General features: G+C 58.8%; 52 protein-coding genes and 1 tRNA gene. 29 read left to right on the top strand and 24 right to left on the bottom strand.

From position 1 onward, the window contains the following. Positions 1-42: 42 nt before the first annotated feature. From RTS12_RS03690 to RTS12_RS03680, 3 genes are all read right to left on the bottom strand, one after another. Complete coding sequence (locus RTS12_RS03690) at positions 43-1,089, bottom strand: Hint domain-containing protein (RefSeq protein ID WP_312525611.1); 1,047 nt, start codon at positions 1,087-1,089, stop codon at positions 43-45. 727 nt (positions 1,090-1,816) lie between these two features. After that, positions 1,817-2,587, bottom strand: a complete 771-nt coding sequence (locus tag RTS12_RS03685; protein ID WP_312525609.1) for a Bax inhibitor-1/YccA family protein — start codon at positions 2,585-2,587, stop codon at positions 1,817-1,819. Positions 2,588-2,710: 123 nt separating this feature from the next. After that, positions 2,711-3,679 (bottom strand): NADPH:quinone oxidoreductase family protein, encoded by a 969-nt coding sequence (locus RTS12_RS03680; protein ID WP_312525606.1) that lies wholly within the window; start codon positions 3,677-3,679, stop codon positions 2,711-2,713. A 185-nt stretch (positions 3,680-3,864) separates the two neighbouring features. Between RTS12_RS03680 and RTS12_RS03675 the strand changes: the two genes are divergently transcribed. The 6 genes from RTS12_RS03675 (at position 3,865) to RTS12_RS03650 (ending at position 9,616) form a co-directional block, all read left to right on the top strand. Then, positions 3,865-4,224, top strand: a complete 360-nt coding sequence (locus RTS12_RS03675; RefSeq protein WP_312525638.1) for a helix-turn-helix transcriptional regulator — start codon at positions 3,865-3,867, stop codon at positions 4,222-4,224. A gap of 57 nt (positions 4,225-4,281) precedes the next feature. Continuing rightward, positions 4,282-5,067: an inositol monophosphatase family protein gene (locus tag RTS12_RS03670; protein ID WP_312525604.1), complete on the top strand. Its 786-nt coding sequence runs from the start codon at positions 4,282-4,284 to the stop codon at positions 5,065-5,067. A gap of 102 nt (positions 5,068-5,169) precedes the next feature. After that, positions 5,170-6,555: a magnesium transporter gene (gene mgtE, locus RTS12_RS03665; protein ID WP_312525602.1), complete on the top strand. Its 1,386-nt coding sequence runs from the start codon at positions 5,170-5,172 to the stop codon at positions 6,553-6,555. Continuing rightward, positions 6,552-7,103 (top strand): 5-formyltetrahydrofolate cyclo-ligase, encoded by a 552-nt coding sequence (locus RTS12_RS03660; protein ID WP_312525600.1) that lies wholly within the window; start codon positions 6,552-6,554, stop codon positions 7,101-7,103. Before mgtE ends, RTS12_RS03660 begins: the two co-directional genes overlap by 4 nt. Positions 7,104-7,905: 802 nt before the next feature. Then, complete coding sequence (locus RTS12_RS03655; protein WP_312525599.1) at positions 7,906-8,862, top strand: glycosyltransferase family 2 protein; 957 nt, start codon at positions 7,906-7,908, stop codon at positions 8,860-8,862. After that, positions 8,846-9,616 (top strand): polysaccharide deacetylase family protein, encoded by a 771-nt coding sequence (locus RTS12_RS03650; RefSeq protein WP_312525596.1) that lies wholly within the window; start codon positions 8,846-8,848, stop codon positions 9,614-9,616. The genes RTS12_RS03655 and RTS12_RS03650 overlap by 17 nt, the downstream gene beginning before the upstream one ends. A gap of 60 nt (positions 9,617-9,676) precedes the next feature. Here RTS12_RS03650 and purL read toward each other — a convergent pair whose 3' ends face one another. Both purL and RTS12_RS03640 read right to left on the bottom strand, forming a co-directional pair. After that, positions 9,677-11,848 (bottom strand): phosphoribosylformylglycinamidine synthase subunit PurL, encoded by a 2,172-nt coding sequence (gene purL / locus RTS12_RS03645; protein WP_312525592.1) that lies wholly within the window; start codon positions 11,846-11,848, stop codon positions 9,677-9,679. Positions 11,849-12,156: 308 nt separating this feature from the next. Beyond that, positions 12,157-13,062 (bottom strand): LysR family transcriptional regulator, encoded by a 906-nt coding sequence (locus RTS12_RS03640; RefSeq protein WP_312525589.1) that lies wholly within the window; start codon positions 13,060-13,062, stop codon positions 12,157-12,159. Between the two features lie 448 nt (positions 13,063-13,510). On the opposite strand from RTS12_RS03640, the gene RTS12_RS03635 reads away from it, so the two are divergent. The 7 genes from RTS12_RS03635 to RTS12_RS03605 all read left to right on the top strand — a co-directional run bounded on the left by RTS12_RS03635 (position 13,511) and on the right by RTS12_RS03605 (position 19,417). Next, the gene (locus tag RTS12_RS03635) at positions 13,511-14,323 is read left to right on the top strand and encodes an aspartate/glutamate racemase family protein (RefSeq protein WP_312525586.1); all 813 of its coding nucleotides are present in this window, start codon (positions 13,511-13,513) and stop codon (positions 14,321-14,323) included. An 18-nt stretch (positions 14,324-14,341) separates the two neighbouring features. Further along, a complete protein-coding gene (ccmE, locus tag RTS12_RS03630) occupies positions 14,342-14,785 on the top strand; it encodes a cytochrome c maturation protein CcmE (protein WP_312525583.1) in 444 nt (147 codons plus the stop codon). Positions 14,786-14,909: 124 nt separating this feature from the next. After that, entirely contained in the window at positions 14,910-15,521 is a 612-nt protein-coding gene (locus RTS12_RS03625; RefSeq protein ID WP_312525581.1) for a holin-associated N-acetylmuramidase, read from the top strand. Continuing rightward, entirely contained in the window at positions 15,512-16,024 is a 513-nt protein-coding gene (locus RTS12_RS03620; protein WP_312525579.1) for a holin family protein, read from the top strand. The genes RTS12_RS03625 and RTS12_RS03620 overlap by 10 nt, the downstream gene beginning before the upstream one ends. 127 nt (positions 16,025-16,151) lie before the next feature. Next, a complete protein-coding gene (locus RTS12_RS03615; protein ID WP_312525577.1) occupies positions 16,152-18,122 on the top strand; it encodes a heme lyase CcmF/NrfE family subunit in 1,971 nt (656 codons plus the stop codon). Between the two features lie 2 nt (positions 18,123-18,124). Continuing rightward, complete coding sequence (locus RTS12_RS03610) at positions 18,125-18,580, top strand: cytochrome c-type biogenesis protein (protein WP_312525574.1); 456 nt, start codon at positions 18,125-18,127, stop codon at positions 18,578-18,580. A 66-nt stretch (positions 18,581-18,646) separates the two neighbouring features. Further along, positions 18,647-19,417, top strand: coding sequence for an enoyl-CoA hydratase-related protein (locus tag RTS12_RS03605; RefSeq protein WP_312525572.1), 771 nt, complete (start codon positions 18,647-18,649; stop codon positions 19,415-19,417). Here RTS12_RS03605 and RTS12_RS03600 read toward each other — a convergent pair. The 3 genes from RTS12_RS03600 to RTS12_RS03590 all read right to left on the bottom strand — a co-directional run bounded on the left by RTS12_RS03600 (position 19,414) and on the right by RTS12_RS03590 (position 22,049). After that, positions 19,414-20,118 (bottom strand): NUDIX hydrolase, encoded by a 705-nt coding sequence (locus RTS12_RS03600; protein ID WP_312525570.1) that lies wholly within the window; start codon positions 20,116-20,118, stop codon positions 19,414-19,416. The genes RTS12_RS03605 and RTS12_RS03600 overlap by 4 nt on opposite strands. Further along, a complete protein-coding gene (locus tag RTS12_RS03595) occupies positions 20,118-20,549 on the bottom strand; it encodes a DUF983 domain-containing protein (protein ID WP_312525568.1) in 432 nt (143 codons plus the stop codon). The genes RTS12_RS03600 and RTS12_RS03595 overlap by 1 nt, the downstream gene beginning before the upstream one ends. Before the next feature lie 102 nt (positions 20,550-20,651). Then, positions 20,652-22,049 carry a diguanylate cyclase gene (locus tag RTS12_RS03590; protein ID WP_312525567.1) on the bottom strand — a complete coding sequence of 466 codons (1,398 nt, stop codon included), beginning with the start codon at positions 22,047-22,049 and terminating at the stop codon, positions 20,652-20,654. 114 nt (positions 22,050-22,163) lie between these two features. On the opposite strand from RTS12_RS03590, the gene RTS12_RS03585 reads away from it, so the two are divergent. Beyond that, entirely contained in the window at positions 22,164-22,433 is a 270-nt protein-coding gene (locus RTS12_RS03585; protein ID WP_312525565.1) for a DUF3572 domain-containing protein, read from the top strand. Positions 22,434-22,458: 25 nt separating this feature from the next. Here RTS12_RS03585 and RTS12_RS03580 read toward each other — a convergent pair whose 3' ends face one another. Together RTS12_RS03580 and RTS12_RS03575 are read right to left on the bottom strand one after the other, a co-directional pair. Continuing rightward, positions 22,459-23,820 (bottom strand): aminotransferase, encoded by a 1,362-nt coding sequence (locus RTS12_RS03580; RefSeq protein WP_312525563.1) that lies wholly within the window; start codon positions 23,818-23,820, stop codon positions 22,459-22,461. Between the two features lie 58 nt (positions 23,821-23,878). Then, complete coding sequence (locus RTS12_RS03575) at positions 23,879-24,250, bottom strand: TfoX/Sxy family DNA transformation protein (RefSeq protein WP_312525561.1); 372 nt, start codon at positions 24,248-24,250, stop codon at positions 23,879-23,881. A gap of 178 nt (positions 24,251-24,428) precedes the next feature. Here RTS12_RS03575 and miaB point away from each other — a divergent pair, with 178 nt between their 5' ends. Continuing rightward, positions 24,429-25,742 (top strand): tRNA (N6-isopentenyl adenosine(37)-C2)-methylthiotransferase MiaB, encoded by a 1,314-nt coding sequence (gene miaB, locus RTS12_RS03570; protein ID WP_312525636.1) that lies wholly within the window; start codon positions 24,429-24,431, stop codon positions 25,740-25,742. Positions 25,743-25,997: 255 nt separating this feature from the next. Here miaB and RTS12_RS03565 read toward each other — a convergent pair whose 3' ends face one another. Together RTS12_RS03565 and proS are read right to left on the bottom strand one after the other, a co-directional pair. Next, on the bottom strand, positions 25,998-26,483 hold the full coding sequence (locus RTS12_RS03565; protein ID WP_312525559.1) for a DUF2937 family protein: 486 nt from the start codon (positions 26,481-26,483) through the stop codon (positions 25,998-26,000). Beyond that, positions 26,480-27,838, bottom strand: coding sequence for a proline--tRNA ligase (proS, locus tag RTS12_RS03560; protein WP_312525635.1), 1,359 nt, complete (start codon positions 27,836-27,838; stop codon positions 26,480-26,482). Before proS ends, RTS12_RS03565 begins: the two co-directional genes overlap by 4 nt. Positions 27,839-27,959: 121 nt before the next feature. Between proS and RTS12_RS03555 the strand changes: the two genes are divergently transcribed. The 8 genes from RTS12_RS03555 (at position 27,960) to RTS12_RS03520 (ending at position 36,764) form a co-directional block, all read left to right on the top strand. Then, on the top strand, positions 27,960-29,255 hold the full coding sequence (locus RTS12_RS03555) for an AI-2E family transporter (RefSeq protein WP_312525556.1): 1,296 nt from the start codon (positions 27,960-27,962) through the stop codon (positions 29,253-29,255). Between the two features lie 3 nt (positions 29,256-29,258). Beyond that, on the top strand, positions 29,259-29,948 hold the full coding sequence (locus tag RTS12_RS03550; RefSeq protein WP_312525553.1) for a DnaA ATPase domain-containing protein: 690 nt from the start codon (positions 29,259-29,261) through the stop codon (positions 29,946-29,948). Between the two features lie 44 nt (positions 29,949-29,992). Beyond that, a complete protein-coding gene (locus RTS12_RS03545; RefSeq protein WP_312525550.1) occupies positions 29,993-32,158 on the top strand; it encodes an RNA degradosome polyphosphate kinase in 2,166 nt (721 codons plus the stop codon). A gap of 48 nt (positions 32,159-32,206) precedes the next feature. Then, positions 32,207-33,754 (top strand): Ppx/GppA family phosphatase, encoded by a 1,548-nt coding sequence (locus RTS12_RS03540; RefSeq protein WP_312525548.1) that lies wholly within the window; start codon positions 32,207-32,209, stop codon positions 33,752-33,754. A 78-nt stretch (positions 33,755-33,832) separates the two neighbouring features. Beyond that, the gene (locus tag RTS12_RS03535) at positions 33,833-34,777 is read left to right on the top strand and encodes a Dyp-type peroxidase (protein ID WP_312525547.1); all 945 of its coding nucleotides are present in this window, start codon (positions 33,833-33,835) and stop codon (positions 34,775-34,777) included. 246 nt (positions 34,778-35,023) lie between these two features. Beyond that, a complete protein-coding gene (locus RTS12_RS03530) occupies positions 35,024-35,368 on the top strand; it encodes a hypothetical protein (RefSeq protein WP_312525545.1) in 345 nt (114 codons plus the stop codon). A gap of 315 nt (positions 35,369-35,683) precedes the next feature. Further along, positions 35,684-36,130, top strand: coding sequence for a c-type cytochrome (locus RTS12_RS03525; RefSeq protein ID WP_312525543.1), 447 nt, complete (start codon positions 35,684-35,686; stop codon positions 36,128-36,130). Between the two features lie 181 nt (positions 36,131-36,311). Beyond that, complete coding sequence (locus tag RTS12_RS03520; protein ID WP_312525541.1) at positions 36,312-36,764, top strand: GNAT family N-acetyltransferase; 453 nt, start codon at positions 36,312-36,314, stop codon at positions 36,762-36,764. 37 nt (positions 36,765-36,801) lie between these two features. On the opposite strand, the gene RTS12_RS03515 is transcribed toward RTS12_RS03520, so the two are convergent. From RTS12_RS03515 to RTS12_RS03490, 6 genes are all read right to left on the bottom strand, one after another. Further along, positions 36,802-37,197 carry a GFA family protein gene (locus RTS12_RS03515; RefSeq protein WP_312525539.1) on the bottom strand — a complete coding sequence of 132 codons (396 nt, stop codon included), beginning with the start codon at positions 37,195-37,197 and terminating at the stop codon, positions 36,802-36,804. A gap of 177 nt (positions 37,198-37,374) precedes the next feature. Next, on the bottom strand, positions 37,375-38,217 hold the full coding sequence (locus tag RTS12_RS03510; RefSeq protein ID WP_312525537.1) for a fumarylacetoacetate hydrolase family protein: 843 nt from the start codon (positions 38,215-38,217) through the stop codon (positions 37,375-37,377). A 72-nt stretch (positions 38,218-38,289) separates the two neighbouring features. Beyond that, positions 38,290-39,114, bottom strand: coding sequence for a transporter substrate-binding domain-containing protein (locus tag RTS12_RS03505; protein ID WP_312525535.1), 825 nt, complete (start codon positions 39,112-39,114; stop codon positions 38,290-38,292). Between the two features lie 35 nt (positions 39,115-39,149). Next, positions 39,150-39,869 carry an amino acid ABC transporter ATP-binding protein gene (locus RTS12_RS03500; protein ID WP_409455662.1) on the bottom strand — a complete coding sequence of 240 codons (720 nt, stop codon included), beginning with the start codon at positions 39,867-39,869 and terminating at the stop codon, positions 39,150-39,152. Positions 39,870-39,913: 44 nt separating this feature from the next. Further along, positions 39,914-40,564 carry an amino acid ABC transporter permease gene (locus RTS12_RS03495; protein ID WP_312525531.1) on the bottom strand — a complete coding sequence of 217 codons (651 nt, stop codon included), beginning with the start codon at positions 40,562-40,564 and terminating at the stop codon, positions 39,914-39,916. A 30-nt stretch (positions 40,565-40,594) separates the two neighbouring features. After that, on the bottom strand, positions 40,595-41,278 hold the full coding sequence (locus tag RTS12_RS03490; RefSeq protein ID WP_312525529.1) for an amino acid ABC transporter permease: 684 nt from the start codon (positions 41,276-41,278) through the stop codon (positions 40,595-40,597). A 111-nt stretch (positions 41,279-41,389) separates the two neighbouring features. On the opposite strand from RTS12_RS03490, the gene RTS12_RS03485 reads away from it, so the two are divergent. Continuing rightward, a complete protein-coding gene (locus RTS12_RS03485; RefSeq protein WP_312525527.1) occupies positions 41,390-42,931 on the top strand; it encodes an altronate dehydratase family protein in 1,542 nt (513 codons plus the stop codon). A gap of 10 nt (positions 42,932-42,941) precedes the next feature. Continuing rightward, a complete protein-coding gene (locus RTS12_RS03480; RefSeq protein ID WP_312525525.1) occupies positions 42,942-43,916 on the top strand; it encodes a GntR family transcriptional regulator in 975 nt (324 codons plus the stop codon). Between the two features lie 148 nt (positions 43,917-44,064). Here the strand turns inward: RTS12_RS03480 and RTS12_RS03475 are convergent. The 6 genes from RTS12_RS03475 to RTS12_RS03450 all read right to left on the bottom strand — a co-directional run bounded on the left by RTS12_RS03475 (position 44,065) and on the right by RTS12_RS03450 (position 49,398). After that, positions 44,065-44,154: transfer RNA gene (locus tag RTS12_RS03475), tRNA-Ser, on the bottom strand. Positions 44,155-44,226: 72 nt separating this feature from the next. After that, on the bottom strand, positions 44,227-45,525 hold the full coding sequence (gene preA / locus RTS12_RS03470) for an NAD-dependent dihydropyrimidine dehydrogenase subunit PreA (protein ID WP_312525523.1): 1,299 nt from the start codon (positions 45,523-45,525) through the stop codon (positions 44,227-44,229). Beyond that, positions 45,518-46,864, bottom strand: coding sequence for an NAD(P)-dependent oxidoreductase (locus RTS12_RS03465; RefSeq protein ID WP_312525521.1), 1,347 nt, complete (start codon positions 46,862-46,864; stop codon positions 45,518-45,520). Before RTS12_RS03465 ends, preA begins: the two co-directional genes overlap by 8 nt. A 97-nt stretch (positions 46,865-46,961) precedes the next feature. Then, on the bottom strand, positions 46,962-48,305 hold the full coding sequence (locus RTS12_RS03460; protein ID WP_312525519.1) for a HAMP domain-containing sensor histidine kinase: 1,344 nt from the start codon (positions 48,303-48,305) through the stop codon (positions 46,962-46,964). Further along, positions 48,302-48,964: a response regulator transcription factor gene (locus RTS12_RS03455; RefSeq protein ID WP_312525518.1), complete on the bottom strand. Its 663-nt coding sequence runs from the start codon at positions 48,962-48,964 to the stop codon at positions 48,302-48,304. Before RTS12_RS03455 ends, RTS12_RS03460 begins: the two co-directional genes overlap by 4 nt. Then, positions 48,961-49,398 (bottom strand): hypothetical protein, encoded by a 438-nt coding sequence (locus RTS12_RS03450; protein WP_312525515.1) that lies wholly within the window; start codon positions 49,396-49,398, stop codon positions 48,961-48,963. The genes RTS12_RS03455 and RTS12_RS03450 overlap by 4 nt, the downstream gene beginning before the upstream one ends. A 129-nt stretch (positions 49,399-49,527) precedes the next feature. Here RTS12_RS03450 and RTS12_RS03445 point away from each other — a divergent pair, with 129 nt between their 5' ends. The 4 genes from RTS12_RS03445 to opgC all read left to right on the top strand — a co-directional run. Further along, a complete protein-coding gene (locus RTS12_RS03445) occupies positions 49,528-50,412 on the top strand; it encodes a hypothetical protein (RefSeq protein WP_312525513.1) in 885 nt (294 codons plus the stop codon). A gap of 244 nt (positions 50,413-50,656) precedes the next feature. Further along, positions 50,657-52,222, top strand: coding sequence for a glucan biosynthesis protein (locus tag RTS12_RS03440; protein WP_312525511.1), 1,566 nt, complete (start codon positions 50,657-50,659; stop codon positions 52,220-52,222). Positions 52,223-52,227: 5 nt separating this feature from the next. Continuing rightward, on the top strand, positions 52,228-54,381 hold the full coding sequence (gene mdoH, locus RTS12_RS03435; RefSeq protein WP_312525509.1) for a glucans biosynthesis glucosyltransferase MdoH: 2,154 nt from the start codon (positions 52,228-52,230) through the stop codon (positions 54,379-54,381). Then, the coding region (gene opgC, locus RTS12_RS03430) for an OpgC domain-containing protein (protein ID WP_312525633.1) at positions 54,378-54,548 on the top strand (171 nt) is incomplete at its 3' end. The genes mdoH and opgC, both read left to right, overlap by 4 nt.

The following is a 54,548-nucleotide window of genomic DNA, read 5'->3' as shown; positions in this document are numbered from 1 at the left end:
GGACGGCACGAAGCCGCCCCCCTTACCTGGTTGCCTATCCGCCTATTGCACCAAGGCGCGGCCGTTCTGAAGGTGGCGTACCGCCAGCTTGCGTCCCATCCGCCCCGAGGCCAGATGGCGCGCACCGGCTGGAACGTAGCCCGCCTCACGGTTTTTCAACTCTGGGAACAGGGTAAAGATTTCCTGCGCCACTGCCGGGCCAAGGGCCTTGAGGGCCTCGGGGCCGGTGAACAGCGATTCCGTCTCTGCGCCGTTGGACAGCACAACCTCGTGGCGATCAAAGAGGAAGTGGAAATATTCCACCTCGACCGTTTCGGTCACAATATCGATGCCGGGGATCTGCAAAAGCTGCTTGGCGGCGACCAGCACCTCGTGCGAGCCAAACATCTTGAGTGCGATCTGCGAGCGGACGAGGATGCGGTGCTGCTGAGAGACGATCAGATCCTGTGTCGGCGTGCCATTGCCCAAGGCGCCCGCGCGGATGCGGATCGGCTTCAGCTCTTCGTTGCGCGCCAAAGCATCAGCCCCCAGACGGCGCGAGCCGATCCAGCGGATGGGCTGAAGCCCGTTGTCGCGCGTCCAGACCCGCATGTCTTCGCTTAGATTTTCGACCGCAATCGCGCCGAATTCGGTCTCGATCATGGTGCCGCGCACGAAGCAGGGGAAGCAGTTCTTACGCGGAGTAATGCCGGTTTCGCATGGGTTATAGTTCTTTTCGTTATTCGAAAAGGTCACCGAAACAATCGGATAGGTCAGCATTTCCTGAAGCTCATAATCCGGTGCGCCATCGGGCGGCGGCATCAGGAATGTATTGCCAGCCGAATCCTGCATCACGCGCAGCGTTGATGTGATTTCCTGGATATAGCCATCCGGATGCTGAACGCGGACCGTGCTCAGGAATGCGTCGAAGGCCGTATTGACCGTATAATTCTGTTCGCTGCCACTAAGGTTATGGCTAATGAATTCGGTCGAAGAGTTTTCGCCATCGCTTGGAATAAAGCCGTCACCATTCAAATCATTTAAGGAAATGTTGGTCTGGTTACTATAAAGCGGGTTATCAGTCGATCCAAACGTCTGTCCATGAGTCACGCTAAAAGCGTTATCAGGTCCAACGGTCGCTTTATTAGGATCAAGGTTCGGCAAATTGCCGAGAAAGATCATACGCTCAGCGGTAATAATCGGCGAACCAGTGCCGGCCGACGGCCCGGAGGTAGAGGTCATATCGTTACCCACATTCACAACAGCCCCAACAGGAGGCGATTAAAAGATGAGAATGCGGACGGATATGCGGTGCCAACGCACCAATGACGTTCCCGCCATAACGGACGGGTGCATACTCGTAAACATTACTCAACGACGGGCCAACATGGCGCCGTTAGCCTGATACTTATCAGTCGCTAACTCATTGACAAGGGACTTGTTTCCCAGTGCTGGGAAACAGAATTGCCTGAAATTCAAACGAAAACATTTCGTTTGAATAATGCGCATATATTACAAATGCTTAATTGCACTAGCTCTAAGGGTGCAACCAGCGGCATTCGGAAAAATCTCGCCGAGTCTGACTAAAAGGACAGGCGCCTTGCCTGACGCAAGGTTAAGAAATCTCGCCCAAGAGGAGCTCTGGTATTTGGAATAAACCTTAAGTTTTGCGAAAACGATGCCGTAATGGCGTCTGCGGACTTGCGCGGGGACAAAGAGATTCGCTGGTCAGAGCCTGCCAAAGGCTAATGCGGCCGGGCCAAGAAGGGCAAAGAAAAACCCCGCCAGCTTTGAGCTGGCGGGGTCTGTATCTTAGCTAGACACTTTCGGTCTGAACTTAGTCCCGGTTGCCCATGAATTGCAGCAGGAACATGAACAGGTTCAGGAAATCAAGATACAGCTGCAGCGCACCCATGATCGCGGCTTTACCGATAAAGTCGCTGTCGGAATTTGCCATCTGCAGATAGGTGTTCTTGATGTTTTGCGTATCAAAAGCGGTCAGGCCTGCAAAAATCAGCACACCAATCGCCGAGATCGCAAACTGCATCGCGCTGGATTTCAGGAAGATGTTGACGATCGAGGCGACGATCAGGCCGATCAGGCCCATCATCAGGAACGTCCCCATACCCGACAGGTCACGCTTGGTGGTATAACCCCACAGCGACAGGCCTGCGAAAGCCACGGCAGTCACCAAGAAGGTCTGCACCACCGAGAACGAGGTATAGGCCACGAAAATCCAGCTGATCGAGACGCCCATCACAGCGGCGAAAGCGTAGAAAAGCAGGGTTGCGGCTTGCACCGACAGGCGGTTGAGGGCTGCGCCAAAGGCAAAGACCATAACCAAAGGCGCAAACATCACCACCCATTTCAGCGGCGAAAGGTACAGCGTTGCGCCAAAGTCCGTCAGGAACTTGCCGCCGCCCATACCATATTGGGTCGCAACCGACGACAGCGTCAGTCCCGACATGCCCCAAGCCGTACCAGCGGTCAGCAGCATGCCGACAGCCATCAGGCTATAGACTTTGTTCATATAGGCGCGAAGGCCCTCGTCCACTGCGGCAGAGCGCGTCGCGGTCCCGGCCGTGCGGATCGAATTGTAGTCAGACATGAATGTCTCCCCGGTCAGAATTCGCGGTGCGCCGGGGCGGCTCACCGATCAGGTTAAATATCGGGAATTCGGGGCTCTATTTCAATGCTGCTGTCGCTTAAGATTGAAAGAGTTGGCAAAGTTTCAGATCTGAAGGATGACTTTGCCGATCGAGCGGCGGCTGCGCAGCAAATCATAGGCCTTGTTCAGTTCTGACAGGGGCAGAACCTGGCTGGCAACGGGGGTAATCTGGCCGGATTCAATCATCTGGAAAAGCTGCGTCATACTGTCGCGGAGTACCTCTGGCGCCAGTTTGCGATAGGCGCCCCAGTAAAATCCGTGGATCGCAATGTTCTTGACCAGCGCATGGTTTAGCGGAATTCGCGGCGCCTTGCCCCCTGCAAATCCGATGACCAGAAAACGGCCCAAGGGACGCAAGGCGGCAAATGCGGCCTCGCCCAATGCGTCGCCGACGGGATCATAGACGACGTCGACGCCGCCCAATGCGCGCAGCTTGGCCTTGAGGTCGGGACAGTCGTCGCTGTCGATCAGCTCATGCGCGCCAGCCGCCTTGGCCGCGGCCAACTTGTCCTGTCCGCGCGCCACCGCGATTACCCGCGCGCCCAGAGCGGCACCGATGGCCACCGCAGTCAGCCCGACCCCGCCCGCGGCCCCAAGCACGACCAAAGTTTCCCCTTTTTGCAGATCGGCGCGCTGGGTGAGTGCCAGATGAGAGGTGCCATAGGCGATCTGAAATCCGGCCGCGTCTTGATCGCTCATTGTATTGGGTATGGGCAGGCAGTCATTGGCGTCAAACACACCTGTCTCTGTCATCGTGCCCTGGGCAAAGACCGCCACCCGTGTGCCTTTGGTCAAGCGCGTGCCAGGCCCCGCGGCCAGAATCTCTCCGGCGCCTTCGAGACCCGGAATGAAGGGCAGGGGCGGCGTTTCCTGATATGTCCCGCTCAACATCAGCAAATCGGCGAAATTCAGCGCTGCGGCGCGCATGCGCACCAAAACCTGCCCCTCAGCCGGAGTTCCTGTCGTAATTTCAACGGGCGAGGGGCTTTCTCCTGCGGCTTTCACCATCATGGCTGTCGAGCATTCAGGCATTTTTCCTCCAATTTTTCGCGCATAACGCGCATTAGTGTCTTGGCATCCCCAGCAGGCTTGTACAAAATAGACATAGTTTCTGCTTCTAGAAGGCGGTGATCGGGGAAAAGCGGGGATTACAGGCCGTATTTTGGCCGCAAATCTTTCGAGATCGCCACCTGTTTTGTATGAGTGAGGGTGTTGCTATGAAACATAACGTCGACCTGCATGTCGGGAAACGTATTCGCCACCGGCGCTGGATGATTGGGATGACCCAACAGCAGCTGGCCGAAAAAGTTGGTATCAAGTTTCAGCAAATTCAAAAATATGAAACTGGTATGAACAGGGTGTCTGCGTCGCGCCTTTGGGATATTGCACAATCTGTCGACGTTCCGGTGAGCTTTTTCTTCGAAGGCTTGGGCGAGGATCGCGCACGCGCCGAAATCGAGGGGGATATTCTGGCCGATAAAGAAGCGCTGCAGCTGGTTCGCGCTTATTACGCGATGCCCGAGGCACAGCGCCGCCAGATTTTCGAACTGGCCCGCGTGCTTTCTGACGCGGCCTGACTTCCCACTGTCAAATAGCCGGTCTATGTCTGTCTCTGAAATCATTCGGGGGCAGACATGATCGATACCGACGAGATCATCGCAACGGCGCATTTGCTGGCCGATGCAGCAAGAGTTGAAACGCTTAAGCATTTTCGCTCATCTGCTTTACACCCCGACAATAAGTTGACCACCGGATTTGATCCGGTCACCGAGGCTGACCGCGCCTGCGAGCGTGCCATGCGCGCCATCCTTGCCAAGCGTCGTCCCGATGACGGCATTTTGGGCGAGGAATATGGCAACAGCGCGGGACGCTCGGGGCTGACTTGGGTTCTTGATCCCATTGACGGCACGCGGGCCTATATCTCGGGTGCGGCCAGCTGGGGGGTGTTGATCGCCGTAAGCGATGACAGCGGGCCTATGTATGGGCTGATTGATCAACCCTATATTGGCGAGCGCTTCGAAGGTGGCTTTGGTATCGCCAAACTGCAGGGGCCGCATGGCGCGCAAGCACTGGCCACGCGCAAAAATGTTGCGCTGGCCGAGGCCACCTTGATGTCGACCTATCCCGAGGTCGGTACTGCAGACGAGCTGGCAGCCTTTCGCCGCGTCGCTGATCAGGTGCGGCTGACGCGCTATGGCATGGACTGTTATGCTTATGCGCTTTTGGCTGCGGGACAGATCGATCTGGTGATCGAGGCGGGCTTGCAGCCCTATGATGTCGGCGCGCCGATCGCGGTGGTTCAGGCCGCAGGCGGGGTCGTGAGCGACTGGCAGGGCGGGGCTGCCCATCAGGGTGGCCAAATTCTTGCCGCAGCAAGCCCTGAACTTCACGCCGAGGCTCTTGCGCTTTTGCGAAAGTGACAGCAAAAGGCCGCCCTGCGTTGATTGGCGGCATGGCCCGGATTGGGCCAGTACTGGGTAAGGCGCCACGACAACGGTCTGCTCGAGCGAGAGGAATATCACATGAACCAAATCCGCGAGGCTGAGACCGCAGTACAGGACGAAGACGTTCAGCCCCTGCAAGAGGCTATCGACAATATCGACCAGGCAATCGACACGGGCGATGCTGCCATGCTGGACCAGCTGCTTGAGCCGCTGCATCCCGCCGATATTGCAGATCTGATCGAACAGCTGACCCCATCGCGGCGCCGGGCTTTTCTGGCGCTTTATTCCGGCGAGATCGACGGCGAAATCCTGTCCGAGATCGACGAATCCATCCGCGACGAAGTTGTCGAGGCCTTGCCCCATGCGGTTCTGGCCGAGGCTGTGCGCGAAATGGACAGCGACGACGTCGTTGACCTGCTTGAAGATCTAGAGCGCCCCGAGCAGCAGGCGCTTTTGGCCGAGTTGGACGAATCTGATCGCGCCGCGGTCGAGCAGTCGCTGAATTATCCCGAACATTCCGCCGGCCGTTTGATGCAATCCGAGGTGGTGACCGCACCCGAGCATTGGACCGTTGGCGATGCGATTGCCTTTCTTCGGACCGAAGAATGGCTGCCTGACCAGTTTTATCATGTGGTCTTGGTTGATCCGCGTCGCCATCCCACAGGTTATGTCACGCTTGGCAAGATCTTGTCCTCTCGGCCGCAGGTGCTTTTGCGCGACATCACCGAGGATAGCTTTCGCACCATCTCGGCACTGCAGGATGAAGGCGAGGTCGCCTATGCCTTCAACAAATATCACCTGATCTCATCTCCGGTGGTCGATGAGGATGACCGTTTGGTCGGCATGATCACCATCGATGACGCCATGTCGGTTCTGGATGAAGAGCACGAGGAAGACTTTCTGCGCATGGCCCGGGTTGCTGACGACAGCCACGTCTCGGACGGTGCATTTCAAACCGCGCGTCAGCGCCTGCCGTGGCTGGTGATCAACCTCTTTACGGCATCGATCTCGGCTTTCGTGATCTCGCAATTCGAGGCAACCCTAAGCGCGCTGGTCATTCTGGCGGCCTTGATGCCGATTGTCGCCTCGACCGGCGGCATTGCGGGGACCCAATCCCTGGCGGTTGCCGTGCGCGCGCTTGCCACGCGAGAGCTGACATCGGCCAACGCAAGACGGGTGATCTTGCGGGAATTGCTGGCGGGTCTGCTCAATGGGCTGGGGCTTGCGCTTATTCTATGCCTCGCAGCGACCTTTGTTCTGGGAAGTCCGCTGATCGGTGTGGTGCTGGGTACGGCGATGGTTGCCAATCAGATCGTGGCGGCGATGGGGGGCGTATTGGTGCCCCTGACGCTAAGCAGGTTCGGGCTGGACCCGGCGCTGGCATCGGGGACGTTTGTGACGACCATGACAGATGTGATGGGCTTTTTCGCCTTCCTGGGGCTGGCCTCGTGGATCTTGCTATGAGCAGCTCAGAGACGGATAAATCTGCGCTGCGCCGCCAGGCCTTGGCCGCCCGCGCACAGGGCGGTAATGCGGCCGCGCTGACGCGTCATCTTATGCAGGTGCTGGCGCCTTGCGAAGGCCAGATTTTGGCGGGCTATTGGCCCATACGTGACGAGGCCGACCCGCGAGAGGCCATGCGTGAACATTCGGGGGCTTTGTGCTTGCCAGTCGTTCTTGGCCCCGCTCAGCCCTTGATCTTTCGCAAATGGGAGGGCGGTGAGGCCGGACTGGTCGCGGGAAGCTTTGGTACCTGTCACCCGGACCCCGTGATGGAGGAGCTGGTCCCACAGGTCCTGCTGGTGCCACTTGCGGGGTTTGACCGTGCGGGTAATCGCCTGGGCTATGGTGGTGGATTTTACGACCGCACCCTTGAAGGGTTGCGCCGCAACGGGCCGGTTCTGGCCATCGGATGCGCATTTTCCGTTCAGGAACTTCCCCTTATTCCGGTCGAAGCAACGGATCAGCCGCTGGATATCATCGTCACTGATGACGCCATCCTGACCCTTTGAGCCCAGGATCGCATCAGGAATGGAATTCCTGAAGGTGAGGGTGGGGAAAAAGCTTGCAACATGGGCTTTCTCGCGTAATTTGTGGAAGTAGGTATTTTAGACACAAAAGGTTGTGTGGTTTAGGCAATGCTGCCCCATTTTGGTAGCCATGTCGTGCCGAGTGCAATGTCGAGGCAAGTGGTATTGGCTTGCGCAGCAGGATCGGTGGTGTCGTGATTGGGTATTTTTCTGATGAAGATATTCAGAGCCAATCGTGTCTGAGATGAAAAACGTGATCGGGTGTCGCATAGCGCGGGGCGAGGGCGCCCTTGATGCATCGATTTGACCTGATCTGTAGCAGGTAAGATCAGCCGCGTTCCGGTGAGAATGCGGTAAAACCTAGAGAGCAGAGCGCGCATAAGACGCGTGACTTAGGGCTTGTTTGCCGAATGTGGCGACAGGCCCTTTTCTTTTGGCGCTCGCCTCCGCAGGGGCATCTGATGCGTCAACGGCTTTTAGGCGTGATCGATTTCATCTAAAATCACGTCGGCGTGATTCCGCTCGTTGGTTCGGGGGCGATAACATTGGTTTCGTGCTATGGGTGAATTGACCGATCACATCGTCGCATCATCATGCATTATTATGCATATTGACATGATGTAATTAATTGAAATTGAATTAAAAGTATTTTTTGACCGGTTCTCCTGTCAGGTGAATCAAGCAAAAAATGCTTGGCGGCGTAACTTCGCTCATGCAGAGTTGAGATGCGGCCTAGCTTTTAAATTCTGTGGTTTTGCCGTGCTGGTGGGAAGGGGTTGCGGCGATGATCCAGTGCCAGTCTTTCACTGCTGAAACATCGATTGCTCAGAACATTTCCGGTCTGGACATATGTATTCCAGTTTTTCGCCATGATCCCACGGGATTGATCCTGGATCTGGCGCGGCAACACGGGGCCGATCATTCCACATTGCTGATTTATGATGATGGCTCTGGGGATTGCGCATTGACCGCAAGGATCATGGCCGCGCTCGAGGCCTTTCCAGGGCAAAGCCGCTTGATCACGGCGTCCGCAAATCATGGAAGATCTGCTGCGCGCAATGCTTTGATCGCAGCCTCTAGCGCGGCGTGGTTGCTGTTTTTGGACGCAGACATGGCGATTGGGTGCGATCAGTTCCTGCTGGCCTATTGCGCGGCAGCGGCGCAGCAAAACGGGCCTTGCTGTATCGTGGGCGGATTTGATGTGAACAGAAGCTCGGCCTCGGCGGCGACACGGCTGCATCTTTTGCAGTCTTGCCGATCCGAATGTCTGACCGCGGCGCGACGTAATGCCGATCCTGGGCGCTTTGTCTTTACGTCGAATATCTTTCTTCACCGCAGCATTTGCACGGAAATCCCTTTTGACAGTGGCTTTCATGGCTGGGGCTGGGAGGATGTGGAATGGGGGCTGACGATCATGCGGCGTTACCCGATCTTGCACATCGACAATGTGGCAATCCATCTGGGGCTGGATCCTGATCGGGATCTGTTACGAAAATACGAGGGCTCTGGGCCGAATTTCATGCTGCTTTTGGCGCGCCATCCCGATAGCGTCAAAAAGATGCAGATTTACCGGATAGCGAATCTAGCCTCGCATATGCCGATGTTGGGGGCTTGGACCTGGCTGAGCCGTCAGATGGTTCTGACCGCTGCGCCGGTCTTGCCAGCCGCGCTTCGGCTTTATGCGCTTAAGGTCTTTCGTGCCTTGATCTATGCCCGAGAGTTGCATGCACAAAGCCATTGATCTGGAGGGGATAGAGCCCGGCTGGCGTGGCAGACTGCGGCGCAGGTGGAGCAGATTTTGCCGGGCAGAGCGGCTGGGTCTCTTGCCCGAAGGCTTTCATCTGTCGATCAGCTTTGACGATGTGCCCGATAGCGCGGCGACCATCGGCAAAGAGGTGCTGGATCACTTTGGCTGTCGCGCCAGCTGGTATGTGGCGACGGGTCTTTTAGGGGCGGTTGGGCCAAGCGGGCAGGTGCTAGATGGTCCGCGCCTGCGCGAGCTTGACCAAGAGGGGCACGAGATTGCCCTTCACGGCCATCGCCATGCCAATATGGCCATGATGCCCTGGCCCGATGTTAAGGCCGATTTGGCGCGCAACCGGGATATTCTGGCGCAGATCATGGGCCAGCCTGCCAGCCCGCATCTGGCCTATCCCTATGGCGAGGCGCGCTGTGGCCTGAAGGCGCGGCTGCGCGGTGAAGTGTTGAGCGCGCGCGGAATCGCGCCCCAAATCAATCTGCCAACAAGCGATCGGATGCAGCTTTGCGCCTTCGACTTGCGGCTTGAAACGGGACGGATCGAGCGCGCCATTGCCGCGATGCAGCGGGCTGCGCTGACAGGGGGCTGGGTCATCCTGTTCAGCCATGATGTGCGCCCCGATCCCAGCGCCTATGGCATCACCCCCGACGTCCTGCATGATCTTTTGTCGGTTGCGCGCGAGCTTGGGGCGGTGATCCGTCCCGTTGGCGAGGTTTTCGCCCAGATAAAGCGCTAGATCACGCAAAAAGGCGCCAGAAATTTTCTGGCGCCTTTTCGGGATGTGATGCTGACGAAATCAGGCCAGATTAAGGCCGATACGATCAGCAAAGGCACTGCGATAAAGGGTCGAGAGGCCCGACATCGCTTCTTTCTCATCGCCGAATGCCAGATCTTTGCCGCCGAATGTGCCGATTTGGGCGGCGGGAACGCCTGCCTGGTGCGCGGCCTCTAGCAGGGCCGGGGCCGATTGCGCGGTGCAAGCGACCAGATAGCGTGCCTGATCTTCGCCATAAAGCGTGGCAATATCAGCGTGCGTCAGCGTCACACCCAGATCAGCGCCTTCGGCCATTTCAAAAGCAGCCAGTGCCATGCCGCCGTCCGACAGGTCGGAGACCGCCGAAAAGGCGCTGCGGTTGGCCAGAATGAACGCACCATTGGCCCGCTCAGCGCTAAGATCGACATGGGGCGCGTCGCCTGCTTCGATGCCAAAGGCTTCGGCCGCCAGGGCGGATTGGCCAAGATGGCCCAGGGTCTGGCCGATGACGATTGCCACATCACCTTCTTGCGGAAGGCCCGAGATGATCTGATCCAGCGAAGCGATCAGGCCGACCCCGCCGATGGTTGGGGTTGGCAGGATGCCTTTGCCGTCGGTCTCGTTGTAAAGCGAGACGTTGCCCGACACGATGGGGAAATCAAGCGCAAGGCAGGCCTCGCCAATCCCTTTGATGGCACCGACCAGCTGGCCCATGATCTCGGGCTTTTCGGGGTTGCCGAAGTTCAGGTTGTCGGTCGCGGCCAGCGGGGTTGCGCCCGCAGCGACCAGATTGCGCCAAGCCTCGGCAACGGCTTGTTTGCCGCCCTCGAATGGGTTGGCTTTGACATAGCGCGGGGTCACGTCGCTGGTAAAGGCCAGCGCTTTTTGCGTTCCGTGCACGCGCACGACGCCCGCGCCAATTCCCGGACGACGGATCGTATCGGCGCCGACCTGGGTGTCATATTGCTCCCAGACCCAGGATTTATGCGCATAGTTGGGCGAGCCGATCAGCGCTTTGAGCGCCGCGATCGGGGAGATGGCAGGCAAATCAGGCATGGCGCCGGCTGGCGCTGTCTCGACCCAGGGGCGGTCATATTCCGGGGCGCTGGACGACAGCTTGGACAGCGGCAGATCCGCCATGATCTCATTGCCATGCTGGATCAGGAACCGATCCTCGGCGATGGTTTCCCCTACGATGGCGAAATCGAGATCCCATTTTTCAAAAATCGCGCGTGCCTCGGCCTCTTTTTCGGGCTTAAGAACCATCAGCATGCGTTCCTGGGATTCGGACAGCATCATTTCATAGGCGGTCATATTGGTTTCGCGCTGCGGCACGTGATCCAGGATCAGCTTGATGCCCAGACCGCCCTTGTCGCCCATCTCGACCGCCGAACAGGTCAGACCGGCTGCACCCATATCCTGGATCGAAATAACGCTATCCGTCGCCATCAGCTCGAGGCAGGCCTCAAGCAGGCATTTCTCGGTGAAGGGGGCGCCAACTTGCACGGTCGGCCGCTTTTCTTCGATCGTGTCGTCAAACTCGGCCGAGGCCATGGTCGCGCCGCCCACACCATCGCGGCCGGTTTTTGCACCCAGATAGACCACCGGCATGCCGACGCCCGAGGCTGCCGAATAAAAGATCTTGTCGCTATCGGCCAAACCTGCGGCGAAAGCATTCACCAGGCAGTTGCCATCATAGCTGGCATGAAAGCGAACCTCGCCACCGACATTGGGCACGCCGAAAGCATTGCCATAAGCGCCGATGCCCTCGACCACGCCTTTGACCAGATGTGCGGTCTTGGCATGTTCGGGACGGCCAAAGCTCAGGGCGTCCATCGCCGCAATCGGTCTTGCACCCATGGTAAAGACATCGCGCAAGATCCCGCCAACGCCGGTCGCTGCACCTTGGTGCGGCTCGATATAAGAGGGGTGGTTGTGGCTTTCCATTTTGAAAACCACCGCCTGGCCATCGCCAATATCAACCACGCCGGCATTCTCGCCGGGGCCACAGATCACTTGCGGGCCAGTGGTCGGCAAAGTGCGCAGCCACTTTTTCGACGATTTATACGAGCAATGCTCGTTCCACATCGCCGAGAAAATACCAAGCTCCGTGAAGGTCGGCTCGCGACCGATAATGTCAAGGATGCGCTGATATTCATCGGGCTTGAGGCCATGCGCGGCGATCAGTTCCTCGGTGATCAGTGGTTCGGTCATCGTGATGCCCCTTTGCCCGGAATTTAACGGCCTTTTAAGCGTCAGACTGCCATTAGGAAAGGGCAGAGAACGTGAGGGGGCAAGGAATGTCGCGATTTTGCGATCCGACTTTGACGCAAGGATGCGATTGGGCAAAAAAAAGCCGGGCACAAGGCCCGGCCTAAGTCCAACAGGGAGGTGAAGTTGATGAGAGTTGCCTCAAATCATCCCCTTCGCAGCCTGAGATATGGGCAGGATGCGAAGGGTTCAAGGTCCAACTGGGCAAGAACTGACATGGCAGTTATGCGCTCAGCGAATAACGCCGCTTTTTAGTTGGATTCAGCCTCTGATTGACCCTTTTTCATCGCCTGAATTTCCTCAAGGACGAAGTCGCGGAAGGCCGAAACCCGGCGCGATGTGCGCAGCTCTTCTGGGAATGCAAGAAAAACGGGCACTTCGGTCGATTCCAGGTCAGGAAGCACCCGCACCAGATCGGGAATATCAGCCGCAACATAATCTGGCAGGATGCCGATACCGACATGGCTGGAAACAGCCTGCAACACGCCAAAGTAGCTGTTGATCAGCAGTGTCGAGGGCGAGTTCTGGCTAAGCAGCATCTTGGCCAAGACCGCACCCGAACTGACCTGAGGGGTCTGGGGGTCTTGGCAAATGATACGGTGCTTGGATAGATCCTCGAGGCGGCGTGGCGTGCCTGCCTTCTCTAGATAGTCCCGGGTCGCGTAAAGCCGCATCCGGATATTCAGCAGCCGACGGCGAATAAGATCCTGTTGGTTCGGCTCTTTCATGCGGATGGCGACATCCGCCTCGCGCATGGGCAGGTCAAGCACGCGCTCTTCAAGGATCAGATCAATCTTCAGATCGGGATAGCGATCGTAAAGTTTGGCCAGACGCGGCACCAGCCAAAGCGTGCCGAAACCGGTGGTCGTGGTCAGCTTCAGCTCGCCATAGACATGTTCCTCGCTGTCGCGAATGCGCGCCGAGGTCGTGTCTAGTTTGCGCACCATGGCCATCGTGGCCTCAAACAGCAGCTCACCTTGCTCTGTCAGGATCAGCCCGCGCGCATGGCGGTGAAAAAGGGTGGTGCCAAGGGAATCTTCCAAAGCGCGGATTTGGCGGCTGACTGCAGATTGCGACAGATGAAGGGTTTCGCCTGCATGCGTCAGGCTGCCCGCATCCGCGACAGCGTGAAATATTCTAAGCTTGTCCCAATCCATCAAAATTGCTTTCGTGTGCTATCTGCTATGCGTCCAGCGCAACCCTTAGCATAGTGATAGCTTGGCACAAGATAGGGTATTTAGCCGTTATCACGGATTTCTGGGTCAAGCGGAGTTACCTATCTGAATTTGTCGGGAATTTCAACGCGCGGTTGCGGCAAGGCTGCCGGGGTTGGTCCTAATTAAGTCAATGTAATCAATGTAAAATTATCCAAAAGCCATCGCGAAAGGCTGGAAAATACGGTTTTGATGCGCCGCTGGGGCAAAGGCGCTGCTCGCAGGAATGTGACGCAAATTTTCTATCTTGAGCCCGGCCATATCTCTATTTTGCGCCATGTCTCGCGGGCGCTTGGCATGACATTGTGCCCAAGTGACGCAGGAGCAGCCAAAATCATGGCGTTTTGGCTGATTTCGCCGTAAACCAAGCCCTCAGCACGGGAGATGACGGATGGCAGTAGGCGTATTTGATTCGGGGCTTGGTGGCCTGACGGTTCATGAGGCCATTGCCGCGCGAATGCCTGACCTTCCCTTGGTTTATTATGGCGATAATGCCAATGCGCCTTACGGGGTGCGCGATGCCGATGACATCTATCAATTGACCTGCAAAGGCGTCGAGCGGCTGTGGGATGAGGGCTGCGATCTGGTTATTCTGGCGTGCAACACCGCCAGCGCCGCCGCCTTGCGGCGCATGCAAGAAAATTGGTTGCCCGCAGATAAGCGTGTGCTGGGCGTATTCGTGCCGCTGATTGAATCCTTGACTGAACGACAGTGGGGCGACAACTCGCCCCCGCGCCAGGTCAGCGTTCAGCATGTTGCGCTGTTTGCCACCCCGGCGACCGTTGCCAGCCGCGCCTTTCAGCGCGAGCTTGCCTTTCGCGCCATAGGTGTCGACGTCGAGGCCCAACCCTGCGCGGGTGTGGTTGACGCGATCGAGCAGGGCGATGAACTTTTGGCCGAGGCCTTGGTCACCAGCCATGTCGAGGCTCTGAAGCGCCGTATGCCCCATCCCGAGGCTGCGATTTTGGGATGCACGCATTATCCCCTTATGCAGGCCGCATTCCAAAAAGCATTGGGCGATGGGGTGCGCGTCTATTCACAAGCCAATCTTGTCGCCGAAAGCCTTGAGGATTATCTCAAGCGCAGACCCGAATTTCAGGGCGCCGGCCAGCAGTCGCGCTATCTGACCACCGGGGATCCCGTTCGGGTTTCGGGCAAAGCAACGCAGTTTCTGCGTCACAGTATCACATTCGAAAGTGCCTAAGGAAAGTCTGTCAATCACATGAAAAGCCTAAAGAAAAAAAGACGTATACAGGTTTTGATTGCGGCCGCATTCGCCTTGATTTTGGCGGTAGGCCTGATTGGCTATGGCTTTCGTGATGGCATCAACCTTTATCGCTCGCCCGCGCAGCTTGCTGAAATGCCCCCCAAGGCTGGCGAGGTTTTCCGGCTGGGTGGCTTGGTCGAGAAGGGCAGCCTTGTGCGCGGAATGGGAGAGACCATTCAATTCAGCGTCACCGATGGAGGCGCAACCGTACCCGTCCGCTTCACCGGCGTTTTGCCCGACCTCTTTGGTGAGGGAGAGGGCATGATCGCCACCGGCAGCATGGAAGGTGACACTTTTGTCGCCCGCGAAATCCTGGCGAAGCACGACGAAAATTACATGCCCAAAGAGGTCATCGACTCGCTGAAAGCACAGGGCGTGTACGAGGCACCCAGCAGCTAAGAAGCTGAGCGGTCGCCCCTTTGCATCTGACCTCAAATGCCTGGCCCCGCGCAACGTGCGCGGGGTTAATCGTTGGTTAACCCGTTTTCCTCAGCCTGAGCCATGCTGTGCAAGAGGAAACGATATGCCAACAGTTTCAGAAATAGCGGCCCAGATCGTGCGTCGCGAGGGGGGCTTTGTCGATGATCCCCAGGATCCGGGCGGTGCGACCAAATACGGCGTCACTTTGGCGACCATGCGTCGACTGGGTCTGGATCTGACGCGCGACGGCAAGGTCGATGTCGCCGATGTGAAATTGCTGACGCGCGCTCAGGCCGAAACCATCTTTGTCGAACATTACTTTCGCAAACCGGGTCTGGCTGAGCTGCCAGAAACGCTGCAGGCCAGCGTTTTCGACATGTATGTCAACGCGGGCGCGAATGCCGTCAAAATACTGCAGCGTCTGGTCACGCGGATGGGATTTGCGACCAAGGATGATGGTTTGATCGGTCCCCATACTCTTGGCGCGGTCAAACAGGCCGCTGCCGCCGCGCCGCGACATCTTGCGGATGCCTACGGCATTGAGCGGCGAAATTATTACTATTCTTTGGCCGATGCGCGCCCGGCCAGCCGGAAATACGCGCGCAGCTCGACGGGCGAAAAGGGCGGCTGGATCAAGCGCGCCGAAGAATTCATCGCGCCAAAATATCATCTCAGCACGGCAGAGCATCGAATGAGGATTGCAAAATGGGCGTGATTGACCGCTTTATCGGTATGGGCTCCACAGCCAGCGCCGTTTCCTCGGCGGCAAGCAATCTCGCCGAGGTCTTTACCCAGAATGCGACCCGCCGCATGGAGCTGGATGAAGAGGCCTATGCCCGCGCGATAACCCAGTTCGGGGTCGAGTTCACCACCCAAAGGGCAGGGATATTTGATAGCTTTGTCAACGGATTAAATCGACTTCCTCGACCGGTGATGACGCTTGGTACCTTGGGGCTTTTCGTCTATGCCATGGTCGAGCCCGCGGGATTTGGCCTGAGGATGGAGGGGCTGGCCCTGGTTCCCGAGCCCTTGTGGTGGTTGTTTGGGGCCGTGATCAGCTTTTATTTTGGCGCGCGCGAGGCGCATCATTTCAGGCAGGTCGTACGCCTGCGGCCACAAGCAAAGGATAAGGGATCGCAAACGGTTGCCTTGCCCGATCAGCCCCGCGAGGATGCCTTTAGCGACAATGCCGCGTTGCGAGATTGGGCTGCATCGTAAGTTAACCGCATAATTTTACCATTTCGCGGGTTGGCTCGTGACGAGGCTGTGACATTCTGGCCTCATGCAAGGGCTGGCCCGCGCGCGCGGCTAGGGTTATCTTCCGGCAAGAACTCCGGAGACAGCCATGATCGCCGAAATCGGCCATTTCGCCCTAATTCTCGCATTTGCGGTATCCCTTTTCCAGATGATCATACCGCTTGTCGGCGCGTCAAAAGGCTGGACACCCTGGATCGAATCCGCACGACCCGCGGCCATTGCCCAATTTGGCTTGGTCGCGATTTCATTTGTTGCTTTGACAGTTGCCTTTGTCACCTCGGATTTTTCGCTGAAGCTTGTCTATGAAAACTCTCATACGACCAAGCCGATGCTTTATAAAATCTCGGGGGTTTGGGGCAATCACGAGGGCTCGATGCTGCTTTGGGTCATGATCCTGGCCCTGTTCGGTGCAGCAGCCGCCAGCTTTGACCCGAACCTTCCGCCCAAGCTGCGCGCCCGCGCCTTGGCGGTGCAGGGCTCGATTGGGGCGGCCTTTTACGCCTTCATCCTGTTCACCTCGAACCCGTTTTTGCGCTTTGTGAACCCGCCCTTCAACGGACGCGACCTTAACCCTTTGCTGCAGGACCCGGGCTTGGCCTTCCACCCGCCGTTTCTGTATCTGGGCTATGTCGGGCTGAGCATGGCGTTCAGCTTTGCGGTTGCGGCGCTGATTGAAGGGCGCGTTGACGCGGCTTGGGCGCGCTGGGTGCGTCCATGGACCCTAAGTGCATGGATGTTCCTGACCATCGGTATCGCACTTGGGTCATGGTGGGCCTATTACGAGCTGGGCTGGGGCGGCTTCTGGTTCTGGGACCCGGTCGAAAACGCCAGTTTCATGCCCTGGCTGCTTGCTGGTGCGCTGCTTCATTCGGCCATTGTCGTCGAAAAACGCGAATCTTTGAAAAGCTGGACCATCCTTTTGGCGATTATGGCCTTTGGCTTTTCGCTGATCGGGACCTTCATCGTGCGTTCGGGCGTCATTACCTCGGTGCACAGCTTTGCCAATGACCCCAAGCGCGGCGTCTTTATTCTGGGCATTCTCGCGCTCTTTGTCGGGGGGGCTTTGACCCTTTATGCGGCGCGCGCGACCGCGATGCAGGCCAAAGGCGTCTTTGCCCCGGTCTCGCGAGAGGGGGCGTTGATTGCCAATAACATCCTGCTGGCAGTTTCGGCCTTTGTCGTTTTCATCGGCACGGTTTGGCCCCTGATCGCCGAGATGGCTTGGGACAGCAAACTGTCCGTCGGCACGCCTTTCTTTGAGAAAGCCTTTACGCCCTTCATGGTTGTGCTGGCCCTCATTCTGCCGATCGGGGCCATCTTGCCATGGAAGCGCGGCAAGCTGGGTAAGGCGCTGCATTCCCTGCGTGGGGCGGTCGTGTTTGCCTTTGCCATCGCCGCATTGGTTTTCGCAGTTTCCACCGGCAAATCGGCACTGGCCGTGATCGGTGCTGGGCTTGGTAGCTGGCTGATCGCGGGCGCGGTGGTCGATCTTTGGCAGCGCACCGGCAACTCCGGCTTCTCGCGCCTGCTGCGACTGCCACGCGCGGATTGGGGCAAGGCCATTGCTCATGGCGGCCTTGGTGTCACCTTTATCGGTGTCAGCCTGTTGATGGCCTGGCAGGTCGAGGATATTCGCGTGGCCCAGATCGGCCAGCCCTTCAAGGTTGCTGAATACGAGATCACGCTGGACGCGGTGAACCAAGTCGAGGGGCCGAATTATACCTCGACGCTGGCCACGATGCATGTCGATCGCGATGGCAAGCGGGTGACCGTCTTGCATCCCGAAAAGCGCGTCTATCCGGTGCAGGCCATGCCGACCACCGAGGCCGCGATCCAGAATGGCGTGTTCCGTGACATCTATCTGGTGATCGGTGACGCCCAGGCGGGTGGGGGCTGGGCGGTGCGCAGCTATATCAAACCCTTTGCCAGCTGGATCTGGTTGGGTGCAGCATTGATGGCGCTGGGTGGGCTGATCTCGTTGACGGATCGGCGCTACCGGGTGGCTGCCGGCGCGACCAGCAATTCGCGCCGCCTTGCGCGCGCAACTCCGGCGGAATGATCATGCGGTATTTGCTGTTATGCCTTGCATTGATTTTTGCCGCACCAGCGCTGGCGGTTCAGCCTGACGAGGTGCTGCCTGATGCTGCACTTGAGGCCCGGGCGCGCGAGATCTCTAAGCTGCTGCGCTGCCCGGTTTGTCAGGGCGAGAACATTGACGAATCCAATGCGCCCATCAGCCGCGACCTGCGTCTTTACCTGCGCGAGCGGCTGGTGGCAGGTGACAGCGATCAGCAGACGCTGACCGCGATCACCGACCGCTTTGGCGAGTTCGTCCTCTTCCAGCCGCCCGCTCGTGGCTGGAACTGGCTTTTGTGGCTTGCTGGTCCGATCATGGCACTGCTTGCCCTGCTGATCGGCTGGCGCTTTCTGAAAAGCCGCGCCCGTGACGATCAAGCCCCCCAAGCGCTTAGCGAGGGCGAAAAGGCCCAGCTTGACCGGATCATGCGCGAGCCGTGAACGGGATTGCGCTTTTCCTCGCATGCAAAAGGCGACAAGCTGACCGCATGCGAGGAAGAGGGCGTCATGAGCTATCAAACCATTGATTATTCCCAAAGCGACGGCGTCGCGGTCATTACGCTTGATCGCCCCGATGTGATGAACGCGCTCAATGCCCGAATGCGCGGGGAAATCACCCAGGCGATGACGGGGCTGGGCTCTGACGTGCGCTGCGCCGTGATCACGGGGCGAGGGCGGGCATTTTGCTCGGGGCAGGATCTGGCTGACGCAAGCCAACCCGTTGATCTGGAAAAGATCCTGCGTGACGAATACGAGCCGATGTTGTGGTCGATCCGCCAAGCGCCCGTCCCGGTGATTGCCGCCGTGAACGGCATGGCGGCAGGCGCCGGGGCTAGCCTTGCACTGGCGGCCGATGTGGTGATTGCCGCGCAATCCGCGGCCTTTATGCAGGCCTTTACCCGTATTGGTTTGATGCCGGATGCAGGCGGCACCTATGCTTTGCCGCGTAGCGTGGGGCTGGCCCGAGCCGCAGGAATGATGCTTTTTGCGGATAAGATCAGTGCCGATCAAGCCGCCGATTGGGGCATGATCTGGGAGGCCGTTCCGGATGCAGAGTTCGACGGCGCGGTCATGGCCCGGGCAATGACGCTGGCTCAGGGGCCAACTCAGGCGTTTTTGGCCGTGCGAGAAGCATTGGCCGCGTCGGCCAGCAATGATTTGCAACAGCAATTGGAACTTGAGGCGCGCCTGCAAGGGGCCTTGGGCAAAAGTCGCGACTTTTCCGAAGGCGTTTCGGCATTTATCGAAAAGCGACCTGCGCGTTTTACCGGCAATTAGGTGATATGAGCAAAGCGGGGCTGGTCGGTGCGATTGTCGAAAAAGGGCACGCGCGCCGGGTCGACAAGCGGAGCATTTGCACAGTCCTGAAGAAGCTGAGCCAGCTCTGCCAGCACGATTTCGGTGATGAAGGGCAGATCGAGCTTGCGCGCCTGATCGATGGGAACCCAGTGCAGGTGGGATAGCTCGTCCCCGGCTGCGGAAAAATCGGTGATGTCACCGTGCAGGCGGTTGGCATCCAGCAGCAGAAACCGGGCGTCAAAGCGACGGCAAAGACGCGGCGGGGTGATGGCGCGAAAGAAATAAATCAGGCCCGAAGGATCCGGTGCAAGACCCGCCGCGCCATATTTGGGCCATGTCGGCGGCGGCGTGCCGGGGCGACCAGCGATCAGGCCGGTCTCTTCGACCAGCTCTCGCAGGGCGGCGGCCGCAATGGCGCAGGGCGCGGTGGGCACATCATTGCGCGGCTCCATCATCAGCCGGTCGTGGCTTTGGGCAGAAAGCTGACCGCCCAACAGAACCCCAGTATCCTCGGGATCGACGGCGCCGCCCGGGAATACATATTTTGATGGCATGAAGGCGGCCGATTTTCCGCGTTGGCCCATCAGGATCGATGGGCCATCTTTGGCCTGTCGGTTCACAACCAGAATGGATGCGGCATCACGAATGGGCGTGGCCGCCTTCTGGGAGGCAGGTTGCATCAATGTGCCGAGGCAGCAGCCGTATGCCCGTGGACAGAGGCATCCTGATCAAAGCCGTGCATGCGCCGTGCCCATTGCATGCCAACGAACCCACCCTTGATCCGCGGCAGCAGCAAAAGCGAGGACACCACCGCACCTAGTGAAAAAGTCCACAGCAGCGTCAAGGGCGAGGGCCGATAGGCCAGATACATCAACATGAAAATTGGCGTGCCAAGGTGCGAAACCAACAGGATCGTCAGATAGGCCGGCCCGTCATCTGCACGCTGGTGGTGCAGTTCTTCGCTGCAATGGGGGCAGCTATCATTCACCTTCAGGTACCGGCTGAACAACTTGCCCTGACCGCAAGAGGGGCAGCGGCCCAGGAAACCACGCAGCAAAGCCGGTTTCCACGGACGATCAGAAGTTTTCTCGTTGGTATCGATCTGTGCCATTGCGCGACATCCTTGCATTGCCAGTCTCAGAGATAATCCCCCACGCGGAAAATGGAAAGACTGGAGGGGCGGCATAGTGTCGCGCCTGCGCACAGAGGCGTTCTAGGCCGCCATGCCTTGGGGCGCCATGATGATGCGGTTGCGGCCTTGGGATTTGGCGCAAAGCAGGGCGCGATCCGCGCGCGACAGCAAAATCTCGGCGCTGACGGGGGGTGAGTGGGGGCCGGAGTTGGGCAAAACCGAGACGCCGACTGATACAGTGACCGTCAAGTCAACCTCGCCTTGCTCGGCCTGCACTTTCATGGGCGTCTGGCTTACGCAAAGACGCACGGTTTCGGCCAGATCCAGCGCCTCATCACGATGTTGCAGGGGGAATGCTGCAATGAATTCTTCGCCGCCGATACGCGCAACCAAAGCTTCCGTAGGAAGGGCGTTACGCAGCCTTTCGGCGACGGCAATCAAGGCCTGATCGCCTGCAGCATGACCAAAGTGGTCGTTTACGGATTTGAAGCGATCAAGATCAAGCGCAAGCAGGGCCACGGGCTGGCTTTGCTGGCGACAGCTTTCGATCAGCTCGGCCAGACGTGGCATTGCATAGCGGCGGTTGTGAAGCCCCGTCAGCGGGTCCGTCATGGCCCAAAGGATGTTGCGGCGCACCTCTCGGCGTTGGCGGTCGGCCAGGAATTTACGCTCGAGCTGTGCCTTGAGGCGCAGGGCCGCTTCGGCGGCGACGGTATCGGGGCCAAGGGCGTGAGGCAAAATATCGCCCGCACCCAAATCAAGCGCCATCGCAATGGCTGCCGAGCGCTCGGGGCGCAGCGCGATGACAAAGGCCGCATGCTGCGAGTGGGGGCGCGAGCGCAGCTCTGACAGCAGACGCAGCCCGTCATCCGTGCGCTGAATATCTGCCGCAATCACGTAAAGATCGGCACCTGGTCCGGCCTGCGCCTCTAGCAGCGCGCGTTCAGGGTCGCAGACGGAAATGTCGCAAGACAGGCGGTCTTGCAGCGCATAGCGCCACGACAGCGCCGTTCCCACCTGATCGGCGATCAAAACCGCATGTGGCCTGCCATGTCTAAGAGGCGCGGGCGAAGCCAATGGAAGAGACAGCTCGGGGCTTTGAATATCGGTATTGGTATGACATTGCCGCAGCAGCGATCGGATGCGTGCAAATAATGTCAGATCATCCTCGTCTGGATCCAGAACCGTCGTGGCACCTGCCTGAAGTGCAGCCAGATTTTGCCCCTTGGCGCCCTGAAGCAGGATCGGCATGTGCTGACATCCCGGTAGTGCGCGAATATCGCGGCAAAGCTGCAAAGTGGTGCTGTCGGGCAGGCTTGCACCGATCAAGATCATGCGCGGCAAGTGAGATTGAAGATACTGCAATGCTTCCTTGGCAGAGCTGAGCGCCGCGACCTCATGCGAGGCGGCGGAAAGACGAACCTTCATAACGATACGATTGGTTGGCACACCATCCACCACCAAAATACGTTCCGTCATCTGCACCACCGCATGAAGAATCTTACCCCTGCAGATTGCGCGCAAACGATTAACAAAGGGTTTCCAAAGCGCTAGAAAGCCGGAATATGAAAAAACCCAGCAGGAAAGCTTGCCATGAACACAACCCAAGCCCGCGATATTGCCGATGCTGGCTTTGCTTTCATCGCTTCTGATCCCGAGCTGGTCGGGGCATTGCTTGCCCAAACCGGCGCTGATGTCGCGGGATTGCGCGCCATGGCCGCCAAGCCGGAATTTGCGGTTTTCGTTTTGGATTTTCTGATGGAATATGACCAGCGCGTGCTGGAATTCGCCGCCTCAGCCAATATCAAGCCCGAGCGGCTGCAGATGGCGCGGATGGTTTTGGGCGGGTATGATCCGTTCTGACACCCGCCCAGCCTTTGCCCCAGATCTAGGCGACTTCGGCAAATACCTGTTTCAGCGCCTGTTCCAGCTTCTCAAACATCTCGTCCATCTGGCCCTCAGTCATGATAAAGGCGGGGCAAAGGACGATTGACTGACCAAGGGGGCGACAAATCAGCCCGTGATCGGTGCAGGTGTTGGCGATACGCTCGGATACCGAAAGGCTGGCATCAAAGGGCAGTTTGGTGGGCTTGTCCTTGACCGCCTCAAGTGCCCACATGAAGCCCACGCCCCGATATTCACCAATATTGGGATTTTTCGCCAGCTCTTGCAGCCCCGCCTCAAAACGCGGCGCGAGGCGTTTGACGTTCTCGGCCAGGCCTTCGTTCATGACGACATCAATGGCCTTCAGGGCAATAGCGCAACCCACAGGATGGCCGGATGCGGTAAAACCGTGAGGAAACTCTTCGATCTTTTCCACGGCATCTTGCACGCGATCCGCCAGATCTGGGCCCAGGATCACGGCGCCCATGGGGAAATAGCCTGCCGTCAGGTTCTTGGACGAGATGATCGCATCGGGGGTGAAGTCATAGGTCTGGCTGCCCCAGGTGTTCCCGGTCCGGCCAAAGCCACAGATGACCTCATCCGCGATCAGCGGGATCCCGTATTTTTTCAAGATCGGCTGGATCGCCTGAAAATAGCCCTTGGCCGGGGGGATGACCCCGCCTGCGCCCATCACCGGCTCGGCGAAAAAGCCTGCGATCGTATCGGCGCCTTCGCGCTGGATGGTCTCATCCAATTCGCGGGCAAGGCGCTGCACAAACGCGGCCTCGGTCTCATCGGCTGCGCCAAAACGCCAGTAATGGGGGCAGGTCAAATGGATAAAGCCGGGCAGGGGCAGGCCGAAAACCTCGTTATAGGGCTTGCCGGTCATCGAGGCAGATACCGCCGTCACCCCATGATAGGCGTTCCAGCGGGTCAGGATCTTGCGCTTTTTGGGATTGCCTTCAGATCCGTGCAGGAACCACAAGATCTTGACCATCGTGTCATTCGCCTCAGAGCCGGAATTGGTGTAAAACACCCGGCCACGATCAAAGGGCGAAACCTCGATCAGTTTTTCAGACAGCATCACCGTCTGATCTGACATGCGGCCAAAGAAAGAGTGATAGCCGGGAAAGCGGTCATATTGCGCCTTGGCGGCCTCGGTCAGGCCCTTATGGTCAAAACCCGCGACCATATTCCAAAGGCCAGAGTTGGAATCCAGGTAGCGCTTGCCATTGGTGTCAAAGACATAAGGCCCCTCACCATGGGTCAGAACCACAGTTCCGCGCTGATGCACCGAGGGCATGTCGGTGAAACCGTAAAGCGAATATTCCTCTGCGCGGGCTTCCCAGCTTTGCGGCGTGGTCATCGGCAACACTCCTAGAATAAGGCGGTTTCTATCAGGCTAGCGCTGCGATTGGCGCAATTCAATGGCCTGAAAAATGCGGATCTTGCGTCATTGTCAGCCCGATCTTGTCGATGGCCATAGCCAGATCATGGGGCAGCTCATCCGCGCCGGGCCTTTTGCGACATTCGCTGACCAAAGCGTCAAAGCGCTGGCGCAAGATCGCCTTTTCAGGACCACGGCAATCATTCCAGGGGCGGCCCTGCAGCGCCATGTGCAAGACGTAATAGCCAATGAAATGCGGCCGCTCTTTGTTCAAGATCATGGCGCGATAGGCCTCATCCGCGCCGATGCGGCGCAGCATGGCGGCATCTTGGACCCCGGCAGCAATCAGCGCCTTGGCCGTCGCTGGGCCGATATTGGTGATGCTGGTCAGGTCGCTTACGAATTTCATGTCGTCAGATTATGCCCCCAACTCGGACGGAGCAACGCTTTAGCCTCGCGCCGCGCGCGCAATTTGGCGGGCTTTGGGCCGGGCGTGTGGTCAAATCTTAGCGCGGTGCTTTCCAATTTCTGCGCAATCCTGTAACGGGAGCGGAAGTTTCCAGGGAAATTGTGACATGACCGAGACGGTGCAGGGGGCAAAAAAGCTCTTTATCAAGACCTATGGCTGCCAGATGAATGTCTATGACAGTCAGCGAATGGCCGAGGCGATGGGCGCCGAAGGCTATGTTCTGACCGAGACTGCCGATGATGCGGATATGGTGCTGCTGAACACCTGTCATATTCGCGAAAAGGCGGCGGAAAAGCTGTATTCCGACCTGGGCCGGTTGAAGCCGCTTAAGGCAGAGCGCCCCGATTTGAAAATCGGGGTTGCGGGCTGCGTCGCACAGGCCGAGGGCGCCGAGATCCAGCGGCGTATGCCGCTTGTTGATCTGGTCGTCGGCCCCCAAGCCTATCATCGCCTGCCCAAGATGGTGCGCGATGGGGGCGGGGTTGATACGGAGTTTCCGGCCGAGGACAAATTCGAACATCTGCCCAAGCCCACCGCAACCCGTCGCGCGCCGGCCGCTTTTTTGACGGTTCAGGAAGGGTGCGATAAATTCTGCGCCTTTTGCGTCGTGCCCTATACCCGCGGTGCCGAGGTTAGCCGCCCGGTCGAGCGCATCTTGTCCGAGGCGCGCGATCTGGTGTCGCGCGGCGTGCGCGATCTGACCCTTTTGGGGCAGAACGTGAATGGCTGGCACGGTGCGGGCGCGGATGGCAAGGATTGGGGCCTTGGGCGCCTGATCCGAGCACTGGCGGAAATCGACGGGCTGGAACGTATCCGCTATACCACCAGCCATCCCAACGACATGACCGATGATTTGATCGAGGCGCACCGCCTTGAGCCAAAGCTGATGCCTTATCTGCATCTGCCTGTACAATCGGGTTCTGATCGTATCCTCAAGGCGATGAACCGCAAACACACCGCCGAGCAATATCTGCGCCTGATTGACCGGATCAAGGATGCGCGCCCGGACATTATCCTGACCTCGGATTTCATCGTGGGCTTTCCCGGCGAAACCGACGAAGATCATGCAGCTACGCTTCGTCTGATCGAGGCCGTAAATTTCGGCATGGCCTATAGTTTCAAATACTCCCCCCGTCCCGGCACTCCGGCAGCTGATCGCCCCGAAATCGACGGTGCGCTGGCCGACGCCCGCCTGCAGGAATTGCAGGCCTTGCTAAGCCGTCAGCAAAAGGCGGCGCAGGAAAGCATGGTGGGCCGCGAGCTGAGCGTGCTGTTTGAAAAGCCCGGTCGTCTGGAAGGTCAGATGGTCGGAAAATCCGAATATCTGCATGCGGTCTTTGTGGATGCGCCCAAGGCCCAGATCGGGGATCTGGTGCGCGTACGCATCAGCCATTCCTCGGCCAACTCACTTGCTGGTGTGCTGATCGACTAAATCCATGCCTTGCCTGCATCTTGGCCGCTAGGGCTTTGCGGGCACGGTAGGCCTTGGGGTGACTACCCCGCTTGGCGTGATAGCCCCGAAAGATCATAAAAAAACCGGCCTTCAGGGGGCCGGTTTTTTTTGACTTGATCCTTAGTCTTGGCGGCGGTGCGCCACGGCGACATGCTGGATTTACCGCAATCGGGCGGCGCTGGGGCGGGTCACAAGATCACCCGCCTTGGCCTTCCCAGCACGTCACCTTTGGCTTTACCGCCAGCCCAAGCGTTGGCGGCGTGGGAAAAGCATGCCGATTATCACTGCCAGCATCCAGCCAATCGCAAAGCCGACGGCGGCTGCGATCAGACCGCTTGTGGTGATTGGCAGGGCTGGTTTGAAATCATGCCAGGTCGCTGTCAGCGTTTCGAGGTCGCGGAAACGTTGGGGCAGGGTCATGCGCTCCAGCGGGGTGGCCTTGCGCAGCAGTTCAAGGTCGGCACGGGCCTTGTCCAGGCGAGAAAAAACCGTGCGCATGTCATCTTGATGGGTGTCGCGAAAGGCGCTGCCGGATAGATCCGCCAGCGCCGCCTCGCGCGTTAGCCCTGCCTTGGTGGCGCTGGCATCAAATTCGCCAGCAACCCGAGACAAAGCATCCACCTGTCCACCCAATCTTTGCACATATTGGTCTGAAAAGGCCGGGAACTGCGACAGCAGCGAGGCCAGGACCAGTGCCATGATCAGGCGGAGCGCGCTCATCCGCGATAGCTCGCGTCAAAGATCGGCTGATAGATCTCTTTAAGGCGCGCAACCGCATCCGCGGGCGACATTTCGACGGATTCGCCACTGCGGCGGTTGGTCAGCTCGACCTTGTTTGCCGCCAGGCCGCGCGGGCCGATGGTGATGCGCCAGGGCAGGCCAATCAGATCCATCGTCGCGAATTTCGCCCCGGCCCGCTCGTCACGGTCGTCGTAAAGCGGATCAAGCCCAGCATTTTGCAGCTCTTGATACATTGCCTCGCTGGCGGAATCGGTCGAAGCATCGCCCTGTTTCAGGTTGACGATCCCGACATGGTAAGGCGTGACGCCCTCGGGCCAGATGATGCCTTTATCGTCGTGGCTGGCCTCGATGATCGCGCCCAAAAGCCGCGAGACACCGATGCCGTGCGAGCCCATATGCACCGGCACATGTTCGCCCTTGTCATTGACGACCGTGGCGCCCATCGGCTCGGAGTATTTGGTGCCGAAGTAGAAGATCTGGCCAACTTCGATGCCGCGTGCGGTGCGACGACGTTCCTCGGGGACCTTGTCAAAGACCGCCTCGTCATGGGTCTCGTCGGTGCGGGCATAGCGCGAGGTGAACTCATCCAGAACCGCGCGGCACTGTTCAACATTGGTATAGTCGATCTCGCGCTGGCCGAATTTCAGATCGGTGATCTGGCTGTCATAGAACACCTCGGATTCGCCCGTATCGGCCAGAACCAGGAATTCATGAGTATCTTCGCCGCCGATCGGGCCACTGTCGGCGCGCATCGGGATCGCTTGCAGGCCCATTCGCTCATAGGTGCGCAGATAGCTGACCAGATGGCGGTTATAGGCGTGCAGCGCATCTTCCTTGGTCAGGTCGAAGTTATAGCCGTCTTTCATCAGGAATTCGCGACCGCGCATGACGCCAAAACGCGGGCGCATTTCGTCGCGGAACTTCCATTGGATGTGATACAGCGTCAGCGGCAGCGATTTATAGCTCGAGACATAGCTGCGGAAGATGTCGGTGATCATCTCTTCATTGGTGGGACCATAAAGAAGATCACGCTTCTGGCGGTCGGTGATGCGCAGCATCTCGTCGCCATAGGCATCATAGCGGCCCGATTCGCGCCACAGATCCGCCGTCTGAAGCGTCGGCATCAACAGCGGGATATGGCCCGCGCGCTGCTGTTCTTCATGAACGATCTGTTCGATCCGCTTCAAGACCTTGTAGCCAAGCGGCAGCCAAGAATAGATGCCGGCAGCTTGCTGACGGATCATGCCGGCGCGCAGCATAAGGCGGTGGCTGACGATCTGGGCCTCTTTCGGGTCCTCTTTCAGAACGGGCAGGAAGTAGCGCGACAGACGCATGACGGAAACCTCTTGATTTGTACGCACCGGGTTATCGTACTGGGCCACGCGCGGCAACGGGGTTGCTTGCAAGCGGGGCCGCTTCACTCCACATTTGCCCCGATTAGAATGGAGAATGCCGATGCGGCTGCCCGCGTATAAACAAAGTTGGTACTGGGGCGTCGCGCTGGCAGTGTTCCTGCTGGTTCTTTGGGGGCTGGGTAATGCGGTTCTGCCGTTCCTGATCGGGGCGGGAATTGCCTATCTGCTTGATCCGGTGGCCGATTGGTTAGAGGGCAAGGGCCTGTCGCGGACCCTGTCCGTCGTCGTGATCACATTGTTGGTGGTGCTGGTTTTCGTGGTCGTGATGCTGGTGTTCATGCCGGTTCTGATCCGCCAGACCTCGCAATTGATCCAGACCGCGCCAGAAATGGCGACCAAGCTGCAAAATTTCCTTCAGACACGCTTTCCCGATCTTTTGACCGAGGGCAGCCCGGTCAATACGGCGCTGCAAAACATCGGTAAGACCATCAGCGAGCGCGGGGGCGAGCTGCTGACGACCGTTCTGGGCTCGGTCATGGGCATTGTCAGCGTCATCGCATTGATGGTGATCGTGCCGGTCGTGGCATTTTATCTGCTGCTGGATTGGGACAATATGGTCGAGCGGCTGGACGAGCTGCTGCCGCGTGAGGGCGCGCCGACGATTCGGAAACTGGCGCGCGAAATCGATGATGTCCTGTCGGGATTTATGCGCGGGCAGGGCTTGGTGATCCTGATCCTTGGTACTTTCTATTCGATCTCGCTGGCCATCATCGGCCTGCCTTTTGGCATTGCCATCGGCGTTCTGGCCGCGACGCTGTCCTTTATTCCCTATGTCGGGGTGGTCGTGGGGGGCGCCACGGCGATTGGTGTCGCCCTTTTTTCCTTTTGGGGGCAGCCCTTTTCTATTGGGGCGGTGATTGCGGTTTTTGCCATCGGCCAGATCGTCGAGGGCAATTACCTTCAACCCAAGATCGTGGGCGGGCATATCGGTCTGCATCCGGTCTGGCTGATGCTGGCGCTTTCGGTCTTTGGCACGCTGTTTGGTTTCGTCGGCCTGCTTGTCGCGGTTCCGCTTTCCGCAGCATTGGGGGTTTTGGTGCGATTTGGCGCCGTACGCTATAAGGAAAGCGCGCTTTACACAGGTCGAGAGGTTCCGCCGCAACCCGCCCAGCCGACCCTGGTCGAGATCGTCCCTGCCGGCACCACCGAAGAGAAGCGCAACATGGCGCTTGTCTCTCGCGAGTTGGCGATTGCCGCCATTCGGCGGGACGAGCTGGAAGAAGAGCTGCGCCGCCGCCACGAAGCCGAGCTGAAAGCCGAGGCCAAAGCGACCGAGAAATCCCCCGATCTTCGTGGCGCGAAAGCCCCCGAAAAGCCCTTGCATAAGGACGGCTGAAACGTGTCACGCCAGTTGACCTTTGATCTTGCCGGGCCACCGGCCTCGTCCCGAGCGGATTTTCTGGTCACTTCGGCAAATCACGATGCTTTGGCCATGCTGAACCGGCCCGAGCTATGGCCACAGGGGCGGCTTTTGCTATTGGGCGGCGCAGGGTCGGGAAAATCGCATATTTCGCGCTTTTGGGCGGCCGAGAACGGGGCCATGCGCCAATCCGCAGCCGCCTTGCGGATCGAAACGCTGGATGTGCTGGTGGCCCATGATGGGGCGCTGGTGATCGAGGATGCCCATCGCATCGGCCTTGCCGCAGGCGCTGAACAGGCAATGTTTCACCTGTGGAACCTCAGCGTCGAGCGCAATTGCCTGCTTTTGCTGACCGCGCGCCAGCCGCCACGCAATTGGGGGATTGTGCTGCCCGATCTGTTGTCGCGCATGGAGGCATTGACCACGGTCGAGCTGGGCCCGCCCGACGAAGGGCTTTTGGCGGCAGTTCTGGTCAAGCTCTTTGCGGATCGGCAGATCTCGGTCCCGCGTGATGTGATCGAATTTCTGTCTTTGCGCATGGACCGCGACTTTGATCTGGCGCGCCGTCTGGTCTTTGAGATCGACCGCGCCGCAATGGCGGATCATCGCGCAATTACACGCAGATTGGCTGCGGAATGGCTGGACAAGCTCTTTGAACCGGACGCATGATCCCGATCGATCCTACCCGCTAGGTCCCTTTGATATCGATCCAGATGACACAAGCCGATTTCCTCAAGTCCCCCATGCCCGCCAAGCGCGAATATCCCGATGGTCCGCCACAGGGGAATGCGCGCTTTTTTAACCGCGAGGTCAGCTGGCTTAGCTTTAACTGGCGTGTGCTGGACGAGGCGCGCAACCCGCGGGTTCCCTTGCTTGAACGGCTGCGGTTTTTGTCGATTTCGGCAACCAATCTGGATGAATTCTTTACGGTTCGCGTGGCGGGGCTGCGCGAATTGGTGCGCGAGGGCAATGCGACCCCATCCGATGATGGGCTGAGCCCGGCCGAGCAATTGGCGCTGGTCAACAGCGATGCGCGCCGCTTGATGGCCGCACAGCAATCCGTCTGGACCGTGCTGCGCCGCGAGTTGGAGCTGGCCGATATTACCATTTTGTCGCGCTCACGCGTGACCCGCGCCGAAGAGGCGTTTTTGAGGCGCTATTTCATCGAGGATGTCTTTCCGGTGCTTTCGCCTTTGGCGATAGATCCGGCCCATCCTTTCCCCTTCATACCCAATCTTGGATTTTCGCTGGCGCTGGAGCTGGAGCGTGAAAGCGATGGCCGCCAGATGCAGGCGCTGTTGCCCATCCCCCAGCAGATAGATCGCTTTATCCCGCTGCCGGGCGGCACGCGCTTTTTGCGGCTCGAAGATCTGTTGCTGATGCATTTGCGCAGCCTTTTTCCCGGCTATCGCGACACGGGCCATTGCGCCTTTCGCGTGCTGCGCGACAGCGATCTGGAGGTCGAGGAAGAGGCCGAAGATCTGGTGCGCGAGTTTGAAACCGCGCTGAAACGCCGCCGTCGCGGCTCGGTCATCCGGCTGAAGATCACGGCCGGCGCGCCCGACCGGCTGCGCCGTCTGATCATGGAAAAGCACGAGGTCAAATCCGAAGAGGTGGTCGAGGTGGAGGGCTTGCTGGGCATGGCTGATCTGGGCGCTTTGGTGCTCGACAGCCGCCGTGATCTGCAATGGCCCAACTTCACCCCGCGTGTGCCCGAACGGGTCCAGGACCATGATGGCGATATGTTCGCGGCCATCCGGCAAAAGGACATGCTGCTGCATCACCCCTACGAGACCTTCGATATGGTGGTGCGCTTTGTGGCTCAGGCAGCGCGCGATCCCAATGTGCTGGCGATCAAGCAGACGCTTTACCGCACCTCTCGGGACAGTCCCATCGTCGAGGCCCTGTGCGAGGCGGCCGAGGCCGGAAAAACCGTCACGGCGCTGGTCGAACTGAAGGCCCGCTTTGACGAGGCGGCGAATATTCGCCAGTCACGTCGGCTCGAGCGTTCGGGCGCCCATGTGGTCTATGGTTTTACCCAGTACAAAACACATGCCAAAATTTCGACTGTGGTGCGCCGCGAGGGCGACCAGCTGGTGACCTATACCCATTTTGGCACCGGGAACTATCATCCGATCACCGCGCGGATCTATACTGACCTGTCGCTGTTCACCTGTGATGCGGCGCTGGGGCGCGATGCGTCGAAAGTGTTCAACTTTCTGACCGGCTATGTTCAGCCAAGCGAGCTGGAAAATCTGGCCATCTCGCCGCTGAACCTAAAGGATCGCCTGCTAGAGCTGATTGGCCGCGAGGCGGAGTTTGCCCGTCAGGGGCGCCCGGCGGAAATCTGGGCCAAGATGAACAGCTTGATCGAAAAAGATATTATCGAGGCACTTTACGATGCCAGCGCCGCTGGGGTGAAGATCAACCTTGTCGTCCGCGGCATCTGCGGCCTGCGTCCTGGCATTGCGGGCCTGTCGGAGAATATCCGCGTCAAATCGATCGTCGGGCGCTTTTTGGAACATTCCCGCATTGTCTGCTTTGGCAATGGTCAGGGGCTTCCGTCCAAGCGCGCACGGGTTTTCATCAGCTCGGCTGACTGGATGGGACGCAACCTGTCGCGCCGCGTCGAGACGCTGGTCGAATGTTTGAACGAGACGGTCAAGGCCCAGATCACCAGCCAGATCATGGCCGCCAATCTTGCCGATGAGGCCCAAAGCTGGCTGCTTCAGCCCGATGGCCGCTATGTCCGCCACCTACCGGTCGGGCGTGATGATCTGTTCAGCTGTCACAAGTTTTTTATGGAAAATCCGTCACTTTCTGGCAGGGGAAGCGCGGGCGATAAAGACGTTCTGGCGTTGACGCATTCCTCGGATTGAACCATCCAGCGCGCGACGCGTTGAAAGCAGCGAATCAAGGGGTAGACGATGAGCGGCGTTGTAACCACAAGCGGTGAGACGATTGATCCCTTTGGCCGGTCGCTTTTCGACCGCGCCTCAGAGCGCGCCTTAAGTCGGGTCGGGGTGGTCGATGTCGGCTCGAACTCGATCCGGATGGTGGTTTTTGACGGCGCAGCGCGCAGCCCGGCCTATTTCTATAACGAAAAGGTCATGGCTGGTCTGGGGCAGGGGCTTGTGACCAGCGGTCAGCTGAACCCTCGCGGGGTCGAACGCGCGATGGCGGCGCTCAAGCGATTTTCAGTTCTGGCGGATGGTATGGGGATCAAACCCCTGACCTGCGTCGCCACCGCCGCGGTACGCGAGGCACGCGACGGCCCCGCCTTTCGCAAAGAGGTAGAGGCCAAGACCGGTCTGCGCCTTTTGGTGATCGAAGGCGAGGAAGAAGCCCGTCTTTCCGCGCAGGGTGTCTTGCTGGGCTGGCCTGATGCCCGTGGCCTTGTTTGTGATATCGGCGGCAGCTCGATGGAGCTTGCCCATGTCGCGGATGGTGAAATCGGTCGGCGCGAAACCTCGCCCTTGGGGCCGTTCCGGTTGCAACAGATCGAGGGTGGCAAGGCCGGCTTGCGGCGCCACATCAAAGAAGTGATGGACGGTCTGGTGACCAAAATGGGCTCAGATCACCAGCAAATCTATCTGGTTGGTGGGTCGTGGCGGGCGATTGCGCGTCTGGATATGGAACGTCGATCCTATCCGATGACGGTTTTGCATGAATATCGCATGACCCCCGAGGATGCGATTGAAACAGTCAAATGGATCGCTGAAAACGACCTTCAGGATCTGAAGTCCCGCACAGGGATTTCTTCGAGCCGGATCGATCTGATCCCATTGGCCAGTCAGGTTTTGCGTCAATTGGTTCTCAGTTTCGCGCCCAAATCCTTGGCCATTTCATCCTATGGCATCCGCGAGGGCCTGCTTTACGAGCAGATGCCCGAAAGCCTGCGCAAGCGTGACCCGCTGATCGAGGCGGCGCGTTTTACCGAACGGCAAATGGCGCGAATGCCGGGGTTTGGCAAAAAGCTGTATCACTTTCTGCAACCGCTGTTTCCGGATTGCACCCCGGAATATGACCGGCTGTTTCGCGCAGCCTGCCTTTTGCATGATACGGCTTGGCGCGCCCATCCCGACTACCGTGCCGATGCCTGCTTTGACAATGTGACGCGGGCCAATATGGCGGCACTGTCCCATCCCGAGCGGGTTTTTCTGGGGCTGGCGTTGCTGCACCGCTATAAAAACAGCCGTGCCGGATCGCCGATGGCGCCGCTTTTCGCGCTGTTGAACGATGACGAACTGCGGCAGGCTGAAATTCTGGGTAAGGCCATGCGCTTTGGTGCGATGTTCTCGGTGCGCGATCCCAGTGAGGCGGGACAGCTGCGTTACGCCAAGGATGAGGGCGTGCTTGAGCTGACTTTGACCAAGCTTGGCCGCTCGCTTTTGGACGAGGTCGCCGAGGCGCGGTTCCGCTCCTTGGCAAGCTCGCTTTCCGCCACCCCCGTGATCACAGGTAGGGCGGGCTAAAGCGGTCAAGCTGGCTGCGCATCGATTGGGCCAAGCAGGCCTTCTGCCATTTCGGGACCGGACCAAGGAGCAAGGTAGATGCCAGAGCCAAGCGAGCAAGCGATCGACGCCCCACTTAGCAGCAATGCGACATTCGTGACCCTGAATCTGGGTCCAAAGTCGCAGGATTTGCAGTGCTTTCGTGATCTATGCGCGGATTTGCCAGGCTTGATCCGCTCGGTAGGGTTTCGCAGCGCGGCCGCGGATCTAAGCTGCAATCTTGGCATTGGCGCCAGCTTATGGCCACGTCTTGGGATGAAGGCCACCCCGGCGGGGCTGCATCCTTTCCGCGAGATTTCAGGCGTTCATCATGCACCCGCAACGGATGGTGATTTTTTCCTGCATATTCGCGCATCGCGTCCCGATTTCTGCTTTGCTTTGCTTAGCATCATCATGTCGCGATTGGCGGGCGCGGTTGATGTCATCGACGAGACGGTCGGCTTTAAGTTTTTCGACAATCGCGATCTGTTGGGATTTGTGGACGGCACCGAAAACCCCAATGGCGCGGCGCGCGGGGCGGCGGTATTCATCGGCGATGAGGATCCGGACTTTGCGGGTGGAAGCTATGTCATCACCCAGAAATATCTGCATGATCTTGGCAAATGGGAGGCGATGACCGTCGAGGCCCAAAGCAAGGTGATCGGTCGACACAAATTGTCGGATGTTGAAATCCCCGATGATAAAAAGGTCACCTACGCACATAATGTCCTGACCAGCCTGACCGATGATGATGGCAATGCCATCGAGATTTTGCGTGACAACATGCCCTTTGGCAGCGCCGCCGAGGGGGAATTCGGGACCTATTTTATCGGTTACGCCCGAGAGCCTGGCCGGATCGAGACCATGCTCGACAATATGTTTCTGGGTAAGCCTGCGGGGAATTATGACCGCATCCTGGATGTCAGCCGTGCGGTGACTGGCGCTTTGTTCTTTGTTCCCAGCGCCGATCTTCTTGACCAGATCGGCGCGGCCAAGGGAAAGTGACGCGTTGGATCACTTCGCGCAAGCTTTGACTGCGGCAAAGCCAAGATGCCGCCGCGTGCCGCCTGCACATCGGACGGGCCGATCAGGGCCGCACGTCAGGCCGATGCTGCGCTTATCCGGCCAGCTCCCTAATGCTTTGGGCGTGGCGTGGCGCGCAAAGTCGTGGCAAGATCGGCAAGGCGGCTTGATCAGCAAGCGAATTGAACCTAGGCTTTTGGGGCTGAGATCAGGGACTTGACTGCCTTTATGACGCGCTGCCTTTTGTCCCTGATCATGGTGATTGCTCTATCGCTGTTCGCACTCCTTCCCCGCGCTGCGCTGTCGCAAGGGGGGGATGTCGATCTGATGCCCTGTCTGACCGGGCAAATGACGGCGCAACCCGACATGGCGTCAAGCGATCACTGCGCATCTTCGCATGATGGAATGTCAGATGCCTGTATGATCGCCTGCCTTGCTGGGGCCGCGATCTTGCCCGAAACCTTGGCACCTTGTCCGGCGCAACTTGGGGGCAAGGCCCATATCATCCCTGCGCCTTGCCCTTTGATCGGGCGGGGCAGTGACGCGGATGAGCGCCCCCCAAGATCAAGCTGATCCAGGGCTTCGCACAGTTTGGATCACGCGGTGAGGTTTTGGCATCGGGCGGTAGCGCCCGTTGTGCCAAGGCCATCGCCCCAAGCCGGGCCGCGCCATCGCGCGCCCATTTGGGCTGACGCTGATCCCTTGCGCCAATGCCGTGGGCAGGGCGTGGTCCGAGAGCTGAAGAAGCCCCTCCAAAAAAAGCAGGTCCAAGGCCCCCGTGGGGCAGAAAATCACATCCATCAGCGCGCAGCGGTTCAGGGCGAGGATCCCAGAGCGCAGCAGCGCAACAACGCTGTCTCTCAGCGTTTCGAAACAGGAGAATTTACCATGTACAGACGCCTGATTGGTGCTGTGGCCATCACCATTGCCGCTGCGGCGGGGTGGTCGTGGATGCAAAATCAAGCAACTGCGGACACCACATCATCCCCGCTGGGTCTTGATGCGGGCAAAGCGGCAATGGTTCAGGTCACGGTTCCTGAAAACCTTTCGGATCAGGCCCGGCTGGGCGAGGGCTATTTCAATGCCACCTGTGCATCTTGCCACGGGGCGAATGCGGGGGGACAGGATGGCGTTGCGCCGCCGCTGATCCACCGCATCTATGAGCCCTCGCATCACGGCGATCTGGCCTTTGTCATGGCCGCGCGCAATGGCGTGCGGGCGCACCACTGGAAATTCGGTGACATGCCGCCCATTGAACAAGCGCTAAGCGATAGCGAGCTGGCCATGATCATCGCCTATCTGCGCGAATTGCAGCGCGCCAACGGCATTCATTGACGAATGGGCACCAGTTCAGCCAGCACCAGTTTGGTTGTCACCAGTTCAGCTGGCATCGGCAGGGCTGGTGTCCCTTTGCTTCCAGCCTTTTCCCTAAGGGCAGGGCTGGTCAGGTCGGGCTTGTGATCGGATTGGCTCTGCGCTTTCCTTGGGTCAAAGGTCATGCCTAAAAGAGACCGTGTTGAGCATCCCCGAGTTTCGCACCCAAAGAGCCCAGTCATCCGATGCCGATCAGTTGGCCCTGATCCGCGTGATGGCGATGCGCCCAAGCCTTGAGGCGGTTGGGCGGTTTGACCCGATCCGGGCCAAGGCACGCTTTCTGACGAGCTTCACCCCTGATGATACCCAGATCATCTACCTTGGGGAAATCATCATCGGATTTTACGTGCTGAGCAGATATGCAGACCACCTCTATCTGGACCATTTTTACATAGCCCCGGATTTCCAGAGAAAAGGGGTCGGGCGCCTTGTGGTCGAGGGCGTGAAGCGCGAGGCAAAAGCTTGTCATCTGCCGCTAAGGCTGATGGCACTGAACGGCAGCAGCGCCAATGATTTTTACAGGCTTTGCGGCTTTCGCTTTGTCTCGAGCGATGGGGTCGACACCATTTATGAATGGCTGCCCGGGCGGATCTAGGTTCGGCACACGGCGTCGCGCCATAGGGTGGGGGCGATTAGGGGGCTGTATCTGGGATCACATCGGTGCGGTCGCGCGCATAATGGTGGGCAAGGGCAAAGGGCGGCAGCCCGCTTTCACGCCGGATCGTCCAAAGTTCGTAACTGGGACGGAATTGATCGGGTGCATCGAATGCGCCCAGATGCACCTCGATCTCATGCCCGCTTTGTGAAAATACCGATGATCCACATTCTGGGCAAAAATGGCGGCCCTGATATTGCGCAAAGGCACCGCTGATCGTGACGGCTTCTTGCGGGAAGATCGCCGAGGCATGAAAGAGCGCGCCGTGATGCTTGCGACAGTCTAGGCAGTGACAAATCCCGACGCGAAGCGGCCTTCCGACCGTTTCGATCCGCAGCGCACCGCACAGACATCCCCCCGCGCAAGCTTGCATCTTTCCCCCAAGAACGCCGATGTTTTGGCAAGCGTGCCAGAAAACCGGCCATTTTCGCAATGGGCGGCATGCAAGGGCAAGCATCGGGGTGGGTAAGCGGGATGCACTGGCGGAGCGGGCCTCAAGGGAAAGCCGGGCCTTGGCGTGCTGGTGTCGCCTTCCAAGGCCCGAACGAATTTAGAAATGGGCGACGGTCTGGCGCTGTTCCCCCAAGCCATCAATCCCAAGGCGCATCACATCACCTGCCTTCAAAAAGCGTGGAGGCTTGGCCCCCATGCCCACGCCCGGAGGGGTTCCGGTCGTGATAATGTCACCCGGCTCCAGCCGCATGAAGCGCGACAGATAGCTTAGCAGGTAGGGAATGGTGAAAATCATCGAAGCAGTCGAGCCCGTCTGGCGGCGCTCGCCGTTCACATCCAGCCAAAGCCCAAGGTTTTGCACATCGGCAATCTCGTCGCGGGTGACCAGCCAAGGACCAACCGGACCAAAGGTCGGCAGGCTTTTGCCCTTAAGCCATTGACCGCCGCGTTCCAGCTGATAGCTGCGCTCGGACACGTCATTGCAGATGCAGTAACCCGCGATATGCTCGGCCGCGTCTTCTTGCGAGACCTGAAATGCAGCCTTGCCGATGACAAAGGCGATTTCGACCTCCCAGTCGGACTTTTCGGAATCGGCTGGGATCTCGACCTGATCAAAGGGGCCGGACAGGGACGAGGGCGCTTTGCTGAAAACAATCGGCTCGGTCGGGATGGGCATGTTGGATTCATGCGCGTGATCGACATAGTTCAGACCGATCGCGATGAAATGTGAGGGCCGCGGGACGCAGGACCCAAGCCGGACATGCGCATCAACGACGGGCAAGGCATCAAGATCCAGTGCCGCGATCTTGGCCAGCCCTTCGGCCGAAAGGGCGGCCGCATTCAGATCGTCGAAATGGGCCGATAGGTCACGGATCTGACCGGCGGCATCAATCACGCCGGGCTTTTCATGGCCCGCAGCGCCGAAACGAACAAGTTTCATCGAACTTCTCTCTGTCAAAAGGTGAGCCGAGCGCGTCAGGCGACCGCTCGGCCTGATGTCCCTAAGTCGGGATTACTGTGCCAGCATCTCTGCCGGCAGCGACTGGCCGAAATAGGATTCGTAAATCGTATTCAGACGACCATTTTTCAGGTTTTCGCTGACCCAGTTATTGACCCATGCTTCCAGCTCGGGGTCGTTTTGGCGCATGCCGATGGCCATCGGATAGGCGGCCAGCTCTAGCTTGATATCCAGATTGCGCTGCGGGTTTTGCTTGATAACGGTCTGAGCGGTGGACAATGCGCCCGCCAGATAGTCTTGCTGCCCGGTCTGAATGGCGGTGGTGGCGGTTGCCTCATCCTCATAGCGGACAATCTTGGCGGTGCCGTTGGTTTCCTTTTGGGCGCGGTCAAGTTCGATATCCGAGGTGGTGCCGCGCGCCACAGCGATGGCCTGCCCATCAAGGGCCTTGAAGTCAGGAACGTCGCTGTCTTTCGGGCCTAGAACGACCACGGGAATGACACCATAGGGCGAGGAAAAGGCGATGACCTTTTTACGCTCTTCGGTGATGGAAAATGAGGCGATGACCAGATCGGTTTTGCCCGACAGAAGGAAAGGCACACGGTTGGCACCCGAGACCTGAACAACCTCGAGCTTGACCCCAAGATCCGTGGCCAAAGCCTTGGCCGTGTCGATATCCAGCCCGATTTGCTGGGCCTTGTCGTCAAGCATACCATAGGGCGGATGGGCAATATCGACGGCGATGCGGATTGCGCCGCGTGCCTTGATATCCTCAAGCGCGCCTGCCTGCGCGGGGGCCGCCGCGCCGAAAAGGGTCATGGCGACAGCCAAAGCTGCGCTGGCACCCAGCAGATGGCGGCGGGTTTTCGAAACAGTCATAGTCTTCTCCCATTGGCTTTTGATTATGGCTAAAGTTACAGACCGCTGCGCACGAACTGGCGCAGCTCTTCTGTTTGAGGGTTGTCTAGGATGCTGCCCGGACCCATTTCCCACACCCGGCCTTCGTGCATATAGACGACGACATCAGCGACGTTCTTGGCAAAGGCCATCTCATGGGTGACCAGAACCATCGTCATCCCATCCGCAGCCAGACGCCCGATGACACGCAGCACCTCGCCGGTCAGCTCGGGGTCCAAGGCTGATGTGACCTCGTCAAACAGCATCAGTTTCGGCCGCATGGCCAAAGACCGCGCAATGGCCACGCGTTGCTGTTGGCCCCCCGACAGTTGCTCGGGGTAGCTGTCCATGCGATCGGCCAGACCCACCTGCGCCAAAACCTCTTTGGCCAATGCCCGCCCCTGATCGCGGCTAAGCTTTTTCACCTTGCGCGGGGCCAGCGTGACGTTTTGTTCGACCGTCAAATGCGGAAACAGGTTGTAGCTTTGAAAGACGATTCCGACCTCTTGGCGCAGATCCCGCAAAGGCACATGTCCGCCGGAAAGGTTATAGCCGCAGACCTGAAGCTGGCCGCTGGTGACGGGCTCTAATCCGTTGATGCAGCGAAGTGCCGTACTTTTCCCCGAGCCGCTGCGCCCGATCAGCGCCACGACCTGTCCGGGCATCACCTGCAGATCAATGCCGCGAAGAACCTCGAATGTGCCAAAGCTTTTGGTCACGCCGGCAAAGGACACCAAGGGCTGCGCAGCTGCGGCGGATGGGGAAGTGGATAGGGTCTGGCTCATGCCGCACTCCGGGACAGTTTGCGTTCAAAGCGCGCGGCAAGCAGCGACAGCGGAAAGCAAATCGCGAAATAAAGCGCCGCAGCGATCGAAAAGATCAGGAAGGGGGTGAAGGTGGCATTGTTCAAAACCTTGGCCGAATAGGTCAGGTCAAAGAAGCCGATCACCACTGAATAGGACGAGTTTTTGACGATCTGGACCATAAAGCCGACCGTCGGCGGTACTGCGATCTTGAGCGCCTGTGGCAAGATCACATAGATGAATTGCTGTCCGCGCGACAAAGCCAGACAGGCTGCGGCCTCGTGTTGGGTACGCGGGACCGCCTGAAGGCTGCCTTTCCAGATCTCGCCCAGATAGGCGCTGGAATACAGCGTCATCGCAATCGAAGCTGCGATCAGGGCCGAGACATCAAAGCCGTAGATGCTGACGCCGAAATAGACCACGAACATGATGATGGGCAGCGGAATGCCCTGAATGAACTGGACATATAGGCTGGATAGGCGGCGCAGAAGCGCTGATTTCGACGAACGCGCCAATGCGATGGGCAGCCCAATCACGGTCCCCCCGACAAAACCCATCAGCGACAAGGCCAGTGTCCAACCCGTTCCCTGAAGCAAAAAGAGCAACTGCTCGAAAGTTAATCCTGTCATTTTCATCCCCTCCCCTGGACTTAATCTGACTTAAAGCGGCGTTTTGAGGCGCCGCAGTCGCGGGAAGCTGCCACGCGCGATCAGGAACAGCATCAGTCGCAAGCAAGTGGCCAAAATCAGGTAAATCACCGCGATCACGAGGTAGACATCAAAGCCCCGGAAGGTGATCGACTGGATCTGATATCCCACGCCTGTCAGCTCTTCGACCGAGATCTGAGACATGATCGAGGTTGCCAGCATCATCAGGATGAACTGGCTGATCAGTGCTGGATAGACGCGCTCGGCGGCTTGCGGCAGCTGGATATTCCAAAACATTTGCCACCGCGACAGCGCCAGACAGGACGCAGCCTCGAGTTCCCCTTTGGGGATCGACTGAAAGCCCGCGCGCATGATTTCGGCCGAATAGGCGCCGGTGTTGATGGTCAGGGCAATCACCGCAGCGGGAAAAGGCCCAATCCTTGCACCCAGGACGGCCAATCCGAAGAAAAGCCAGAAAACCTGAATAACCAAGGGCGTGTTACGGATGCCCTCGACATATCCGATCACGATCCAGCGCAGCCAGCGCGGCCCGTTCATGCGTGCGATCGCACAGGCCGTGCCCAGGGCGAAACCCGGCAGAATTGTCAAAACGGTCAACCAGATCGTCAGCTGTATCCCCGCCCAAATCTCGGTCGAGAAATTCTGGATAAAGCTGAAGTCAAACGTATAGGCCAAGCGCGTCTCCTCCTCACGCTACGGTCGATTCTTGTCGGCCTTGACAGGCCTCCCGTTAAGATGAAATGACTTTTGCAGGCAATGTCAATTTATTTCCGAGAGGGTGGAGCCATGACGGATCAGGATGAAGTCGCAGCAGATGTGATCTTGCTAAACAGTGCAGATAACGTGGCTGTCGCGCGTGCAGAAATCGCAGCGGGGCAAGCCAGCGGCATCGCGGGGATTGCGGCGCGTCAAACGATTCCCAGCGGCCATAAGATGGCCATCCGCGCGATTTCGGCGGGCGAATCCATTCTGAAATATGGTCAGAAAATCGGCTATGCCACGGTCGATATCGCAGCAGGTGAGCACGTTCATCTGCAGAATCTGGCGATGCAAGACAGCGATGTTGGTCATAATTTCTGCTCGGATCTGCGCCCGATTGACCTTATTCCACAGGCCGAACGACGCACCTTCGAGGGCTTTGCCCGTCCCGATGGGCAAGCCGGAACCCGAAATTATATCGGGATCATTTCTTCGGTGAATTGCTCGGCCACCGTCTCGCATGCCATTGCAGACCACTTTAACCGCCACGGCGGTCTGGCCGATTTTCCCAATATCGATGGCGTTGTTGCCCTGACCCATGGCCAGGGCTGTGCAATCGGGACATCAACTGAAGGCTATCAATACCTTATCCGCACCTTGTCGGGATATGCCCGCAACCCGAATTTCGGCGGAATCCTGATGATCGGGCTGGGTTGTGAGGTTAACCAGATTTCTTTGATCCAGGAAAAATACAACCTGGAAGAGGGGCCTTTCCTGCGCACCATGACGATCCAGCAGCTTGGTGGCACACGCAAGACTATCGATATCGCCTGCGATCTGATTCGCGACATGGCCGAATCACTGCGTCCTTTGACGCGCACCACCCAGCCGCTGTCCAAGCTGAAACTGGCGCTGCAATGCGGTGGCTCTGATGGCTATTCGGGCATTTCGGCCAATCCGGCGCTTGGCTATGCGTCGGATCTGCTGGTGCGCAATGGTGGCACCGCCGTTTTAAGCGAAACCCCCGAGATTTACGGCGCCGAACATCTGCTGACATCGCGCGCGGTCACGCCCGCCGTCGCTGAAAAGCTGCTGGAGCGGATCTTGTGGTGGGAGGGCTACACCCAGCGCCACGGTGCCGAGCTGAACAACAACCCCTCGCATGGCAACAAGGCTGGCGGTCTGACGACGATTTTGGAAAAATCGCTTGGCGCGGTCGCCAAAGGCGGTAGCATGCCGATGGAAGCGGTCTATGAATATGCAGAACCCATTGACCGCACGGGTTTTGTTTTCATGGACACGCCCGGCTACGATCCTGTCGCCGTAACGGGTCAGATCGCTGGCGGCTGCAATATGTTGGTCTTTACGACGGGGCGTGGTTCGGTCTCGGGATTCAAGCCGGTGCCGACCATCAAAGTTGCCACAAATTCAAATATGTACGCGCATATGAGCGATGACATGGACCTTGACTGCGGGGGGATCGTAACCGGACGGCAGACCATCGAAGAGGCAGGCAATGCCATTTTCGAGACCGTCCTTGCGGTCGCCTCGGGCGTTCGGACACAAAGCGAGACCTATGATTACGGAAACAACGAATTCGTCCCGTGGCAAATCGGCGCCATCACCTGAGCCATCAGGTTTGGACAAGACCCCAGCCTATCGCCGCATTGCCGATCTTTTGGCAGCGGCGATCACGGCTGGCGACTTGCCAAAAGGTGCTTTGATCAAGGTTTCCGAGGCGGCGGCTGTCTTTGATTCCAGCCGCTCGCCGGTCAAGCAGGCCTTTGAAATTCTGAAGGAAAACGGACTTCTGTTTCCCCATGATGGGCAGGGGTTCGTTGTCGGCGCCTTGGAGCCAACCTCGCGGGTACAGCTGACGCCAGAGCTGCTGCGCTTCGACGAAGATGAGGCGCCGCTTAGCTCTCATGCTTTGGATGAGCTCTACTTTCGACTGGAGCATTCGCTGATCGCAAGCTCGATCTCGGGGCCGTTGCGCATCAATGAATTGGCAATGGCACGCCATTTCAACATTGGGCGCAGCACCGTTCGCGAGCTGATCTTTCGTGCTTTGCGGGTGGGCATTGTCGAGCGCCCGCCCGGAAAATCCTGGCAGGTCGTGGCCTTTGATCTTGAGCGGTGCCAAAATCTGTATGATCTGCGCATCTTGCTCGAGCCCGAGGCATTGCGTCTTGCCGCGCCGCTTCTGCCGCGTGATCGCATTACCTCAATGCTGGAGGATGTGACGGCGGGGGCGGCCAATCCGTCAGGGCTGACCGTCTTGGCGCTTGATGGGCTTGAGGCTGATTTGCACAGCGACCTGCTGTCTTATTGCCCCAATCCTGAAATCCCCGAGGTCTTGGTTCGCACCTCTCCGACCTATATTTGCGGGAAATATATTCAGGTCGCGCTTTCTGACAGCCCGACAATCGAAGAGTTCCTGCACGAGCATCTCGAGATTTTGGCCCATCTGCATCGTGGCCAAGCCGATGAGGCAGCCCAATTGCTTCGCCACCATCTTATTCGCTCGAAAGAGCAGATCGTGGGAAAACTGCGCGATTATCTGGCCTTGCCCGATCTGCACCCGGATGACGGATCTCGTCATTTCCTAAGCTGAAATTGCGCATCTGGTGCCGGGGGCGGGGGACGCTCGCCCTGCCTGATCGCCGACGTTTGTCGTCGGGCGATGAGGGCAATTTTATCGGGAAAATCGGGGTCAATCAGCCCAGATATGCGCCACACATGTTTGATGGAAAGCGCGTAAGTGGCGGAGGAGGTGGGATTCGAACCCACGGTGGAGTTCCCCCCACGTCGGTTTTCAAGACCGGTGCATTAAACCGCTCTGCCACTCCTCCGACGCGGATTTGTTAGCTTGGGAAAAGCCTTAGGGCAAGGGGGGCGACCGCCAAATTTGGCGGTCGCAGTGCTTATTCCGCTGCTTTGGCCATCGGGTTGTTGGGATGGCTCATCCAATTGGCGTAAGGCGCGACCGGACGAGAGGTGCGGGGGTCGATCTCGCCGATCTCTAGCTCGCGCATCGTGATGCAGTTTTCGACCGGGCAGACATCGACACACAGGTTACAGGCAACGCATTCCTCATCATTCACGGTGAAGACGCGGTCTGCGGATATATCGATGGCCTGATGGCTGGTGTCCTCGCAGGCGGCGTAACAGCGGCCACAGCTGATACACAAATCCTGATTGATCTCGGCCTTGGTCGTGTAGTTCAGGTTCAGATAGCGCCAATCGGTGACATTGGGGATGGCGCGACCGATCAGATCGCTCATCTCCATCTGGTGGCCGTCCAGATAGTCATGAAGGCCGCTGATCATCTCTTCGACGACTTTGAAGCCATAGGTCATTGCCGCCGTACAGACCTGGACCGTTCCCGCGCCAAGGGCCATGAATTCTGCCGCATCGCGCCAGGTTGTCACGCCACCGATCCCGGAAATGGGCAGTCGGGCCGTTTCGGGATTGCGGGCGATTTCCGCGACCATATTCAGCGCGATTGGCTTGACGGCGGGGCCGCAGAAGCCACCATGGCTGCCTTTGCCATCAATCGTGGGCTGAGGCGCGAAAAGGTCAAGATCGACCGAGGTGATGGAGTTGACCGTATTGATCAAGCTGACCGCATCCGCGCCGCCGCGCAGGGCGGCCTCGGCGGGTTTGCGCACATCGGTGATATTGGGGGTCAGTTTCACGATACAGGGCATACGCGAATACTGTTTGACCCAGCGTGTGACCATCTCGATATATTCGGGCACCTGACCGACCGCAGATCCCATCCCGCGTTCGGCCATGCCATGGGGGCAGCCGAAATTCAGTTCGACCCCGTCGGCGCCGGTATCTTCGATGTCTGCTAGGATCGATTTCCAGCTTTCCTCGTCGCAGGGGACCATCAGGCTGATGATTAGCGCGCGGTCGGGATAGTCGCGCTTGACCGATTTGATCTCGCGCAGGTTGACCTCGAGCGGGCGATCGGTGATCAGCTCGATGTTGTTGATGCCCAGAACGCGACGGTCTGCACCATAGACCACGCCATAGCGTGGCCCGTTGACGTTGACGACGGGCGGCCCGGCAAGGCCCAGTGTTTTCCACACCACGCCCCCCCAGCCGGCCTCGAAGGCGCGGCGCACATTCACCTCTTTATCCGTCGGAGGGGCAGAGGCCAGCCAGAACGGGTTGGGGGATTTGATACCGACGAAATTACTGCGAAGGTCAGCCATGATCGGACCCCATAAGTTGATGGTGGATGTCTTCGGCCGCATCGCGGCCCTCGGCGACAGCGGTGACGGTCAGATCATCGCCGCCCGAGGCGCAATCACCGCCCGCCCAAACGCCTTCCAATGAGCTGCGCCCGGTGGCGGATACGCTGATTTTGCCCTGCGTCAGCTCTAGCCCGTCGGGAAAGCCGTCCAGACGTTGGCCAATGGCGCGAAACAGTTGATCTGCGGGCAAACGAAAGCGCGCGCCGGTATCCTCGAGGCCCGAGGGGGTGCTGCTGGTATGGGCGAATTCGACCTCGCGGACCGCACCATTACCGTGAACGGCAATCGGCATGGCATTGCAGATGATGCGAACCCCGCTTGCCGTTGCATGTTCTTGCTCATGTCGCGACGCGCCCATGCGGGATTGCTCGCGGCGATAAACGATGGTGACGTTCTGCGCGCCCAGATGGCGGGCCTGAACTGCGGCATCCACCGCTGTCATGCCGCCGCCGATCACGACAATATCGCGACCGATGGGTAGGGTGCCCAAATCATCGGATTGACGCAATTCGCGGATGAACTCGACCGCATCAAGAATATTGTCGCGATCCTCGCCCGTGGCGCCCAGGGCATTCACCCCTTGCAGCCCCAGACCCAGGAAGACGGCATCATAGTCGCGGCGCAGATCCTCAAGGGACATATCGCGCCCCAGAACCATGCCGGTTTTCACCGTGATGCCGCCAATTCCCAGCAGCCAGTCAACCTCGCGGCTGGCAAAAGAATCGACCGCCTTATAAGAGGCGATGCCATATTCATTCAGGCCCCCGGCCTTTGCGCGCGCATCGAAAAGCACGACATCATGGCCTTTGACGGCCAGCCGATGGGCAGCGGACAGACCTGCTGGGCCTGCGCCGACAACGGCTATTTTTTTGCCGGTGGGGCTGGCGCGACGGAAGGGGTGAACGCCCTGATCCATCAGGTGATCGGTTGCAAAACGTTGCAGCGCACCGATCAGAACGGGTTTGCCCTCGGCCGTTTCGCGAACGCAGGCGCCCTCGCAAAGGTTTTCGGTCGGGCAGACCCTTGCACACATCCCGCCCAGAATATTCTGGGAAAAGATCGTTTTTGCTGCCGCATCGGGCGTTCCCGTCGAGATCTGGCGGATGAACAGCGGAATATCGATCGATGTTGGGCAGGCCGTGATGCAGGGCGCATCATAGCAGAAATAACATCGATCAGCTGCGACCCGCGCCTCGTGTGGATCAAGTGGCGGCGCTACGTCAGAGAAATTGACAGTATAGACTTCGGTGGTCAGACGGCCCGGTACAACACCGGGCGTCAGCTGGCTATTGGACATCGCTTGGACCCCAGGCTGGCTGCTATCAAGAATCAGGCTGGCACAGGTCCATTTTTTTATCAAATGGTAAAATTTCTGGAGGCGATATTTTCTTTTGTTACGCGGCGGGCAGAGTCAGCATGGCCTTCAACCCTCCCAGATCAGATTTCTCGAGCGCCAGATGGCCGCCATGCAGCACCGCCAGATCGACGACAATCGCCAAGCCCAAGCCCGCACCGGGCGGGCCAAGCTCGTCCAGGCGGCCGCCGCGCGCGATGGCCTGCGCGTGATTTTCGGGCGACATTCCTGGCCCGTCGTCCTCGATCGTGATCACCAGATCACTTGCCGCGCCTGTCGGATCGGGGGTGGCGGCATGGGCAGAAATTCGGATGCGGCTATGGGTGTATTTGACGGCATTCTCGGTCAGGTTGCCGATCATCTCTTCCAGATCCTGCCGCTCTCCGGCGAAGGCAAGATCCTCTGGGCAGCGTAGCTCTAACCTGATCGCGCGATCCTGAATCGGTCGGCGCAGCACCAACAGAATGTCGTCAAAGACCGCATGTAGCGGGCTGCGATGGCCCAGAATTCGCGGCCCGGCCGAGCTGCGTGCGCGGCGCAGATGCCAGCCGATTTGCCGGTCCATTCGCGCGATCAGCGCCTGGCCCGGATGATCGGGGGGCAGGCCATTGGCAAGGGCCGCAAGCGGGGTTTTCAACGAATGGGCAAGATTGCCGACATAATCCCGGCTGCGGCTTAGAACTTTTCGATTTTGTTCTAATAAATTATTGATTTCGGTTGATATTGGTCGAAGCTCGCTGACCGCGGGATGGGGCAGGGACTGGGCCTCTCCGGCGCGGATTTTGCGAATGTCTTGCCCCAATTTGCCAAGGCTGCGAAGGCCCGCGGTGACCTGAATCAAACTGGCCAGCGCCAAAGCAATGCCCAAAATCGCCAAGGAAATCGCCAGCGGCCGATGGACCTGCGCAAGGCTTGCGTCAATTTCGGATTGGGGGGCGGTGACGCTGACCGAAAGGGCGCTGTCGCTGTCGGGCAGGGTAAAGCTGGATTGGGTCAGGCGCAAAGTCGCGCCGCGCGGTCCGATCAGGCCATTCTTTGCCTCATCCTCAGAGATGGCGGGCAAGGTACTGTCAAAAAGCGAGGCCGATTTGGCAACCACTGTGCCGTCCTGACTAAGCTGCCAGTACCAGCCTGAAAGGGGCATTTCAAAGCGTGGATCCGCAGGCAAACGAGAGGCGACCAGACGCCCACTATCTGAAATGCCGGCGCCCGCAATCAGCGCCTCGCTGACGGCATGGGTTTCGGCATCAAAACGTCCGGTGATGAAATCATCCAAAATCGCGGCGATGGTCAAATAGCCCGCAATTAGGGCCGCGCCCACCAGCACGCTGCCCAATGCCAAAAGGCGAAATCGGATCGAATCGGCGGGAAAGGACGGCATCATGGCGCGCTGCGCAGCACGTAACCCTCGCCGCGCCGAGTTTCGATCAGCCCTTCGGGAATTTTGCGCCTTAGACGCCCGATCACCACTTCCAGCGATTTGTAATCGCGGTCCGCAGCCGAATCATACAGGTGCTCGGACAGCTCGCTACGGCTGACGACACGGTTTTGATGGTGGATCAGATAGGACAGAATCCGGGTCTCGAACGAGGTCAGTTTCAGGGCCATCCCGTTCAAGGTGATGACGGAAAGCTGGCTGTCCAGACGCAGCGGACCCGCCGAGATCACCGCCTGCGCATGTCCCGCTGCGCGACGCACCAGGGTTTGAGCCCGGATCACGACCTCGTCCAAGCGAAAGGGTTTGACCGCGTAATCATCCGCGCCTGCACGAAAGCCCGCGACTTTATCGGTCCAATCGCCTCGCGCGGTCAGGATCAGCACGGGGGTCGAGATCCCGCCCTGACGCCAGCGCGTCAAGACCTCGATCCCGGGCAGGCCCGGAAGGCCCAGATCAAGGATCGCGACATCATAGCTTTCTGTGGCTCCCAAGAACTCACCCTGAATGCCATCTTGGGCAAGGTCACAGGCAAAACCACCATCGCGCATCGCCTGCGCCAATTGTGAGCCAAGCAAAGGATCATCTTCAACTATCAGGCATTTCATTTTTTGGCTCCTTTCTGCTTACGCGCCTGGGCCAGCCCGGCACCCGCCACCTCCAGAAACCGGCCCGTTCTTGCATCCAATCGGATCGTCAGCACATGACGGGCGGGTGTCAAAAAGCGCAGCTCGTGGACCAGCTCAACCCCTTCGGCAAATTCGTGGGGAAAGGGGGGGACCAGTCGTGCCGCGATCAGTTTGCCGTTAAAGCGCTCTTCGACCAGCTGCGCGGCCTGGGTCAGCGAGATCACCTCGAAACTGGGGCCGCTTATCATATCCTCGGGCAAAAGCGGGTCATTGCCATCGCTCATTGGTGGGCGTCCGGCCAGAAAACCCGGATGGGGCGGGGGCGTAGGGCGCATATGCTGCATCGTCACCAGACCGCCCAAAAGCAGCGCCAGAATAGCAAGACAGACAAGGGCCAGGCGCGCAGGGGTCATAGCTGTGATCTAAGGGGGCTTTGCCAAACGAAAACCAAACGGGCCATTGCCTTTGCGTTCATCTTTCTTGGGCTAGAAGTGATTCGTACCGGGAAGAAACCCGATCCCGTTAGATAAGGATAAAGACGAATGAGCAGCATGTTCAAAGGTTCTGTCGCCCTTTTTGCCATGTCGGCAATGCTGGCCCTGCCTCTTAGCGCTTCGGCACAAGCAACGACCGAAGCAACGACCGGGGCCCCGGCCGCAAGCACGCCGGCACCTGCCACCGCGCCCTCTGCCACCACTCCTTCGGTTGTGGCAACCGAATTGCCGCAGGTGTTGAAGGATCTGAATCTCAGCGATCTTTCGGTGAAATCCGACAAGCGCGGTCAGCGCATCTCTGGCACTTTGGCTGATGGCACCAAGATCAAGGCAATGCTGGACGATAAAGCAGCGCTGCGCGGCGCCTTTGTCGATGACAACAAGCCTTTGCCCGAAAGCCTGGCCAATGCGCTGATCCCGCAATCCGTGCGCGATCAGCAGATTTTCGGCCAGTTCAACAGCGTGACCGGCGCCTTTTCGGGTGAAAAGGGCGTGATGATCGTCGGAACCGATGCCGGTGGCGACAAGCTGCGTGCGGGCTTTAGCCAAGACGGCACGCTGATGCGCTTTGGCCGTGGGCAGGACAGTGACATGCGCCCCGGCGGTCACGACCGCAAAGGTCCGGATGGCCATGAGGGCCGTCACGGTGGCAAGCATGACGGCAAACACGACGGCAAGCATGGCGACAAACGCGGCGACAAGCATGGTGGTCGCGACCATCATGGCAACAAAGGCCCGCGCGACGGCCGTGGCCCGGCCCCGGTCTCGGATGAGGCGGTCGCGGCCGCGGCAAAAGCGGCTGGCTATACCGATCTTGGGGTCATCTCTCGCGATGGGCCGCGTGTCAGCGTGATCGGCAAAAACCCGCAAGGAGAGCCGGTTGTGATCGAAATCAATCCCAAGGGTGATGTCGTGCGTGAGACGGCGCAATAACAAGCCCAAGGAAAACGCAGGTTTTTCTAGCCAAAGCTGAAAGAATCAATCAAACATAACCTTAGGGCGCGAGGCATGGCTTCGCGCCCAAATATCGTTTGAAATGTCACATTTATGTTGATTTGCCGTTCAGGGTCGGCAGTCTCTTGCCCCAAGTAGGAAAACTGCTTGCGAGTTACGACCGGGGGTGCCAAATCCGCTAAAACCCACGGCTTTTGCCAGCTGCTTAACGAGGACTCGAGGGATGTATCGGCGAAATTTTGTGTTGTCCTCTGCTGCGGCGCTGGCTGCGACTGGCGCGCTTGGCAATCTTGCCTTTGCGCAAGAGGCAGAGAACCCCGCGCCTGCGGCGACGCCCGAGGCCGCGCCAACGCCGAAACCCTTTGATTTTGAAGACGTTGTTGCCGTCGCGCAGGAGTACGCCTCGCGCGAATACAGCCAGCCCGTCTCGCAGCTGACCGGCAGCTTTGCTGATCTGAACTATGACCAGTATCGCGCCATCCGTTTTCGCCGCGATCGTGATCCATGGCGCGACAGCCGGGTCTTTGCGCTGGATCTGTTGCCGCCCGGCGCGATTTTCTATGAGCCGGTCGAGATCAATCTGGTTTCGGGTGGCGTGGCCACCAAGGTCGCCTTCTCGCCCAAGCTGTTTGACTTTGATCCGTCGCAGTTCCCCGAGGGCGGCGATATGGAAACCACCGGGAATATGGGTTTTTCGGGCTTTCGTCTGCGCACGCCGCTGAACCGCCCCGATGTGATGGACGAATTCGCGGTCTTTCAGGGGGCAAGCTATTTCCGCGCGGTGGCGCGAGGCACGCTTTACGGGCTTTCAGCGCGCGGTCTTGCCATCGGCACCGGCAGCCCCGAGGGTGAGGAGTTCCCGATTTTCCGCAGCTTCTGGATCTATGAGCCCGATCCTCAAGAGCGCACCGTGCGCATTAACGCTTTGCTTGACAGCAAGTCGATCACCGGCGCGTTTGAATTCGTTTTGGCACCGGGCGCCGAGACCGTCATCAATACGCGGGTATCGCTGTTCCCGCGCCGCGATCTGAAAACCGTGGGAATTGCGCCTTTGACCTCGATGTACTGGTTCGGTCCGGCCGATCGCAAACGCATCGATGACTACCGCCCCTCGGTTCATGACAGCGATGGGTTGCAGATGCTGACGGGCAGCGAAACGCGGCTTTGGCGCGTGCTGTCGGGGCCGCCCACCTTGCAGGCTTCGGCCTTTATGGACAATGATCCGCTAGGCTTTGGTCTGGCGCAACGTGCCCGCAATTTTGACGACTTCCAAGATGCCGAGGCGCGCTATGATTTGCGGCCATCGGCTTGGATCGCGCCGCAGGGACGCTGGGGCAAAGGTTCGGTCTCACTGATCGAAATTCCGGTAGAAAACGAATTCAACGATAACATCGTTTCCTTCTGGCAGCCCGCGGATGCTTTGGTCAAAGGCCAGCGTCATGACTTCAACTATGTTCTCACCTTCGCAGCAGAAATACCTGATTCTGCGCCTATTTCGCGGGTTCTTGAGACGATGACCGGCAAGGCGATCAACAATGCCGATGCCCGGACCTATATCGTTGATTTCGATCTGTCGGTCTTTGGATCAGATGATCCGACCGCTCAGATCCGTGCCTCGGCGGGGCGCATCGGACACAACTATCTGATCCGGATGCCGCAGCAGGGGCGGATGCGTTTGTCCTTCGAATATTTCCCAGAAAACGCCAAGGTCGCCGATCTGTCTGCCGTGTTGAACGGGCCTGACGGGGCGCTCAGCGAAACCTGGATTGCCCGTTGGGCGCGTGGGTAACGACATTGAAGAAAAGCCAACTGAGCAGCTCGGGCGATATGTCTGAAATCCGACTGGTAGGCCCCGAGGCAGATGCGGTGTTTGCGCCCTTGCAAGGGGCTGCGCTGCCGCCAACCCCGCCAGAGGCTCCGTTGGCGATGCCGGTGCAGGATTTCCACGCCAATCCACCGCAGGGCCCTCGCTGGGAATTTCCCGGCCTGCGCACGCTTCTGGCGCGCTTGCTGGCCTTTGGCGGCACGCTGGCCATAGCCATTGCGGGCTGCAAGGAAATGCTGCTGGTTTTTGGGGACAATATCACGGCTTTGCAGGCTATTTTGCTTGTTCTTTTCGTGGTGACATTCGGCTGGGTGGGCTTTTCGTTTTGCTCGTTCCTTGCGGGCTTTCTGGCACCTGGGCTGAAGACGCCCGAGGGGCCGAATGACGCGAAAATTGCGGTCGTCATGCCTGTCTATCACGAGGATGCTTCGGAAACGGCGGGGCTTTTGGCGGCACTTGCGCGCGATCTGGCCCGCGTTGGCCTGGCTGATCGTGCCGAGATTTTCGTGATCTCGGACAGCCGCAAGCCGCAATCCGCCTTGGAGGAAATTCAGGCGATCAGCCTTCTGCGCGAGATCTCTCCGGTGCCGGTGTGGTATCGTCGCCGCCATTCCAACGAGGGGCGCAAAGCGGGTAACGTCGCCGATTTCGTGCGCCGCTGGGGCGCGCGCTACGATCAAATGGTGGTGCTGGACGCCGATAGCGTCGTGGGTGGGGATACGATCAAGGCGCTGTCGGCGCGTATGAACGGCGATCCCAGCGTCGGTTTGATCCAGACCATGCCGATGCTTGTCGGCGGCCAGACCATTTTTGCCCGGCTGACGCAATTCGCGGGTCGGGTTTACGGCCCTGCCGTGGCGCGGGGCGTGGCCGCTTGGTCAGGCGACAGCGGCAATTTCTGGGGCCATAACGCCATCATCCGCGTCAGCGCCTTTGCCGCATGTTGCGGTCTGCCCAGCCTTCCGGGCAAGCCACCCTTTGGCGGCGCGATCCTGAGCCATGACTTTGTCGAGGCCGCGCTTTTGCGTCGTGCCGGGTGGAAGGTGCGGCTGGATTACGATCTGCGCCAAAGCTACGAGGGAACGCCGCCGACCCTGTTGGACATGGCCGTGCGCGAGCGGCGTTGGGCCCAGGGCAATCTGCAGCATTTGCGCCTGATTGGGGCGCGCGGTTTCTCGATGATCAGCCGCATTCATTTTCTGATCGGCGTGCTGGGCTTTGTCATGTCGCCGATCTGGCTGGCGATGATCCTGGTTGGGCTGGCGCTTTCTGCCAACGTGCTGTTGTCGCGCCCCGATTACTTTCCCTCGACCTATCAGCTTTTTCCGGAATGGCCGGTCTTTGACCCCGTACGGATGCTGTGGCTTTTCGTGATTGCCATGGCGTTTTTGCTGGTGCCGAAATTTCTGGCAATCTTGCGGGCATGGGCGCGGCCCTTGGCGCAAAATTCTGGCGGCAAGGCGCGGGTTTTTGCCTCGGCGCTGTTTGAGATTGTGTTGTCTGCGCTGATTGCTCCGGTCCAGATGCTGATCCAGACCCGCCAGATTCTGGAAATTCTGCAAGGCCGCGACAGTGGTTGGGAGGCGCAGGTCCGCGCCGGACAAACCCCGCCCTGGTCGGTGGTTTTGCGTCGCCACGCCCTGCATGTCATCACCGGCTTTGGCACGCTTTTGGTCTTGGCCTATCTGTCGCCCGGTCAACTGATCTGGCTGTCACCAATCCTTGCAGGGTTGATTTTGTCACCTCTGACCTCGCGGTGGTCGGCCAGCCCGGTTTTTGGACGTTGGGCGCGCCGTCAGGGGCTGCTTGTCACCCCCGAAGAGCGTATGCCCCCCGAAATTTTGACCGCTGCCAATACTTTGACCCATCGTATCGGTCCTCAAAGTGGCAAGCTCGCCGATATTGCGCGCGACCCCGAGGCCTTGCTCCGTCATCGGCAATTGCAGCCGCGCCATGAAAACGCGCGGCCAGTGGCCGAACGGTTAAGCGCGATTTCGGCAGGTGCCAAAATCGCTGCGGCACAAAGCCAATCCGAGGCGCTTAGCTTTTTGGATCAGGACGAAAAGATGGCCCTGATCGAGGAGCCCCAGCTGATCGAGGCTTGGGTCCGGCTGCCGGCATGAAAAGAATTGCTGCCCTTGATATGCTGCGCGGCTACGCGCTGGTCTGTATCATGCTTGACCATATGCCGATTTCGGCATTGCGACAGGTTACGCTGACCAATTTCGTTGTCTTTGACGCGGCCGAGCTGTTTGTTTTGCTGTCGGGCTTTCTGGTCGGTCTGGTCTGG

Source organism: Paracoccus sp. (in: a-proteobacteria) (assembly GCF_032007265.1).
Taxonomy (GTDB): domain Bacteria; phylum Pseudomonadota; class Alphaproteobacteria; order Rhodobacterales; family Rhodobacteraceae; genus Paracoccus.
This window is presented reverse-complemented; position numbering and strand designations above follow the sequence as displayed.

Bases quoted from the DNA above. Each gene is read 5' to 3' on its own strand.
- RTS12_RS03685 (WP_312525609.1), bottom strand. From the start codon at position 2,587: ATGTCTGACTACAATTCGATCCGCACGGCCGGGACCGCGACGCGCTCT.
- RTS12_RS03680 (WP_312525606.1), bottom strand. From the start codon at position 3,679: ATGCCTGAATGCTCGACAGCCATGATGGTGAAAGCCGCAGGAGAAAGC.
- RTS12_RS03675 (WP_312525638.1), top strand. From the start codon at position 3,865: ATGAAACATAACGTCGACCTGCATGTCGGGAAACGTATTCGCCACCGG.
- RTS12_RS03670 (WP_312525604.1), top strand. From the start codon at position 4,282: ATGATCGATACCGACGAGATCATCGCAACGGCGCATTTGCTGGCCGAT.
- mgtE (WP_312525602.1), top strand. From the start codon at position 5,170: ATGAACCAAATCCGCGAGGCTGAGACCGCAGTACAGGACGAAGACGTT.
- RTS12_RS03660 (WP_312525600.1), top strand. From the start codon at position 6,552: ATGAGCAGCTCAGAGACGGATAAATCTGCGCTGCGCCGCCAGGCCTTG.
- RTS12_RS03655 (WP_312525599.1), top strand. From the start codon at position 7,906: ATGATCCAGTGCCAGTCTTTCACTGCTGAAACATCGATTGCTCAGAAC.
- RTS12_RS03650 (WP_312525596.1), top strand. From the start codon at position 8,846: ATGCACAAAGCCATTGATCTGGAGGGGATAGAGCCCGGCTGGCGTGGC.
- purL (WP_312525592.1), bottom strand. From the start codon at position 11,848: ATGACCGAACCACTGATCACCGAGGAACTGATCGCCGCGCATGGCCTC.
- RTS12_RS03640 (WP_312525589.1), bottom strand. From the start codon at position 13,062: ATGGATTGGGACAAGCTTAGAATATTTCACGCTGTCGCGGATGCGGGC.
- RTS12_RS03635 (WP_312525586.1), top strand. From the start codon at position 13,511: ATGGCAGTAGGCGTATTTGATTCGGGGCTTGGTGGCCTGACGGTTCAT.
- ccmE (WP_312525583.1), top strand. From the start codon at position 14,342: ATGAAAAGCCTAAAGAAAAAAAGACGTATACAGGTTTTGATTGCGGCC.
- RTS12_RS03625 (WP_312525581.1), top strand. From the start codon at position 14,910: ATGCCAACAGTTTCAGAAATAGCGGCCCAGATCGTGCGTCGCGAGGGG.
- RTS12_RS03620 (WP_312525579.1), top strand. From the start codon at position 15,512: ATGGGCGTGATTGACCGCTTTATCGGTATGGGCTCCACAGCCAGCGCC.
- RTS12_RS03615 (WP_312525577.1), top strand. From the start codon at position 16,152: ATGATCGCCGAAATCGGCCATTTCGCCCTAATTCTCGCATTTGCGGTA.
- RTS12_RS03610 (WP_312525574.1), top strand. From the start codon at position 18,125: ATGCGGTATTTGCTGTTATGCCTTGCATTGATTTTTGCCGCACCAGCG.
- RTS12_RS03605 (WP_312525572.1), top strand. From the start codon at position 18,647: ATGAGCTATCAAACCATTGATTATTCCCAAAGCGACGGCGTCGCGGTC.
- RTS12_RS03600 (WP_312525570.1), bottom strand. From the start codon at position 20,118: ATGCAACCTGCCTCCCAGAAGGCGGCCACGCCCATTCGTGATGCCGCA.
- RTS12_RS03595 (WP_312525568.1), bottom strand. From the start codon at position 20,549: ATGGCACAGATCGATACCAACGAGAAAACTTCTGATCGTCCGTGGAAA.
- RTS12_RS03590 (WP_312525567.1), bottom strand. From the start codon at position 22,049: ATGACGGAACGTATTTTGGTGGTGGATGGTGTGCCAACCAATCGTATC.
- RTS12_RS03585 (WP_312525565.1), top strand. From the start codon at position 22,164: ATGAACACAACCCAAGCCCGCGATATTGCCGATGCTGGCTTTGCTTTC.
- RTS12_RS03580 (WP_312525563.1), bottom strand. From the start codon at position 23,820: ATGACCACGCCGCAAAGCTGGGAAGCCCGCGCAGAGGAATATTCGCTT.
- RTS12_RS03575 (WP_312525561.1), bottom strand. From the start codon at position 24,250: ATGAAATTCGTAAGCGACCTGACCAGCATCACCAATATCGGCCCAGCG.
- RTS12_RS03565 (WP_312525559.1), bottom strand. From the start codon at position 26,483: ATGAGCGCGCTCCGCCTGATCATGGCACTGGTCCTGGCCTCGCTGCTG.
- proS (WP_312525635.1), bottom strand. From the start codon at position 27,838: ATGCGTCTGTCGCGCTACTTCCTGCCCGTTCTGAAAGAGGACCCGAAA.
- RTS12_RS03555 (WP_312525556.1), top strand. From the start codon at position 27,960: ATGCGGCTGCCCGCGTATAAACAAAGTTGGTACTGGGGCGTCGCGCTG.
- RTS12_RS03545 (WP_312525550.1), top strand. From the start codon at position 29,993: ATGACACAAGCCGATTTCCTCAAGTCCCCCATGCCCGCCAAGCGCGAA.
- RTS12_RS03540 (WP_312525548.1), top strand. From the start codon at position 32,207: ATGAGCGGCGTTGTAACCACAAGCGGTGAGACGATTGATCCCTTTGGC.
- RTS12_RS03535 (WP_312525547.1), top strand. From the start codon at position 33,833: ATGCCAGAGCCAAGCGAGCAAGCGATCGACGCCCCACTTAGCAGCAAT.
- RTS12_RS03530 (WP_312525545.1), top strand. From the start codon at position 35,024: ATGACGCGCTGCCTTTTGTCCCTGATCATGGTGATTGCTCTATCGCTG.
- RTS12_RS03525 (WP_312525543.1), top strand. From the start codon at position 35,684: ATGTACAGACGCCTGATTGGTGCTGTGGCCATCACCATTGCCGCTGCG.
- RTS12_RS03515 (WP_312525539.1), bottom strand. From the start codon at position 37,197: ATGCAAGCTTGCGCGGGGGGATGTCTGTGCGGTGCGCTGCGGATCGAA.
- RTS12_RS03510 (WP_312525537.1), bottom strand. From the start codon at position 38,217: ATGAAACTTGTTCGTTTCGGCGCTGCGGGCCATGAAAAGCCCGGCGTG.
- RTS12_RS03505 (WP_312525535.1), bottom strand. From the start codon at position 39,114: ATGACTGTTTCGAAAACCCGCCGCCATCTGCTGGGTGCCAGCGCAGCT.
- RTS12_RS03495 (WP_312525531.1), bottom strand. From the start codon at position 40,564: ATGACAGGATTAACTTTCGAGCAGTTGCTCTTTTTGCTTCAGGGAACG.
- RTS12_RS03485 (WP_312525527.1), top strand. From the start codon at position 41,390: ATGACGGATCAGGATGAAGTCGCAGCAGATGTGATCTTGCTAAACAGT.
- preA (WP_312525523.1), bottom strand. From the start codon at position 45,525: ATGGCTGACCTTCGCAGTAATTTCGTCGGTATCAAATCCCCCAACCCG.
- RTS12_RS03465 (WP_312525521.1), bottom strand. From the start codon at position 46,864: ATGTCCAATAGCCAGCTGACGCCCGGTGTTGTACCGGGCCGTCTGACC.
- RTS12_RS03460 (WP_312525519.1), bottom strand. From the start codon at position 48,305: ATGATGCCGTCCTTTCCCGCCGATTCGATCCGATTTCGCCTTTTGGCA.
- RTS12_RS03455 (WP_312525518.1), bottom strand. From the start codon at position 48,964: ATGAAATGCCTGATAGTTGAAGATGATCCTTTGCTTGGCTCACAATTG.
- RTS12_RS03450 (WP_312525515.1), bottom strand. From the start codon at position 49,398: ATGACCCCTGCGCGCCTGGCCCTTGTCTGTCTTGCTATTCTGGCGCTG.
- RTS12_RS03445 (WP_312525513.1), top strand. From the start codon at position 49,528: ATGAGCAGCATGTTCAAAGGTTCTGTCGCCCTTTTTGCCATGTCGGCA.
- RTS12_RS03440 (WP_312525511.1), top strand. From the start codon at position 50,657: ATGTATCGGCGAAATTTTGTGTTGTCCTCTGCTGCGGCGCTGGCTGCG.